Annotated in this window: 49 protein-coding genes, 2 tRNA genes and 1 pseudogene (2 of these 52 running past the window's edge); 40 read left to right on the top strand and 12 right to left on the bottom strand. The window is 33.6% G+C overall.

The window, feature by feature from the left end; translation table 11 throughout:
• From GXM16_RS10195 to GXM16_RS10180, 4 genes are all read left to right on the top strand, one after another.
• A protein-coding gene (locus GXM16_RS10195; RefSeq protein WP_163394272.1) for a sugar kinase crosses the window boundary here: on the top strand, positions 1 to 148 show its end. 875 nt of this gene lie to the left of the window's left edge; only the last 148 of its 1,023 coding nucleotides appear in the window; its start codon lies off the left edge, out of view; it ends in the stop codon at positions 146 to 148.
• Between the two features lie 7 nt (positions 149 to 155).
• Positions 156 to 827, top strand: a complete 672-nt coding sequence (locus GXM16_RS10190) for a bifunctional 4-hydroxy-2-oxoglutarate aldolase/2-dehydro-3-deoxy-phosphogluconate aldolase (RefSeq protein WP_163394271.1) — start codon at positions 156 to 158, stop codon at positions 825 to 827.
• Positions 828 to 1,037: 210 nt separating this feature from the next.
• Positions 1,038 to 2,480, top strand: coding sequence for a tagaturonate reductase (locus GXM16_RS10185; RefSeq protein ID WP_163394270.1), 1,443 nt, complete (start codon positions 1,038 to 1,040; stop codon positions 2,478 to 2,480).
• Positions 2,481 to 2,507: 27 nt separating this feature from the next.
• Positions 2,508 to 4,121, top strand: a complete 1,614-nt coding sequence (locus tag GXM16_RS10180; protein WP_163394269.1) for a UxaA family hydrolase — start codon at positions 2,508 to 2,510, stop codon at positions 4,119 to 4,121.
• A 24-nt stretch (positions 4,122 to 4,145) separates the two neighbouring features.
• On the opposite strand, the gene GXM16_RS10175 is transcribed toward GXM16_RS10180, so the two are convergent.
• Together GXM16_RS10175 and GXM16_RS10170 are read right to left on the bottom strand one after the other, a co-directional pair.
• Complete coding sequence (locus tag GXM16_RS10175) at positions 4,146 to 5,174, bottom strand: LacI family DNA-binding transcriptional regulator (RefSeq protein WP_163394268.1); 1,029 nt, start codon at positions 5,172 to 5,174, stop codon at positions 4,146 to 4,148.
• A gap of 252 nt (positions 5,175 to 5,426) precedes the next feature.
• Positions 5,427 to 6,455 carry a LacI family DNA-binding transcriptional regulator gene (locus GXM16_RS10170; RefSeq protein WP_163394267.1) on the bottom strand — a complete coding sequence of 343 codons (1,029 nt, stop codon included), beginning with the start codon at positions 6,453 to 6,455 and terminating at the stop codon, positions 5,427 to 5,429.
• A gap of 283 nt (positions 6,456 to 6,738) precedes the next feature.
• On the opposite strand from GXM16_RS10170, the gene GXM16_RS10165 reads away from it, so the two are divergent.
• The 7 genes from GXM16_RS10165 (at position 6,739) to GXM16_RS10135 (ending at position 15,471) form a co-directional block, all read left to right on the top strand.
• Positions 6,739 to 8,178, top strand: a complete 1,440-nt coding sequence (locus GXM16_RS10165) for a glycoside hydrolase family 28 protein (RefSeq protein WP_163394266.1) — start codon at positions 6,739 to 6,741, stop codon at positions 8,176 to 8,178.
• 104 nt (positions 8,179 to 8,282) lie between these two features.
• Positions 8,283 to 9,218 carry an alpha/beta hydrolase gene (locus tag GXM16_RS10160; RefSeq protein ID WP_163394265.1) on the top strand — a complete coding sequence of 312 codons (936 nt, stop codon included), beginning with the start codon at positions 8,283 to 8,285 and terminating at the stop codon, positions 9,216 to 9,218.
• A 48-nt stretch (positions 9,219 to 9,266) separates the two neighbouring features.
• On the top strand, positions 9,267 to 10,499 hold the full coding sequence (locus tag GXM16_RS10155; RefSeq protein WP_163394264.1) for a glycoside hydrolase family 88/105 protein: 1,233 nt from the start codon (positions 9,267 to 9,269) through the stop codon (positions 10,497 to 10,499).
• An 18-nt stretch (positions 10,500 to 10,517) separates the two neighbouring features.
• The gene (locus GXM16_RS10150) at positions 10,518 to 12,149 is read left to right on the top strand and encodes a glycoside hydrolase family 43 protein (RefSeq protein ID WP_163394263.1); all 1,632 of its coding nucleotides are present in this window, start codon (positions 10,518 to 10,520) and stop codon (positions 12,147 to 12,149) included.
• A 32-nt stretch (positions 12,150 to 12,181) separates the two neighbouring features.
• On the top strand, positions 12,182 to 13,282 hold the full coding sequence (gene pelA / locus GXM16_RS10145) for a pectate lyase (RefSeq protein WP_163394262.1): 1,101 nt from the start codon (positions 12,182 to 12,184) through the stop codon (positions 13,280 to 13,282).
• Positions 13,283 to 13,360: 78 nt separating this feature from the next.
• Complete coding sequence (locus tag GXM16_RS10140) at positions 13,361 to 14,710, top strand: glycoside hydrolase family 28 protein (RefSeq protein WP_163394261.1); 1,350 nt, start codon at positions 13,361 to 13,363, stop codon at positions 14,708 to 14,710.
• Between the two features lie 17 nt (positions 14,711 to 14,727).
• A complete protein-coding gene (locus GXM16_RS10135; protein ID WP_163394260.1) occupies positions 14,728 to 15,471 on the top strand; it encodes a rhamnogalacturonan acetylesterase in 744 nt (247 codons plus the stop codon).
• A 94-nt stretch (positions 15,472 to 15,565) separates the two neighbouring features.
• Here GXM16_RS10135 and GXM16_RS10130 read toward each other — a convergent pair whose 3' ends face one another.
• A complete protein-coding gene (locus GXM16_RS10130) occupies positions 15,566 to 16,507 on the bottom strand; it encodes a LysR substrate-binding domain-containing protein (protein WP_163394259.1) in 942 nt (313 codons plus the stop codon).
• 107 nt (positions 16,508 to 16,614) lie between these two features.
• On the opposite strand from GXM16_RS10130, the gene GXM16_RS10125 reads away from it, so the two are divergent.
• The 4 genes from GXM16_RS10125 to can all read left to right on the top strand — a co-directional run bounded on the left by GXM16_RS10125 (position 16,615) and on the right by can (position 19,965).
• Positions 16,615 to 17,094 (top strand): Dps family protein, encoded by a 480-nt coding sequence (locus GXM16_RS10125; RefSeq protein WP_163394258.1) that lies wholly within the window; start codon positions 16,615 to 16,617, stop codon positions 17,092 to 17,094.
• Between the two features lie 133 nt (positions 17,095 to 17,227).
• Positions 17,228 to 17,509 carry a hypothetical protein gene (locus tag GXM16_RS10120; RefSeq protein WP_229684309.1) on the top strand — a complete coding sequence of 94 codons (282 nt, stop codon included), beginning with the start codon at positions 17,228 to 17,230 and terminating at the stop codon, positions 17,507 to 17,509.
• Positions 17,510 to 17,588: 79 nt separating this feature from the next.
• Complete coding sequence (locus GXM16_RS10115; RefSeq protein WP_163394256.1) at positions 17,589 to 19,238, top strand: SulP family inorganic anion transporter; 1,650 nt, start codon at positions 17,589 to 17,591, stop codon at positions 19,236 to 19,238.
• 91 nt (positions 19,239 to 19,329) lie between these two features.
• Positions 19,330 to 19,965 carry a carbonate dehydratase gene (gene can / locus GXM16_RS10110; RefSeq protein ID WP_163394255.1) on the top strand — a complete coding sequence of 212 codons (636 nt, stop codon included), beginning with the start codon at positions 19,330 to 19,332 and terminating at the stop codon, positions 19,963 to 19,965.
• A 50-nt stretch (positions 19,966 to 20,015) separates the two neighbouring features.
• Here the strand turns inward: can and GXM16_RS10105 are convergent, their stop codons facing one another.
• Positions 20,016 to 21,218: an LETM1-related biofilm-associated protein gene (locus GXM16_RS10105; protein WP_163394254.1), complete on the bottom strand. Its 1,203-nt coding sequence runs from the start codon at positions 21,216 to 21,218 to the stop codon at positions 20,016 to 20,018.
• Between the two features lie 119 nt (positions 21,219 to 21,337).
• Entirely contained in the window at positions 21,338 to 21,865 is a 528-nt protein-coding gene (locus GXM16_RS10100) for a superoxide dismutase family protein (RefSeq protein WP_163394253.1), read from the bottom strand.
• Positions 21,866 to 22,076: 211 nt separating this feature from the next.
• On the opposite strand from GXM16_RS10100, the gene GXM16_RS10095 reads away from it, so the two are divergent.
• Both GXM16_RS10095 and GXM16_RS10090 read left to right on the top strand, forming a co-directional pair.
• Complete coding sequence (locus GXM16_RS10095; protein ID WP_163394252.1) at positions 22,077 to 22,508, top strand: META domain-containing protein; 432 nt, start codon at positions 22,077 to 22,079, stop codon at positions 22,506 to 22,508.
• 34 nt (positions 22,509 to 22,542) lie between these two features.
• Positions 22,543 to 23,064 (top strand): DUF4251 domain-containing protein, encoded by a 522-nt coding sequence (locus GXM16_RS10090; protein ID WP_163394251.1) that lies wholly within the window; start codon positions 22,543 to 22,545, stop codon positions 23,062 to 23,064.
• 110 nt (positions 23,065 to 23,174) lie between these two features.
• Here GXM16_RS10090 and GXM16_RS10085 read toward each other — a convergent pair whose 3' ends face one another.
• The 7 genes from GXM16_RS10085 to GXM16_RS10055 all read right to left on the bottom strand — a co-directional run bounded on the left by GXM16_RS10085 (position 23,175) and on the right by GXM16_RS10055 (position 31,768).
• On the bottom strand, positions 23,175 to 24,965 hold the full coding sequence (locus GXM16_RS10085; protein WP_163394250.1) for an acyl-CoA dehydrogenase family protein: 1,791 nt from the start codon (positions 24,963 to 24,965) through the stop codon (positions 23,175 to 23,177).
• 58 nt (positions 24,966 to 25,023) lie between these two features.
• Complete coding sequence (locus GXM16_RS10080; protein WP_163394249.1) at positions 25,024 to 25,374, bottom strand: four helix bundle protein; 351 nt, start codon at positions 25,372 to 25,374, stop codon at positions 25,024 to 25,026.
• Positions 25,375 to 25,502: 128 nt separating this feature from the next.
• The gene (locus tag GXM16_RS10075; RefSeq protein ID WP_163394248.1) at positions 25,503 to 26,684 is read right to left on the bottom strand and encodes a thiolase family protein; all 1,182 of its coding nucleotides are present in this window, start codon (positions 26,682 to 26,684) and stop codon (positions 25,503 to 25,505) included.
• A 105-nt stretch (positions 26,685 to 26,789) separates the two neighbouring features.
• Complete coding sequence (locus GXM16_RS10070) at positions 26,790 to 29,180, bottom strand: 3-hydroxyacyl-CoA dehydrogenase/enoyl-CoA hydratase family protein (protein ID WP_163394247.1); 2,391 nt, start codon at positions 29,178 to 29,180, stop codon at positions 26,790 to 26,792.
• Positions 29,181 to 29,308: 128 nt separating this feature from the next.
• A complete protein-coding gene (locus GXM16_RS10065; protein ID WP_163394246.1) occupies positions 29,309 to 29,794 on the bottom strand; it encodes a MarR family winged helix-turn-helix transcriptional regulator in 486 nt (161 codons plus the stop codon).
• A 226-nt stretch (positions 29,795 to 30,020) separates the two neighbouring features.
• Positions 30,021 to 31,049, bottom strand: coding sequence for a helix-turn-helix transcriptional regulator (locus GXM16_RS10060; RefSeq protein WP_163394245.1), 1,029 nt, complete (start codon positions 31,047 to 31,049; stop codon positions 30,021 to 30,023).
• 104 nt (positions 31,050 to 31,153) lie between these two features.
• Positions 31,154 to 31,768, bottom strand: a complete 615-nt coding sequence (locus GXM16_RS10055; protein ID WP_163394244.1) for an HD domain-containing protein — start codon at positions 31,766 to 31,768, stop codon at positions 31,154 to 31,156.
• A 149-nt stretch (positions 31,769 to 31,917) separates the two neighbouring features.
• Between GXM16_RS10055 and GXM16_RS10050 the strand changes: the two genes are divergently transcribed.
• From GXM16_RS10050 to GXM16_RS09945, 23 genes and pseudogenes are all read left to right on the top strand, one after another.
• Positions 31,918 to 32,970 carry a hypothetical protein gene (locus GXM16_RS10050; RefSeq protein ID WP_163394243.1) on the top strand — a complete coding sequence of 351 codons (1,053 nt, stop codon included), beginning with the start codon at positions 31,918 to 31,920 and terminating at the stop codon, positions 32,968 to 32,970.
• Positions 32,971 to 33,144: 174 nt separating this feature from the next.
• On the top strand, positions 33,145 to 33,528 hold the full coding sequence (locus GXM16_RS10045) for a hypothetical protein (protein ID WP_163394242.1): 384 nt from the start codon (positions 33,145 to 33,147) through the stop codon (positions 33,526 to 33,528).
• A 180-nt stretch (positions 33,529 to 33,708) separates the two neighbouring features.
• Positions 33,709 to 33,823: transfer RNA gene (locus GXM16_RS10040), tRNA-OTHER, on the top strand.
• 182 nt (positions 33,824 to 34,005) lie between these two features.
• A tRNA-OTHER gene (locus GXM16_RS10035) sits at positions 34,006 to 34,130 on the top strand.
• Positions 34,131 to 34,383: 253 nt separating this feature from the next.
• Positions 34,384 to 36,624: a TerD family protein gene (locus tag GXM16_RS10030; RefSeq protein ID WP_163394241.1), complete on the top strand. Its 2,241-nt coding sequence runs from the start codon at positions 34,384 to 34,386 to the stop codon at positions 36,622 to 36,624.
• A 94-nt stretch (positions 36,625 to 36,718) separates the two neighbouring features.
• On the top strand, positions 36,719 to 37,735 hold the full coding sequence (locus GXM16_RS10025) for a hypothetical protein (RefSeq protein WP_163394240.1): 1,017 nt from the start codon (positions 36,719 to 36,721) through the stop codon (positions 37,733 to 37,735).
• A gap of 17 nt (positions 37,736 to 37,752) precedes the next feature.
• Positions 37,753 to 38,523 (top strand): hypothetical protein, encoded by a 771-nt coding sequence (locus GXM16_RS10020; RefSeq protein WP_163394239.1) that lies wholly within the window; start codon positions 37,753 to 37,755, stop codon positions 38,521 to 38,523.
• 3 nt (positions 38,524 to 38,526) lie between these two features.
• A complete protein-coding gene (locus GXM16_RS10015; RefSeq protein ID WP_163394238.1) occupies positions 38,527 to 39,255 on the top strand; it encodes a hypothetical protein in 729 nt (242 codons plus the stop codon).
• A 56-nt stretch (positions 39,256 to 39,311) separates the two neighbouring features.
• Positions 39,312 to 40,322: an RNA ligase gene (locus GXM16_RS10010; RefSeq protein WP_163394237.1), complete on the top strand. Its 1,011-nt coding sequence runs from the start codon at positions 39,312 to 39,314 to the stop codon at positions 40,320 to 40,322.
• 76 nt (positions 40,323 to 40,398) lie between these two features.
• Positions 40,399 to 41,676, top strand: coding sequence for a class I SAM-dependent methyltransferase (locus tag GXM16_RS10005; protein WP_163394236.1), 1,278 nt, complete (start codon positions 40,399 to 40,401; stop codon positions 41,674 to 41,676).
• Between the two features lie 4 nt (positions 41,677 to 41,680).
• A complete protein-coding gene (locus GXM16_RS10000; RefSeq protein ID WP_163394235.1) occupies positions 41,681 to 42,865 on the top strand; it encodes a DNA ligase-like domain-containing protein in 1,185 nt (394 codons plus the stop codon).
• A gap of 10 nt (positions 42,866 to 42,875) precedes the next feature.
• Positions 42,876 to 43,775: a phosphatase domain-containing protein gene (locus GXM16_RS09995; RefSeq protein WP_163394234.1), complete on the top strand. Its 900-nt coding sequence runs from the start codon at positions 42,876 to 42,878 to the stop codon at positions 43,773 to 43,775.
• A gap of 268 nt (positions 43,776 to 44,043) precedes the next feature.
• Entirely contained in the window at positions 44,044 to 44,844 is an 801-nt protein-coding gene (locus GXM16_RS09990; RefSeq protein WP_163394233.1) for a TatD family hydrolase, read from the top strand.
• A 40-nt stretch (positions 44,845 to 44,884) separates the two neighbouring features.
• Positions 44,885 to 45,412 (top strand): hypothetical protein, encoded by a 528-nt coding sequence (locus GXM16_RS09985; protein WP_163394232.1) that lies wholly within the window; start codon positions 44,885 to 44,887, stop codon positions 45,410 to 45,412.
• Positions 45,413 to 45,500: 88 nt separating this feature from the next.
• Positions 45,501 to 46,187 carry a hypothetical protein gene (locus GXM16_RS09980; protein ID WP_163394231.1) on the top strand — a complete coding sequence of 229 codons (687 nt, stop codon included), beginning with the start codon at positions 45,501 to 45,503 and terminating at the stop codon, positions 46,185 to 46,187.
• A gap of 108 nt (positions 46,188 to 46,295) precedes the next feature.
• Complete coding sequence (locus GXM16_RS09975) at positions 46,296 to 47,108, top strand: hypothetical protein (RefSeq protein WP_163394230.1); 813 nt, start codon at positions 46,296 to 46,298, stop codon at positions 47,106 to 47,108.
• 288 nt (positions 47,109 to 47,396) lie between these two features.
• A complete protein-coding gene (locus GXM16_RS09970; protein WP_163394229.1) occupies positions 47,397 to 48,146 on the top strand; it encodes a nucleotidyltransferase domain-containing protein in 750 nt (249 codons plus the stop codon).
• 6 nt (positions 48,147 to 48,152) lie between these two features.
• Positions 48,153 to 50,138, top strand: a complete 1,986-nt coding sequence (locus GXM16_RS09965) for an AAA family ATPase (RefSeq protein ID WP_163394228.1) — start codon at positions 48,153 to 48,155, stop codon at positions 50,136 to 50,138.
• Positions 50,138 to 51,193 carry a DNA polymerase beta superfamily protein gene (locus GXM16_RS09960; RefSeq protein ID WP_163394555.1) on the top strand — a complete coding sequence of 352 codons (1,056 nt, stop codon included), beginning with the start codon at positions 50,138 to 50,140 and terminating at the stop codon, positions 51,191 to 51,193. The genes GXM16_RS09965 and GXM16_RS09960 overlap by 1 nt, the downstream gene beginning before the upstream one ends.
• A 30-nt stretch (positions 51,194 to 51,223) precedes the next feature.
• Positions 51,224 to 51,550, top strand: coding sequence for a putative polyvalent protein kinase domain-containing protein (locus GXM16_RS23000; RefSeq protein WP_262892352.1), 327 nt, complete (start codon positions 51,224 to 51,226; stop codon positions 51,548 to 51,550).
• A gap of 50 nt (positions 51,551 to 51,600) precedes the next feature.
• A pseudogene (locus GXM16_RS22995) lies at positions 51,601 to 51,849 on the top strand (putative polyvalent protein kinase domain-containing protein); the annotation flags it as partial.
• A gap of 186 nt (positions 51,850 to 52,035) precedes the next feature.
• On the top strand, positions 52,036 to 52,470 hold the full coding sequence (locus tag GXM16_RS09950; RefSeq protein WP_163394227.1) for a hypothetical protein: 435 nt from the start codon (positions 52,036 to 52,038) through the stop codon (positions 52,468 to 52,470).
• Between the two features lie 148 nt (positions 52,471 to 52,618).
• On the top strand, positions 52,619 to 57,671 hold the 5' portion of the coding sequence (locus GXM16_RS09945) for a DUF4132 domain-containing protein (protein ID WP_163394226.1). 14 nt of this gene lie beyond the right edge of the window; only the first 5,053 of its 5,067 coding nucleotides appear in the window; its start codon is at positions 52,619 to 52,621; the stop codon falls past the right edge of the window.

The raw sequence follows: 57,671 nt of genomic DNA, 5'->3' as shown, positions 1-57,671 counted from the left end.
ATACAAAGAAGATAAACAAAAGGCATTAGATTTTGCAGTAGCAGCTTGTTGCTTGAAACATACTATTGCCGGAGATTATAATTTAGTTACATTAAAAGAAGTTGAAAACATGGCTGGAGGAAACTCTGCCGGATTAGTATCAAGATAAATAAAGTATGGCAAAGTATTCAAGAATTGAAGTAGCTCAGACGATGAAAGACAACGGAATGGTTCCATTGTTTTTTCATTCGGATATTGAAATCAGTAAAAAAGTATTAAAAGCATGCTATGACGGAGGTTCCAGATTAATGGAATTTACAAGCAGAGGTGATTTTGCTTTTGAGGTTTTTGGAGCATTAAATAAATATGCATTGGCTGAATTGCCTGGAATGATGTTAGGTGTTGGTTCTGTTACTGATGCAGCAGCAGCTTCTTTATACATGCAGCTTGGTGCTAATTTTATCGTAACTCCGGTATTTAGAGAAGATATTGCAATAGCATGTAATCGTAGAAAAGTTTTATGGTCGCCTGGTTGTGGAACGCTTTCAGAAATTGCAAGAGCTGAAGAATTAGGCTGTGAAGTTGTGAAATTATTTCCTGCAGATACTTATGGACCAGAATTTATTAAAGCAATAAAAGGACCTTGCCCGTGGACTACAATTATGCCTACAGGAGGTGTTTATCCAACTGTTGAAAGTTTGTCTTCATGGTTAAATGCAGGTGCTACCTGTGTTGGTCTTGGTTCACAATTGATTTCGAAAGATTTACTTGACAAACAAGATTTTGAAGGATTGAAAAATAAGGTAAGTGATGTTTTAAACATCATAAAAGATATTAGAAAAAAATAAATAAGGAATAATTTAGTTGTTCCTTATTGTAAAGCAGTTTTTTTTAGAGTTTTAAAGGTTGTAATTGAACATTACGCTTGAAAAATAAAGCTTGTCACTCCTCACAGCAAACTTTATTTTAATATTTACAAGTGTAATGTTTCTTTTACAATAATTGAAACAAGTAAGGGATTAATGAGGTTGTTCATAACACTTTTAGAGAAGATTAAAATGAAAAAATTAAATAGAGTAAATACAGGTTTAGAGAAATTAAAACCTATTAAAGTAGTTCAGTTTGGTGAAGGTAATTTCCTTAGAGCATTTGTTGATTATGCTTTTCATAAGCTAAATAAAGAGGTTGATTTTAATGCCGGTATTGCAATTGTTCAGCCATTAAAAGATGGTATGGTAAACATGATTAATGACCAGGATGGTCTTTACACTTTGTTTATGAACGGGATTAAAAAAGGAGAAAAAATACAAGATATTCAATTAATTGACAATATTGTAAAAGCTATAAATCCTTATACTGAATTTGCAGATTATTTAGCATTAGCCAAAGAAGAAGAACTTCAGTTTATTGTTTCAAATACGACTGAAGCCGGAATTGAATTTCTTGATACTGATACTCCGGATATGCAGCCGCCAGCAGCATTCCCTGCAAAGCTAACTGTCTTGTTATACGAAAGATTCAAACATTTTAATGGAGATGCCTCTAAAGGAGTGACTATTATTCCTTGTGAATTGATTGATTATAACTCTGAGACTCTAAAAAAATATATTTTGCAATATGCCGATTTATGGAAGTTAGAGGATTCATTTAAATCATGGTTAACTGAAGCGTGTACGTACCACAGTACTTTGGTTGACAGAATTGTTCCTGGATATCCAAGAGCTGAAATTGAAGATTATAACAGTAAATTAGATTATCAGGATAATTTAATTGTTGCTGCTGAACCATTCTTCCTTTGGGCTATTGAAGGTGGAGAAGATTTAAAACAAAAACTGCCTTTCCATAAGACAGACCTGAATGTGAAGATTGTTGATGATATTCGTCCATTCAAAATGATTAAAGTTCGTATTTTGAACGGTGCACATACAGCAATGGTTCCTACATCTCTTTTGTATGGTAACAAATTAGTAATGGAAACTGTTAATGGAGATTTTACCGGGAAATTTGTAGACAATGTTATCAGTGAAATCAGCGAAACCCTTGCGATGGATAAAAATGAAATCGCTGCCTATTCTGAAGAGGTAATGGATCGTTTTAAAAATCCATTTATCAAGCATGCACTTGCTGATATTGCTTTAAATTCTATCTCAAAATTCAAAGTAAGAGTTTTACCAAGTTTATTAGGATATTACAATACAAACAAAAAACTGCCTGTAAGTTTGACTTTTTCATTAGCTTCTTTAATTCAATTTTACAAAGGAACATGGAATAACGAAGTGTTACCGGTAAAAGATACTCCTGAATTAGTTGAAGCATTTAAAAATATTTGGCAATTAGGATCTTTAGACTTAGTTGTTGCTAAAGCATTGTCTAACACAGATTTCTGGGGAGAAGATTTAACAAAAATTAACGGTTTATCAGAAGCTTTAGTGGTAGCTTTGAATGAAATTGAAACTAATGGGATAGAGAAAGGTTTCGAAAATTTCAGTAAACAGTTCTAATTTAGAATTTTCAAAAAAAACAATATCATGCAAAAAAAATTAATAAAAGTAAACCCAGCAGATAACGTAATTGTTGCTTTAACCGATTTGGTACAAAACGAACAAATTGCATTTGAAGGAACTACAGTCTCACCAACAACTGATGTTAAAGCAAAACATAAAATCACAGAGAAGGATTTTGCAATTGGTGATGAGATCATAATGTATGGAGTTTTGGTAGGGAAAGCTGTAAAACCTATAAAAAAAGGAGAAGTAATTACCACCGAAAATGTAAAACATGAAAGCGAAAAAGTTTTTGGTAAAAATGGAAGTTTAGGCTGGACTCCACCAAATGTAGATCGTTGGAAAGATAAAACTTTCAACGGATATCACCGTACAGATGGACAAGTTGGAACCAAAAATGTTTGGTTATTTATTCCATTGGTTTTTTGTGAAAATAAAAATATCGAAAAACTGAAAGATATTTTCGAAAACGAATTACTACCGAAAAAAGAAGTTTCTTATAAAAACTTGTTACGTTCTTTAATTGAAGAAAAAAGTGTAGAGGAAGTTGCTGAGAGAAATTCAAATGAAAATCTTTTAGATAATATTGAAGTAAAATTCATCAATCATCAGGGTGGTTGTGGTGGAATTAGACAAGATTCGGAATTGTTGGCAAAACTGCTTGCAGGATATGTGAACAATCCAAATGTTGCCGGTGCAACTATTTTAAGTTTAGGCTGCCAAAATTTGCAGGTAGATATTTTCAAAAATGCATTAAAAGCAATGAGCCCAAATTGTGATAAAGAAATTTTGATCTATGAGCAGCAGCAAATTGGAACTACCGATCAAATGTTCCAAATGGTGATTAAAGATTCTTATGAAGCCATTAAAAGAGCCAATAAAATTGAACGTAAACCTGCTCCTATTTCAAAACTAAGTATTGGTTTGGAATGTGGTGGATCTGACGGATTTTCAGGAATATCGGCAAATCCGGTATTGGGAGTTGTTTCAGATATTTTCGCAGCTTTGGGAGCGAAATCTATTTTGGCAGAGTTTCCGGAATTGTGTGGCGTTGAGCAGGAATTGATGAACCGATGTGTGAACGAAGAAAAAGCAGACAAGTTTTTATCTTTGATGAAAGCTTTTGAAAAATCAGTTGTAGATGCAGGTTCAGGGTTTGATATGAACCCATCTCCAGGAAATATTAAAGACGGATTAATTACCGACGCAATGAAATCTGCTGGTGCATCTAAAAAAGGTGGAACTGCACCTATTGTAGATGTTTTGGATTACGGTGAATATATTTCTCAACCGGGTTTAAATCTTCTAAATACGCCAGGAAATGACGCCGAATGTACCACAGGGTTGGTTGGATCCGGCGCAACTGTTGTTTTGTTTACAACAGGTTTAGGAAATCCGATGGGAAATCCGGTTGCACCTGTTGTTAAAATTGCTTCAAACACAGCATTAACCAATAGAATGTCTGATATTATCGATTTCAATGCCGGAACTGTAATCACTGGTGAAAAAAACATCACCGAAGTTGGAGAAGAACTCGTAGATTATATTATAGAATTGGCGAGCGGAAACGTTGAAACAAAAGCAGATCAGCTCAAACAAGATGTGTTTATTCCTTGGAAAAGAGGAGTTTCGCTTTAATTTAAGCTCTTAAATAAAAACCTATTAAAAGGTAGTTCTTGAGGAAGATTTACGAATATGTAATTCCGGAGCGAGAACTACCTTTTTTTCAATTCTAGTGGTGTCAGTTTTATCTATTTGTTCTAAGAAAACACGTGCTGCCATTCTTCCCATTTCAAGTGGGGATTGGTCTACTGAAGTTATGGAGAGTTCCATGAATTTAGTAAAAGGTTCATTACTAAATCCGGCTACACAAAATTCGTTAGGAATATCGATGTTTCTTTCTTTTAATTCCTCAATAGCCCCTAAAGCAGCAAAATCACTAGAAGAAAATATAGCGTCTGGAGGTGTTTCAAGCCGTAACAGGATGTCTACAGCTTCTTTTCCAGATTCTACGGTACTCTTAATAGGAATAACATATTCTTCCTTAAAAGGTATTCCGCTGTCCAGTAATGCTTGTTTATAGCCTAAAAACCTATTTTTAAAAATATCAAGAGATTGGTCTCTGGATAAATGAGCGATATGTCTACAGCCTTCATTAATTAAGTGTTTTGTAGTAAGATATCCACCCTTGAAGTCATTAATAGTTACAGAACTCACTCCGTCAATATGTCTGGTTCTGTCAAAGAAAATCAACGGTACATTTTTTTGCAGCACGTTTTGAAAGGCATCATGATTTTCATCAGTAACATCTGTGACTGACATTAGAATACCGTCTACCTGAGCGTCAATTAAGGCATACAGATTTTCATTTTCTCTTTTGGGATTATCATGAGTCTGCGAAATAATAACATGATAGCCGTGAGGATACAGCTCTTCTTCAATACCTCTAATTACGGTTCCAAAAAAATTATTGTCAACACGAGGAACTATGATACCTAAATTATTACTTTTTCCGCTTTTTAATGCCAAAGCTAATTTGTTTGGTTTGTAACCCATTAAATCCGCTGTTTCCTGAACTAATTCACGGGTGCTTTTTTTTATTTTTGGGCTGTTATTTAAAGCTCTTGAGACAGTAGCAGCAGTAATGTTTAGTCTCTTGGCAATATCATAAATAGTGGTTTTTTCGCTCATTCAAAAAAATATTCTTTTATTTATTCAGCACAAAAGTACCCTTTTTTTGAATAATCCAATATAAAATGTTATCGATTGTTAAAACCTTATTATATTGGCTATAAAAGCATTTAAAAACAAGTGCGTGGTGTTTTATTTTGAAATTAATGTAATTGTTTTATTGAAAATATATGATAAAACTTCAATTAGAAAATAAATAAGTACTTGAATTAAAAAAGCACGATTTATATAGAGGATAGATTCTTAAACTAATTACGAATTTATTCTGGACGTAGATTTACGAATATGTAATTCGGGTGCTAATACTACCTTTTTTTCGATTTTAATAGTATCTGTTTTGCCAACTTGTTCTAAGAAGACACGAGCTGACATTCTTCCCATTTCAAGAGGGGACTGATCAACAGAAGTTATAGATAGCTCCATGAACTTAGTAAAAGGCTCGTTACTAAAACCGGCAACACAGAACTCTTGAGGAATATTAATTTTTCTGTCTCTTAATTCCTGAATGGCTCCTAAAGCGGCAAAATCACTTGAAGAGAATATAGCATCCGGTGGTGTTTCAAGTTCTAACAGGATATTAATTGCATTTTTTCCTGCCTCGACACTACTTTTGGACTGAATGACATATTTTTCGCTAAATTCAATCCCATTATCCAGTAAAGCCTGTTTGTATCCTAAGAATCTGTTTTTGAAAATTTCTAATGACTGATCTCCTGATAAATGTGCGATATACTTGCACCCCTGATTAATTAATTGTTTTGTGGTTATATAGCCTCCTTTAAAGTCGTTGATAGTTACTGAGCTCACACCATCTATATGTTTGCTTCTGTCAAAGAAAATCAATGGTACATTCTTTTCTAATACATTTCGAAAGGCACTATCATTTTCATTAGTAACGTCCGTAACTGACATTAAAATACCATCAACCTGGGCATCTATTAGTGTGTAAAGATTTTCGTTTTCCCTTTTCGGATTTTCATGAGTCTGGCAAATTATAACCTGATAGCCGTGTGGATAAAGTTCTTCTTCAATCCCTCTGATTACAGATGCGAAAAAATTGCTGTCAATGCGGGGGACAATAACTCCAATATTGTTACTTCTCCCGCTTTTTAAAGCCAGAGCTAACTTATTTTGTTTATAGTTCATTGATGCAGCTGTCTCAAGAACCAATTGCTTCGTGCTATCTTTTATTTTTGGATTGTTATTCAATGCTCTCGACACCGTAGCAGCAGTGATATTTAGTTTTTTTGCAATATCATAAATGGTTATTTTTTCGCTCATTCAAAAGTTACATTTTGATTATTTTAACACAAAAATACATTTTTTTTACATACAGCAATATAAATTGTTATCGATTACCAACAATTCTTTTTTATGTAAAATAAAATATAGCAATAATAAAAAATTGTGTCTTTTTTTATAGTAAGTGTAATTAATGTTGTAATTAAAAATAAATATATTATTTTTTTAAAAATTAATTTGTTGTTTTGATTCTATTTTTTTACTTTCGTGTAATCGATTACATAGTTAACAAATCTTAATTTTTAAATTGAAATACTATAAAATGATTGCATATAAGACTTGGAAGAGGAATATAGCATTTTTAATTGTGGCTTATCCTATGATTTTTATGTCTTGTGGCAGTAAAATCTCTGAAAAGGCAGTAGATAATCCATGGAAGAAAATGGATTTGGTTATTAAAAGCATCCCTCAGGTAATTTTTTTAAAAAAAGATTATAATATAAAAGATTTTGGTGCAGTTGGAGATGGTGCGACATTTAATACAATTGCTTTTGAAAAGGCAGTAAAAGCTTGTACTGCTAACGGAGGAGGACGGGTGGTTGTTCCGCATGGAAAATACTTGACCGGGCCGATACATTTAGAGAATAATGTGAATTTGCACTTAGAAGATAATGCAGAAATTTTGTTTAGTGTCAATCCGAAAGACTACCCAATAGTTCATACTTCTTTTGAAGGAACAGAACTAATGAATTACTCACCTCTTATTTACGCTAAAAATAAGACAAATGTGGCCATAACTGGTAAAGGCATTTTAAACGGTCAGGCAAATAATACTAACTGGTGGGTCTGGTCTGGTGGTAAAAGTTATGGCTGGGAAAAAGGTATTCCTTCACAAAATGACCCGGCTAATCGTGAGGTTTTGGTTGACATGGCTGAAAAAGGTGTGCCGGTTTCAAAAAGAATCTTCGGTGAAGGACGTTATCTGAGACCTAATTTTATTGAATTCTTCGAATGCAATACTGTTTTGATAAAAGATATTACGATAATCAACGCTCCTTTCTGGATCTTGCATCCAATAAAATCTAATAACATTATTGTAGACGGGGTTACAGTAGATAGTCATGGTCCAAATAACGATGGGTGTGATCCTGAATATTCACAAAACATAATAATTAAAAATTGTGTATTTAATACAGGAGATGATTGCATTGCCATAAAAGCGGGAAGAGATGCAGATGGAAGAAGGGTAGCAATACCAAGTAAAAATATAATTGTACAAAACTGTAAAATGATAGATGGTCATGGAGGTGTTGTAATTGGAAGTGAGATATCCGCAGGTGTAAATAATGTTTTTGTTGAGAATTGTGTTATGGATAGCCCCAATTTAGACAGGGCAATTCGTATCAAAACAAATTCTAAACGGGGTGGAGTTATTGAAAATGTTTATGTGAGAAATCTGGAAGTAGGAACTGTTAAAGAATGTGTCTTGAAATTAAATATGTTTTATAATGTATATGGTTCCCAAACAGGAAACTTTATTCCTGTTATTAAAAATGTAAGTTTAGAGAATGTAAAAGTGAAAAAAGCAGGTAAATATGGTGTCTGGGCTGAAGGATATAAAGAATCTCCGGTGGAAAATATTACGCTTAAAAATGTAGTTATCGAAAAAGCAGACTCACTTTACTTATTGAAAAATATTAGGAATTTTAATTTTATTAATACCTATATAAATGACAAAAAAGTAAAATCAATTAAAAAATAAGCAAGTTAATTTCTGTTAAAAATATTTATTCTTTGAGTTAGTTTAAAAAGGAGTTTGGTATTTTGCCGAACTCCTTTCTTAACTAAATTTAGGTTTTGTTATCTATGAAAAATATCTTTTTAGTTGTACTGATTTTTTTATCAAATGCTATTTGTGCACAAAGTACTTACAGCATTGATTCTTCATATACTATAAAAAAAACTTACACCAAGCTGATAAAAAAATATCCTTTTATAAAGTTTGCTGAAGAAATAAAAAACAAAAATGTCGCAGAAATTAATGATGTTGTTTACCAGAATAAAAATAGAGCGTTACATTTGGATGCCTGTTTTAGTACCGTAAAAAAAAGAAACCCTGCTGTAATCATGATTCATGGCGGAGGCTGGAGATCAGGCAATAAGAGTCAGATGAAAGCAATGGCACAGCAAATTGCCTCAAAAGGGTATTCATGTTTTGCAATAGAATACAGATTGTCTCTCGAAGCAAAATATCCTGATGGGATTTATGATGTTAAAAATGCGATTAGGTTTATAAAAGATAATGCCTTAAAATTCAATGTAGATCCAGATAAAATTGCTGTTTTAGGATGCTCTTCAGGTGGTCAGATGGCTGCTTTAATTGGTACTACAAACGGGAATTCAACTTTTGATGATGCTCAGAATAAGAGCAAATCTTCATCAAAAGTAGATGCAATTATTGATATAGACGGAGTTTTGGCTTTTAAACATCCTGAATCTTCTGAAGGCGAAATGGCAGCTTTTTGGCTAAAAGGAACTGTTGCTGAGAATCCTGAAAATTGGAAAAATGCTTCTCCTTTAACACATACTAGCAAAAACACACCACCAATATTATTTATAAATAGCAGTATTCCCCGATTTCATGCAGGAAGAGATGATATGATTAACATTTTAAATCAAAATCATATTTATAATGTCGTGTACACCATTAACGATTCTCCTCATTCATTTTGGTTTTTTAATCCCTGGTTTGATGAAGTGATCAGCCATACAACCAGATTTTTGGATAAGATTTTCAAATAGACTATAATAATCCTAAATAAAATTTCAATAAAGTCAAAATAAATTACTATGTTAAACAACACGCTAAACACTTTAAAAGTTGCAACACTATTTGTTTTATTTACATTTTTTAGTTGCAAAACTGCGTCTCCGGAAGCTTTGAAAACTAGTGATTCACAGAATCAAAATATAATTTCAAAAGACTTAAAGTGGTCTGATAAAATGGCTTTAACCCTGATGAAACGCCATCCGGAATCCTGGCAGATTGATGACTCTAAAGCTCCAAAATGGGATTATGTTCATGGTCTTGTTTTGTATTCATTCGAACAATTGAATAAAAAAAATCCTGATACAAGATATGCAGCTTATGTGCAGGGTTATTTGGATGCTTTAATTCAAAATGACGGTACAATCAAAACATATGAAATACAAAAACATAATATCGATATGATTGTGGCTGGCCGTTTGCTTTTTAATGCTTATGACAAAACAAAAGATGATAAATATTTAAAAGCAATGCAATTGTTGCGTCAGCAATTAACTGAGCAGCCAAGAACACAATCTGGCGGTTTTTGGCATAAGAAAATTTATCCAAACCAAATGTGGCTAGACGGTTTGTATATGGGAGAACCATACTATGCCCAATATACAGTAACTTTCGAAAATGGAAAAAATCTGGATGATGTTGCTCATCAATTTGAACAAATTCAATTACATGCTACAGATCCTGTAACAGGCTTGTTATATCATGGTTGGGATGAAAGCAAGCAAATGCCATGGGCAAATAAAGAAACCGGAAATTCACCAAACTTCTGGTCAAGAGCTTTAGGCTGGTATGTAATGGCTTTGGTTGACGCTTTGGATTATTTCCCGAAAGATCATCCAAAACAAAAAGAACTGGTTGGTTATCTGAACAATGTTTCGGAAAGTTTAGCAAAGTATCAGGATAAATCCGGTTTATGGTATCAGGTAACAGATAAAATGGGTAAAGAAGGGAATTATCTAGAAGCTTCCGGTTCTTCAATGTTTGCTTATGCATTTGCAAAAGGCGTAAACAAAGGTTATTTGCCTTCAAAATTCAAAAAAATAGCAAACAAAGCCTTTGACGGATTGACAACTCAATTGATGAAAGTTGATGCTGATGGAAGTATTACCTTAACTCAGGCTTGTCAGGTAGCCGGACTTGGAGGAAATCCATACAGAGATGGTTCGTATGAATATTATGTGAATGAAAAAAAGAAAGACAATGATCCTAAGGCGACAGGGCCATTTATATTAGCTGCATTGGAATTAAACAGATAAAAGCAGGATACCTTTCAAATGAAATTTATAAAAATAACAATATTTTTGCTGGCTTTTACAGCAATACAAATCTTAACAGGGCAGGAAAAGAATGAAAAGAATTATTCGAATGTCTGGGTTGCAGATCAGGGAGACGGAACGTATAAAAACCCTATTTTGTATGCAGATTATTCAGATCCGGATGCTATCAGGGTTGGAAATGACTACTATATGACAGCTTCATCATTCAATTGTATTCCGGGACTGCCGATTCTTCATTCAAAAGATTTGGTAAACTGGAAATTAATAGGGTATGCACTTTCGAAACAAAAACCTTTAGAAGTGTACAATAAAGTTCAGCACGGAAATGGTGTCTGGGCTCCCTGTATTCGTTTTCATAACAATGAATTTTACATTTATTACCCAGACCCCGATTTTGGGATTTATGTTGTAAAGGCAAAAAAGGCTGAAGGGCCATGGTCAGAGCCGGTTATGGTAAAAGAAGGAAAAGGATTGATTGATCCTACGCCATTATGGGATGATGATGGGAAGGCATATCTTGGTTATGCTTTTGCTGGCAGCCGTGCAGGAGTTAAGAGTGTTTTGATAGTTTGTTCAATGAATCCGGATGGCTTGTCTGCAAATAACGATGATGTTATGGTTATTGACGGTCATACAGATGAAGCTACTATTGAGGGGCCTAAATTCTACAAACGTAACGGTTATTATTATATTTTTGCTCCGGCCGGGGGTGTAGCGACCGGCTGGCAAACGGTTATGAGGTCTAAGAATGTTTTTGGGCCTTATGAAAAAAGAAAAGTAATGGATCAGGGAAAAACAGCTGTAAATGGCCCTCATCAGGGAGCATGGGTTCAGACACAAACAGGTGAAGACTGGTTTATTCACTTTCAGGATCAATTTGCTTATGGAAGGGTAGTACATTTACAGCCTATGAAGTGGCAGAACGACTGGCCGGTAATTGGAATTGATGAAGATAAAAACGGTATAGGTGAACCAGTTATGGTTTATAAAAAGCCAAATGTAGGTAAAAAAACATTTCCTGTTGAAACTCCGACTGATAGTGATGAATTTAACCATTCTAAGTTAGGACTTCAATGGCAGTGGCACGCAAATCCTCAGATAACATGGGGTCTGCCTACAACAATGGGATATTATAATTTAAATTGTATTCCTGTTCCTAAAGATTATAATAATCTGTTTGATGTGCCAAATTTACTCTTGCAAAAGTTACCTGCAAATCAGTTTACAGCTACGACAAAAATTACATTCAATTCAAGATTCGATGGAGAATATACGGGCTTGGTCATTATGGGACTGGATTATAGTTTTTTATGTTTGAAACAAGAAGATGGTAAATTGTTTCTTTCGCAAAAAACGGCTTTAAAAGCAGACAAAAAAGGAATTGAAGCTGAGAGTAAAAGAATTTTAATAAAAGACAGAACATTATACCTGCAGGTAAAAGTAAAAGCTGGAGGAATCTGTAATTTTTTCTATAGTGAAGACGGAGAAAAATTCAGTCCTGTTGGTGATAGTTTTACTGCCAGAGAAGGAAAATGGATTGGGGCTAAAATAGGATTTCTTGCCCTTAGGGAAGGAATTATAAATGATGCGGGAAGCGTTGCTATAGACTGGTTTAGAATAACTAAATAACTAAATAAACTAAAATTAACAAAACTGAATTAATGAATCAACTTAAAAAAACCGCTTTACTATTTTTAATTAGCAGTAGTCTTTGCGTTAATGCTCAGGAAAAAGCCAAAAAATGGCCGGATTTGATTGTCAAAAGTTACTCAGCCTGGTTTGGCTCTGAGGAAGGTAAAAAAGTAGGCGAAAATGTCTTGCTTTACCAAAGGGATATTGGTGGCTGGCCTAAAAATATTCCGATGCTGAATGAAGTGACTGAAGAAGAGAAAGCAAAACTATTAGCACTAAAGCCTTCTGGAAAAGATTGTACAATTGACAACAGGGCCACGACGCAGGAAATACTTTTTGTGTCAAAAATGTATGCACAGACAAAAGACGAAAAATATAAAGATTCATTTTTAAGGGCAATTGATTATTTACTTTCAGCACAATATCCTAATGGTGGCTGGCCTCAATATTTTCCATTAAAAAAAGGGTATTACACACATATCACTTATAATGATAATTCAATGGTGGATGTTTTGAATGTATTGAGAGAAGTAGCAAACGAAACACTGTATTATAGCATTAAGCCTTCAAAGGAGACTATAGATAAAGCCAAAATCGCTTTTGAAAAGGGAATTGATTGTATCTTAAAAACACAATATAAACAAAATGGTGTTTTAACGGTCTGGTGTGCTCAACATGATGAAGTTACTTTTGCACCTGCTAATGCCAGGGCTTATGAACTAGCTTCATTGAGCGGTAAGGAGTCTGCAAAAATAGTCTTGTTATTAATGTCGGTTGATAATCCTTCAGCGGAAATTAAAACGGCAGTAAAAAGTGCTTATGAATGGTTTGAAAAAACAAAAATCACAAATCTTAAAGAGGAACGTATTTATGATGAAAACGGAAAAGTTATTGGTAAAAAAATGTATCCGATGGAGGATGTAGCACCAATCTGGCCAAGATTCTCAGAGCTTGATACGAATGAACCTTTCTTTTGTGACCGTGACGGAATTAAAAAGAAATTTATAACGGACATTAGTGAAGAAAGAAGAAACGGTTATTCATGGTATTCTAATGAGCCTAAAGAAGTTCTCAAAAAATATAAAAAATGGGCAAAAAAGAATAATTTAGAAAAAACCGAGTCGGAGTAATCACTTTACTATCGTTTAAGTCGGATTCCATATTCACTCAACGATGAATATGGATTTTGACTATAAAAAATAAAAATCATGAATATTAGACTTCTTTTCTTAGTATTTCTTTCAACAGTTGCTTTCGCTCAGGAAAATAAATTTCCGACTGCAAAAGTAGATTCGATTGTAAATAACATTCAATTGCCTAAAATTCCATCGTATCAGGTAAATGTTGCAAAATTGGGAGCTAAAGGTGATTCAGTTTCAAATAGCAAACCTTTTTTTGACAAAGCGATGTCGTTGTGCAAAAAGAATAGTGGAGGAACTATTGTGGTTCCAAAAGGAGTTTACCTTTTAAAAGGGCCAATTCATTTTGTAAGCAATGTCAATTTAAAGATTGAAAAAGGGGCTAGAATTAAATTCAGTGATAAGCCGGAAGATTATTTGCCAATGGTCCTAACCAGTTGGGAAGGAACAATGCTTTACAACTATAGTCCGTTAATATATGCCTATGATTGTAAAAATATTGCCATAACCGGAGAAGGGACAATTGATGGAGAGGGAGGAAAAATCTGGAAAACTTTTAAAGCAAAAGAAGGAAAAGGAAAAGAGTTGAGTCGTGAAATGAATCATACGAATGTTCCGTTAAAAGACAGAAAGTTTGGAACAGATTACTTCTTGCGTCCACAAATGATCCAGTTTTTTAATTGTAAAAATATTTTGGTTGAAAATATCCGCATTGAAAATTCTCCTTTTTGGTGTTTACATTTACTAAAATCAGAAAGTATAACTGTTAGAGGGATAAGTTATAAATCGCTAAACTATAATAATGACGGTATAGATCCTGAATATGCAAAAAATGTTTTGATTGAAAATGTAACTTTCAATAACGGTGATGACAACGTTGCCATAAAAGCGGGAAGGGATCATGAAGGAAGGGCTAATGCTGCAACTCCAAGTGAAAATATCATTATTAGAAACTGCAATTTCAAAGGTCTTCATGGAGTAGTTATTGGTAGCGAAATGTCTGCTGGCGTGCAAAATGTATTTGTTGAAAACTGTCAAACGGTTGGTTATCTAAAAAGAGGCATTTATCTAAAAACTAACGCCGACAGAGGTGGTTTTATAAAAAATGTTTTTGTCCGAAATATTCAATTAGACGAAGTAGAGGATTGCCTTTACATTACAGCCAATTATCACGGAGAAGGTAAAGGATATCAGTCTGAAATATCAAATGTGTCTTTTTCTGATATTACATGTAACAAAGTATCAGCGTCAGGAATTGTTATCCAGGGATTTGCCGATAAAAAAATCAAAAATATCTCTTTAAATAATATCGAAATCAAATCGGCTAAAAATGCTATTTCAAGTACAAATGCCGAAAATGTAATCATGAATGAAGTTTTCATTGGTGAAAAAGCTACTGTTCCTTCAACAGCAAAATAGTTTAATAAATAATAAAAATGAAACATTATATTTTAATGCTGTGGCTCATTTCAGCTACTTGCTTTGCACAAAAAACGACCGTTTATACCATTGGAGATTCAACAATGGCAAACAAAAAAGACCCTGAAAAAAATCCGGAACATGGGTGGGGTCAGGTATTACAAACTTTTTTTAAAGATAATGTCATTATCGACAACAGAGCCTTAAACGGAAGAAGTACCAGAAGTTTTATCGCTGAAAAGCAATGGGATGCCGTATATCAAAAGCTTAAAAAGGGCGATTATGTTTTTATTGAATTCGGACATAATGACCAAAAAAACATGGATTCTTTGCGTTATACAAACCCGCATACAGCCTATAGACATAATTTAATTCGTTTTGTTAAAGAAAGCCGTGAAAAAGGGGCAATTCCAATTTTATTGACGTCAATTGCAAGAAGAAATTTTAATGAAAAAGGAGTGCTAATTGGAACGCATGGAGATTATCCTTTGGAGACAAGACTGGTTGCTCAGGAATACAAAGTTCCGTTTATCGATTTAGAATATTATACGGAACTATTAGAACAGTCTTATGGTCCTGAGAAATCAAAAGAACTGCATTTGCATTTTAAAGCCGGAGAAAATCCGTATTACAAAGAAGCAAAAGATGATGATACACATCTTTCACAAAAAGGCGCAACAGAAATCGCACAAATAGTAGTCAATCAAATAAAGCTTTTGGAAGATCCTTCTGTTGAAAAACTTAAGAAAGGAATTAAATAACTCCTACTTACTCTATTAAGAAAATTTAAAAACGTATCCGGAAGCTCTTTAAGCTTACAGGATACGTTTTTTAGTTTAGGAGATATTCCTGTTATTATTTTTTGTGTAAGGGACTAATAATTTGAACATTTTGAAAAACAATTGCTCCTTTTACTACACCTGCAATTGTGCTTCTTAAAGCATCAATGATTTGCATTTTTAATTCACTTTTCGGATAAATTAAACTAACCTCCCGTGCGGGTTTTGGCTCTTTGAAATTGCGCAGTTTTAACTTGTCTGAATCTTTTAAATCCATAGTGTGAAGATACGGAAGCAGCGTCGTACCTAAGCCTTCATCTGCTAATTTTATCAGTGTTTCGAAACTTCCGCTTTGAATCTGAAAATTATTTTGCTCAATATCAGATCCATTTTTACATAAGTTCAAAATTCCATCCCTAAAACAGTGTCCATCCTGCAAAAGCAAAATCTCATTGATATTTAAATCAGATACTTCTATTTCATCCTTTTGAAAACTGGAATGATGCTCGGGAATGTAAGCTACAAAAGGTTCAAAATATAATACGATTTCCTTAATTTTCTCATCTTCAAGAGGCGTAGCGGCAATCGCAGCATCCAAATGACCGTTTTTTAATTTTACAATAATCTCATCCGTATTTAGCTCTTCAATTAAAAGCTTCACCTTTGGGTATTTTTTTATAAAATTATTTAAAAACATTGGCAAAAGCGTAGGCATAATAGTTGGAATTATTCCGAGACGAAACTCGCCTCCTATGAAGCCTTTTTGTTGTTCAACAATATCCTGAATACGATTTGCTTCGTTTACAATATTTTTAGCCTGATTTACAATCTTCTGACCAATATCAGTAAGCTGAATAGGTTTTTTGCTTCTGTCGAAAATTAAGATATTAAGTTCTTCTTCAATTTTCTGAATCTGCATACTTAAGGTTGGCTGAGTCACGAAACATTTTTCTGCTGCTAATGTAAAATTTTTATGTTCCGCTACTGCTAAAACATATTGCAATTGTGTAATAGTCATTTGATAGTATTTTGTGATGCAAAAATAAGAAAATATAATTTTTAGCTATAATTTTTTCAAAGAAGTTATTTTAAATTTGTAAAAAATATACTGTAAAATTGAATAAAATGAAAACAAATATTTTAGGATTACCTGTTAAAGAATCAGAATTATTGGTGGAAGAATTAAACGTATTACTTTCTAATTTTCAGGTTTACTACCAAAATCTGAGAGGAATACATTGGAACATTCCTGGAAAACGTTTCTTTGATTTGCATGTGAAATTTGAAGAGTTATATACAGATTCTCAATTAAAAATTGATATGATAGCTGAGAGAGTTTTGACAATTGGAGGAACTCCTTTACATACTTTTGAAGATTATATTGAGAACAACAAATTGACAGTAGGAAAGAATATCTCAAACGATGAAAAAGCAGTTCAGTTAATTGTGAATTCTCTTTCTGATTTGTTAAAAATTGAACGTAAAATTTTGAATAAATCAGATGAAATTAACGATGAAGGTACGAATTCAATGATGAGTAACTTTATTTCAGAGCAGGAGAAAATAATTTGGATGATGAATGCATGGCTTGATGAATCACTATAATGATTTGTATATTAGTAAAGTAAGAGGTAGAATATTCTTTTATGGATATTCTACTTTTTTTAAAATGTTAAAATTCTATGAAAATTTTGTAATGGTACTTTGATTTTACGTGTTTAACGTTATTTTTGTTTACATGAAACTATTAGCGCGCATATTATTATTTATATTTTTTGCTTTTTTATCGACCCCCACTATTGTTCAGGCGTTAAAGAAAAGCAATACTGCGACTATTTCCTGTAGTTTTTCTGAAGAAGAGGTACATAAAGAACTTAAATCTTTAGTACATCCGGTTGTATTAGAGCATGAAGTTTTAATGCCGGTATATATAGAGAAAAAAACAATTATATCTGAAAATATTGTAAAGCTGGACAACATTTCTCCGAGTATATTTGCTCCCCCTCCCGAATTGGTATAATACTTCCGATTATTTTAAACTAACTGTATTTGAAGTAAATGCAGTAGATCTATAATGTATCAATTTTTAGTATTGTATTATGTCAAAAAAAATTAATCTTTTTGCCAACCTTAAATCTGATTTTGCTTCAGGTTTAGTGGTTTTTTTGGTAGCTCTTCCATTGTGTTTAGGTATTGCAATGGCTTCCGGAGCGCCGTTATTTTCTGGAATTATTGCAGGTGTTATTGGAGGTATTATAGTAGGATCTTTAAGCCAGTCCCATATTAGCGTATCTGGTCCGGCAGCCGGTTTAACAGCAATTGTTTTAACAGCTATCACAGATTTTGGTGCTTTCGACGTGTTTTTAATGTCTGTTTTTATTGCCGGATTAATTCAATTAGCATTAGGATTTTTGAAAGCCGGAAGTATTTCAAATTATTTTCCAACAAATGTTATTGAAGGAATGTTAGCGGGTATTGGTATTATCATTATCTTAAAACAAATACCACATGCATTTGGTTACGATGCAGATTATGAAGGAGATCAGTCTTTTATTCAAAATGACGGAAGCAATTCTTTTTCCTTTTTATTTGATGTGGTTAACCATATTCAATTAGGAGCTGTTGTAATCTCATTAGTGTCCTTGGTTATATTAATTTCATGGGATAAAGTTCCTTTTTTAAAGAGATTAAAATTAGTTCCCGGAGCTCTTGTAGCTGTTATACTCGGAATAATTTTAAATGAAGTCTTCATTTCTACAGGTAGTTCATTAGCTATTGGGAAAGACCATTTAGTTTCATTGCCGGTTCCAAAATCTTTTGAAGAATTTAAGTCTATTTTAATTACACCTAATTTTGGAGCTGTTACAAATCCGCAGGTTTGGGTAGTAGGTATTACAATTGCAATTGTAGCTTCAATCGAAACATTGTTATGTATCGAAGCTACCGACCGAATGGATGTTCAAAAACGTTATACAGATACTAACGTAGAGTTAAGAGCTCAGGGGGTTGGTAATTTAGTAAGTTCTCTTTTAGGAGGTTTGCCAATGACATCAGTAGTAGTTAGATCTTCTGCTAATAATAATGCCGGAGCAAAATCTAAAATGTCTGCTATTATCCATGGTGTACTTTTGTTAATCAGTGTTTTGTCTATTCCAACAATATTAAATAAAATTCCATTAGCTACCTTAGCTACAGTTTTGATTTTAGTGGGGTACAAATTGGCTAAACCTGCTGCATTTATACACTTTTGGGAAAAAGGAAAATACCAGTTCATCCCATTTATTGCAACTTTAGTATTTGTTGTTGCAACTGATTTACTTAAAGGTGTTGCATTAGGTATTATAATCAGTATTATTTTTGTATTGAGAGGAAACTTAAAAAGAGCGTACAGCTTTAAAAAAGAGGAATATGAAGATGGTGATATTATTCATATCGATTTGGCACAAGAAGTTTCATTTTTGAATAAGGCGGCTATTAAACAAACCTTGAATGATATTCCTGAAAACTCTAAAGTAGTGATTAATGCACATGATACAGAGTATATAGCTCATGATGTTCTGGATTTGATTCGTGAGTTTAAGGAGACCCGTGCTATAGACGAAAATATCAAAGTAAAATTGAAAGGTTTCAAAAAAGCATATGACTTAGAGAATACCCCGGACTCAAATAATCATGTTTCAATCGAGCACTATTACGATGTTGCCAAAAGAGTTTTAGTTAAAAAAGAAGAAGTTAAAGGTGATTTTTAAAAAAAAACAAATTAAATCAATTAAGGTATTTTCTATGAACTATCAAAATTTAGGGAACTTTACATAGAAATACCATTCAAAAAATAAAAAAATGAGAGAATTTTATAAGCAGTTATTAGAAAACAATAAAGAGTGGGTAGAGAAATCATTGGCTTTAGATCCAAATTATTTTGCTGATTTGGCAAAAGGACAATCTCCTCCCGTATTATGGATTGGGTGTTCTGACAGCCGTGTTCCGGCAAACGAAATTATTGGAGCAAAACCGGGTGAGGTTTTTGTGCACAGAAATATTGCCAACATGGTAGTACATTCGGATATGAATATGCTTAGTGTTTTAGATTATGCTGTAAACGTGTTAAAAATAAAACATGTTATTGTTTGCGGGCACTACGGATGCGGTGGTGTAAAAGCAGCAATGGGTAACCAGTCTGTAGGGATTATAGACAATTGGCTTCGTCATATAAAGGATGAGTACCGTTTACATGATAAATATCTGAATTCTATTGAGGATGAAGATGCCCGTTTTAATGCATTTGTTGAAATCAATGCTAAAGAGCAGGTTTATAACTTAGCTAAAACCTCTATAGTACAGGGGGCATGGAAAAGCGGTCAGGATTTGATGCTCCACGGCTGGGTTTACGGATTAAATTCAGGTTTTGTAACTGATTTAAATGTAACAATCAGTTCAAATGAAGAACTTGATCAGGTTTATCAGTTAGATCTTTAATATTTAACGGCCTGCAATGAATAAAAAAATCGTCAATTAGGCGATTTTTTTTATTCATTTTCATCAAGATTTTCATTAAAAGCTGACGGTAACATTGTCGGAATAAACTTTATTAAAATAGGTAATAATAAACTTCCGCCGGGAAGTAAAAAAATGGTAAGAGATGGTATTGTTTTGCAAATATCCAAAAGCTGTTTTTTTACTTTTTTCTTTTCCTTAGCATCTAAATCCCGTGTTGTAGAATAAGCTAAAAGAATCATTAATTCTTTGCTCTGCACAATTTCCTTAACTAATCTGTTTTTGTTTCTAGTAATCAATTTTACAACCGTATGAGTCATCTGATCATAGAAATGCTTTACAGGATTCGAATAATTAAAATATGGAATTTTCTTTTTATGAGTTGTAATAAACGAATTTGTCGTATTGATACTTTGGGTTACAAAACCATCAGAAACTCCCATCATGGATCCTAATGAATATAAAAAGTAGGCCTCTTCGTTTTCTACCACACCGTCACTCCATAAAGCCATTCCAGCCATATCGATTAAGTAATAATGTTCTAATTTATTACTAAAATGACTGAGCGGTAAAGTTTCCAAAGTATCAACTGTAACTTTTGAAAATTTGGAGTATCGTATAGAAGCTTCAAAAAGTTTAATCAATAAGTCGTCATGATGTGATTTGACAGTCTTCGTTTTTAATGCAAGCCCAACAATTCCTAAAACAGTTTCTTCAATTCGTTTCAGATATTTTTCCGGAATAGTACCATGCTCTAAAAATTGTCTAAAAGCCAGTACATCTATAAATAATAAAGCATTAGTTACGAGATGAGAAAAGTTTTTACTAATGATGCTGTCATTGGTTTGAACTCTTTGGTCAATTATATTTTCTAATGATAATGATGGAGTATCTTTTGGAAGCAAAATTTTAAACAAATTAAATCCCTCCGGATTCATTTCTTTATAAAATTTCAAAACTTCAGAAATAAAATTTTTCGGTTCTGAATTTCTTTTTTCCAGACAAAAAACATGAAATAATGTGTTTAAAAGAGCAATTTTAGAAATCTCGGTCTTGAACCAGCCCTCAATTGGAATAGGAATTTGAGAATCAATAGAAATGATATGACCGTAGATAAAGCCGGTTTCCCTGACTTTATAATAAAAAGAATCTGTATTTTCAAAAGGAATAGCTTCTGAAAATTTTTGTTCACTAAAAAACTTATCTATCCAGCCTGGTGCCGATGGGTTAATCATTAACTTTAATTTGAAGATACAAAGCTATATCTTTTTCTTGTGCTAAGATTAATTTTTAAATGAAATAACCACTAGATTTTGTGAAAAATAGTGGTTATTAAGTTTTGTATGTAGTTTTATTATTTGATTATTCCTGCGCAGGCAACACGTCCTCCTGCATTTCCTGTAGGCTGAGTAGTGAAATCATCAGCTCCCTGATGAACAATTAGTCCTTTTCCTAAGATATTTTTGGTTTCATCGTCACCACCAATAGCCCATTCATCAGTAGTCATGCTTATAGTACCGTTTCCTTTTTCATCGGCTGTAAAGTTACCAATATCGCCTTTATGATATTCGCCAACTCCCCATTTACCATGTTTTTTAAACGTCGGATTCCAGTGTCCGCCTGCAGAACTTCCGTCAGCAGAAGTACAATCTGATTTTTCATGAATGTGGATGGCGTGAACTCCAGGCTGTAAACCTGCAATTTTTGCTGTAAAAGTTACTTTACCGTTTTTTTCTGTAAAAGTAGCAGTTCCAGTAACTGTGCTGTTACTTTTTGGCTCTAAAGTTACGGTTAAGGTCTTAGCGTCGTTTGATTTTGTACTGCTCTTACATCCAATTATTAAGGCTGAGATTATTGCGAAGGAAACAATTATTTTTTTCATATGTGAAGCTTTTAAATTAAAGAATAAGTAAATTTAACATAAAAAAGAGGAAGTTCTTTAAGGATTTACGTTAAAAAAAACTAAAACTATTGATTGTAATTAAAATTTACTTTAACTGTAAAACTCAAAAATATTATGTAAATTAGTGTAGTTTTTTAATAAAAAAAGTCTTTTATGGTCTTTAATTTATAATGTTTAAAGCTTTAAAATTATGATAAAGAATATTTGTACTATTATCCTTTTGAGTTTTCTGTTTGTTTCCTGCAATGTTTTTAAATGCAAAAAAGATGCTGTTTCTAAATTAGAAGGAAATTGGGAACTCAACTACATAACCGGACCACGAATCGCATTTGAGGGGTTATATCCGAATAAAAAACCTAATATCAATTTCAATACAAAAGAAAATGTGGTTTCCGGAAACAATAGTTGCAATTCTTATACTGGAAAACTTATTGTAACAGAAAACAAGATTGATTTTACTCAGCCTATGATAGCAACAAAAATGATGTGCCTTGATGGTCAGGGCGAACAGGTTTTTATGAATACATTATCAAAAGTAACTTCTTATAGTATTACTGATGATGGAAAAACTTTAAATTTTATCTCCGGTGATGTTGCAACAATGCGATTCACAAAAAAATAGAATTTCTTTTCTTAAACTATTAAATATATAATTTATGAAAACTAAACTATTAATTTTATTAGTATTATTGTTTTCTTTAACCTTTCCGGTATTTGCACAGGAAAAATCGAAGAGGCAACTTAAAACAGAAAGAGAAAAACAGAAACAGAGAGAAACAGAAACACTTATAACCTCTAAAAATTTTGTTTTTGAAGCACAAAAAGTTATCCCGCAAGGAGGCGGGCTTTTGAATCTGGATTACAATAGCTATTTTCTGAAATTTAATGAAACAAAGACAATCTGTGATTTGCCTTTTTTTGGACGTGGATTTAATGTGCCATATGGAGGAGGAGATGGAGGTATTAAATTTGAGGGTGTTCCTGAAAACATACAGATTGAAAAAAAGAAAAAATCTTATAGTATAAAAGCAATTGTAAAAGGAAATGATGATGTTTACAATCTTTTTTTTACTGTTTTCTTAGATGGAGGTGCTTCTCTTTCAGTCAATAGTAATAATAGGGCATCCATTTCTTATGATGGGCAAATTGAGGCACCAAAGCAGGAGGAAGTTAAATAAGATTGTAGATAATTTATATTCTAAATTCTATGGTATACGAAAAAAAAGCCGCATTTGTTTCGGGACAAATGCAGCTTTAACAAATTAAAAGCTAAAAAACTATTTTTATATTAGAAGCAGTATGTGTTTTCTGCAACTAATTTTTCTGCGATTTTTTCTCTCAATGCCACAACATTTGGCAGGTTAGTGTATTTTGTGAAACGTTTCAATCCCATTAACATCATGCGTTGTTCGTCACCTTCAGAGAATGAAGCGATTCCTTCTTTTCCTCTTGAGTTTACAATATCTACCGCTTTGTACAAGTATAATTTTGCCATTGCGATTTGCTCCTGAACTTTGTCTTCTCCTTGAGATTTAGCTAATTTCTCCGTTCTTAAGATTGTACTTTCAGCCATATAGATTTCAATTAATATATCAGAAGCGGCCATTAATAACTGTTGGTGAGAATCTAAATCCGGGCCGTATTTTTGAACAGCACTTCCGGCAACCATTAAGAAAACTTTTTTCAGGTTAGCTACGATTACTTTTTCTTCAGAGAATAATTCAGAGAAATCCGGCGTATCAAAAGATGGAATTCCCATTAATTCTTCTTGAACTTTCATTGCTGGCCCAAGTAAATCAACGTGACCTTTCATTGCTTTTTTGATCAACATACCTACAGAAAGCATTCTGTTGATTTCGTTTGTACCTTCGTAAATACGAGCGATACGAGCATCTCTCCAGGCACTTTCCATCGGAGTGTCTTCAGAGAATCCCATTCCGCCAAAGATTTGAATCCCTTCATCAGAGCAGTTTTGAACATCCTCGGAAACAGCTACTTTCAAGATAGAACACTCGATAGCGTATTCTTCAACACCTTTTAATTCTGCTTCCTGGTGAGAAGTTCCTTCCGCTTCACGGGCAGCTATTCTGTTTTCGATATCTTTTGCAGCACGGTAAGAAGCACTTTCTCCAGCGTAAGCACTAGTAGCCATTTCAGCTAATTTAGAACGGATAGCTCCAAAAGATGAAATAGAAGTATTGAACTGAATTCTTTCGTTAGCATATTTTACAGCGCCTGAAGTAACTCTACGTTGTGCATCTAAACAAGCAGCAGCCAATTTAATACGACCAACGTTCAAAGCATTCATTGCTATTTTGAAACCGTTTCCTCTTTCAGATAACATGTTTTCAACCGGAACTTTTGTTTCATTGAAGAAAACCTGACGAGTAGAAGAAGCACGGATTCCTAATTTATGCTCTTCTTCATTCATAGAAATTCCGTTTGAAGGATCGTTTTCTACGATGAAACCTGTAATATTTTTATCATCTCCAATTCTGGCAAAAACGATGAAAACGCTGCAGAAGCCTGCATTCGAAATCCACATTTTTTGACCTGTGATTGAGTAGTATTTTCCGTCATCAGATAAAACTGCTTTTGTTTTTCCTGAGTTTGCATCAGATCCTGCGCCTGGTTCTGTTAAACAGTAAGCACCAAACCATTCTCCAGAAGCTAATTTCGGTACGTATTTTTTCTTTTGCTCTTCTGTACCATAAAGTGTAATTGGCATTGTACCAATTCCTGTATGAGCTCCAAAAGCAGTTGAGAAAGATCCGGTTGCTCCGGAAATGTAATCGCAAACCAACATTGTCGATACGAATCCCATTCCTAATCCGCCGTATTCTTCAGGAACTGCAACCCCAAGGAGTCCAAGTTCGCCTGCTTTACGCATACTTTCTTCTGTAAAAGCGTAGTCTTTGTTCTCGAAACGGTTTTTATTAGGCCAGATTTCTTTGTCAACAAATTCTTTTACAGAGTCACGCATCATTATTTGCTCTTCAGAGAAATCTTCTGGTGTGAAGATGTCTTCGCATTTTGTTTCTTTTACGAGGAATTGACCTCCCCTTGTTTTGTCGCTCATGACTTTTTTGTTTTTTAGATTTGATAAGATGAAAGAAGCAAGAAGCAAGAGGAAAAGATTAATCTAACTTGCTTATGAAACCTGATGTCATCCTTTGAAATTCAATTATTTTGTTTTCTAATTTTTCTGTTTTTTCTTTTGTTACATAGTCGTTTTGACAAGCTATTAACAATTGTGTCTGTAATTCGAATGATGAACCTAAACTAATATTCAGATAATGCTGAAAATGCTTATTTCCTCTGTTTGAGCCTTCAGCAATATTAGAAGGCATTGAAACAGAGCATCGATTCATTTGGCTTACCAAACTATAAGTTTCAGATTTTGGAAAACTGGAAGTTAGTTTATAGATATCATTTGTAATTTCCATTGCTAAAATCCAAATCTTCAAATTCTTAAAATTGTGTTTCATGTTTTTTAAGGCAAGATAAGAAGAAAAATTAAAAGTAAGTTTTTTACTACTTTTAAAATAATCCATTTCAGATTAATTTTTCATCCCACAAGAAGTCTTTCCTCTTGCTTCTTTCCTCTAAAAATTCTCTACAACACTTCGTAAATCCCTGCGCTTCCTTGTCCAGTTCCCACACACATAGAAACAATTCCGTATTTATTTCCACGACGTTTCATTTCATCAAATAACTGAACAGAAAGCTTTGCTCCGGTACATCCAAGTGGGTGGCCTAATGAAATGGCGCCTCCGTTGACGTTTACGATATCAGGATTTAAACCTAATTCACGAGTTACTGCTAAAGCCTGAGAAGCAAAGGCCTCGTTTAATTCAATTAATTCGATATCGTTTAATGTCAAACCTGCTTGTTTCAACGCTTTCGGAATTGCTTTTACAGGTCCGATACCCATAATTCTTGGCTCAACGCCAGATGAAGCAAAGTTTACTAATCTTGCAATTGGTTCAAGGTTTAATTCTTTTACCATGTCTTCGCTCATGATTAAAACAAAAGCAGCACCGTCGCTCATTTGTGAAGAGTTACCGGCAGTTACACTTCCGTCAGCTGCAAAAACCGGTTTTAAACCCGCCAATGCTTCGATGGAAGTTCCGGCTCTTGGCCCTTCGTCTTTGTTTACAACGTATGATTTTGTTTCTCTTTTACCGTTTTCATTAATGAAAGTCTGCTCAACTGTAATAGGAACGATTTGTTTGTCAAATTTTCCTTCTGCCTGCGCTTTCAAAGCTTTCATGTGAGAGTTGTAAGCAAACTCATCCTGATCTGCTCTCGAAACATTGTATTGTTTAGCAACTGCTTCGGCAGTTAAACCCATTCCCCAGTAATAATCTTCGTTACCAGCAGCAGCAACTTTATAATCCGGAGTTGGTTTGTAACCTCCCATCGGAATATAACTCATGCTTTCTGCACCACCGGCAATGATACAATCTGCCATTCCTGACTGGATTTTAGCTGTTGCCATCCCGATAGTTTCTAATCCAGATGCGCAATAACGGTTTACCGTAACCCCAGGAACGTCTTCCACTTTTAATCCCATTAAAGAGATTAAACGACCAACGTTAAGTCCTTGTTCTGCTTCTGGCATTGCATTTCCAACCATAACGTCGTCGATGCGTTTTTTGTCAAAATCAGGCAGTTCATTCATCATAAACTGAATGGTTTCTGCAGCTAATTCATCAGGACGTTTAAATCTAAAAACTCCTTTTGGTGCTTTTCCTACCGCTGTACGGTAAGCTTTAACTATATATGCTGTTTTCATTTGTTTTTGTTTTTTTAAGATTGGTAGAAGAAAGATGCAAGAAGCAAGATTTCAAAACAGAGTTTTCTCTTGCTTCTTTCTTCTTTCTTCTTTTTATCTATTTTTCTAATTACGAAGCGGTTTTCCTTTAGTCAACATATACTGGATTCTTTCTAGCGTCTTGCGTTCTGTACATAAACTCAGGAAAGCCTCTCTTTCGATATCTAATAAATATTGTTCAGAAACTAAAGTCGCTTCAGATAAATCACCACCAGCCATTACGTAAGCCAGTTTGTTTGCGATTTTCTTATCGTGTTCAGAGATGTATTTTCCAGCTTCCATTTGATCCGTTCCAACCAAGAACATACCTAAAGCCTGTTTTCCAAGAACCTTAATATCTGTTCTTCTGATTGGTTGTGTATATCCGGCTTCAGCCATTATCAAAGCATGTTTTTTAGCTTCAGCAATCTGACGATCTTTGTTTACTACGATAATATCTTTTCCGTGCTGTAATAATCCTGTGTCAAAAGCCTCGTAACCAGAAGTTGAAACTTTAGCCATAGCGATCGTTAAGAAATACTCCTGAAGAACATTTAGCTCCACATCGTTTTTGCGGAATAAGTCTGAAGCTCTTAAAGCCATTTCTTTAGATCCGCCACCACCAGGAATTACACCAACTCCAAATTCAACTAACCCCATGTAGGTTTCTGCAGCTGCTACTACTTTGTCAGCATGTAAACTCATTTCGCATCCACCACCGAATGTCATTCCGTGGGGGGCAACAATTACTGGAATTGAAGAATAACGGACACGCATCATCGTGTCCTGGAACAATTTGATTGACATATTCAATTCGTCATATTCCTGTTCAACTGCCATCATGAAAATCATTCCGATATTAGCACCAACAGAGAAATTCGCAGCCTGGTTTCCAATGACTAAACCTTGATATTCTTTTTCAGATAAGTCGATTGCTTTATTGATAGCCTGAAGAACATCGCCACCAATTGTATTCATTTTAGACTGAAATTCTAAATTTAAGATTCCGTCTCCTAAGTCCTGAATAATTGCGCCACTGTTGCTCCAGACTTTTTTGCTTTCGCGGATGTTGTTCAGAATAATAAATGAATCTTGTCCAGGAACTTTAGTCTGAGATTTTGTCGGTATGTTATAGAAATACGTAGCACCTTCTTTTACAGTATAGAAACTATCGCTTCCCGAAGCCAGCATTTCGCTTACCCATGCAGCAGGTTCTAGACCTTCTGCTTTCATAATTTCAATTCCTTTGGCAACACCAATAGCATCCCAGATTTCGAACGGACCATTTTCCCATCCAAAACCGGCTTTCATAGCATCGTCAATTTTGTATAATTCGTCTGAGATTTCAGGAATTCTGTTGGAAACATAAGCAAACATTCCGGCGAAACTTTTTCTGTAGAATTCGCCCGCTTTGTCTGTACCTTTTACTAAAATTTTAAAACGATCAATTGGTTTGTCGATAGTTTTAGTTAATTCCAGGGTTGCAAAATTGGCTTTTTTTGCAGCGCGGTATTCTAATGTATCTAAGTCTAAAGAAAGAATGTCTTTATCTACTTTTTTATAAAAACCCTGACCCGTTTTAGAACCAAGCCATTTGTTTTCCATCATTTTGTTGATGAAATCCGGAAGTTTAAATAATTCGTGCTGTTCGTCATTCGGGCAGTTTTCGTAAATACCATTGGCAACATGCACTAAAGTATCTAACCCAACAACATCAACCGTACGGAAAGTAGCCGATTTTGGACGACCAATTACCGGACCTGTCAATTTATCAACTTCTTCAATAGTTAATCCCATTTCTTTAACCAAATGGAATAAACTCTGAATTCCGTAAATACCAATTCTGTTTCCGATAAACGCCGGAGTATCTTTAGCAACAACCGAAGTTTTTCCTAAGAATTTAGAACCGTAATCGGTTAAGAAATCAAGAACTTCTTTTGAAGTTTTTGGTCCCGGAATAATTTCAAATAATTTTAAGTAACGCGCAGGGTTAAAAAAGTGTGTTCCGCAGAAGTGCTGTTGAAAATCTTCGCTTCTTCCTTCGCTCATAAAATGAATTGGAATACCAGAAGTATTTGAAGTAACCAAAGTTCCTGGTTTGCGGAATTTGTCGATTTGTTCGAATACTAATTTTTTAACATCCAAACGCTCTACTACAACCTCGATAATCCAGTCTACATTGGCAATTTTTGCCATATCGTCTGTCGTATTTCCAGTTGTGATTCGGCTAGCGAATTTCTGACTGTAAATAGGAGAGGGTTTCGATTTTAATGAGTTCGCCAAATGGTCATTTACCAAACGGTTGCGAACGGCCTTGCTTTCAAGCGTTAATCCTTTTTTAGCTTCAGCTTCTGTCAACTCGCGAGGCACGATGTCAAGCAGTAAAACTTCAACACCAATGTTGGCAAAATGACTGGCTATACCTGAACCCATGATTCCGGATCCAATTACAGCAACTTTTTTAATTGTGCGTTTCATATTTGTTAATTTTTTTCTATTGGTCAAATATGTTATTGCCTTTATTAGTTTGAAAAGAATTTAATGTGGGCAATTTCATACTTTGTTATTTTGTTTTTATGTTTATAAAATCATATTCTCATCAGAGATTATTCATTTTCAGTATTTTCTGTTTGCTTCGCCAGTTCGCTGGCACTCGTGTGATTAAATATATTTTTATCCAGGATTAATTCGTTGATTATTTCAGAAACTTCAATAAAATGTTGTAGTTTTTCGTCTGAAACATGTTTTCTTACGGTTTCATTAAATTTTAAAACCGTGTTTTTAGATAATTCTCTTTTTTCCTTTCCAAATTCGGTCAGATAAATCAAAACGCCACGACCGTCAGTTGGATTTTTTTTGCGAACAATCAAACCTTTGTCTTCCATAGATTTTAATGTTCTGGTCAGGCTGGTAGCTTCCATACCCATCCTTGGGCCTAAAGCTGTCGATGGAGTGCCTTCTTCCTTGTCGATACTTAAAAGTGCAAAACCTGTTGCCATTGTGCCGTCGTATTTTGCAGCTTCTTCATTGTACATTCTGGATACAGCCTGCCATGTTGCTCTTAAAATATAATCTATCGTTTTATCTTTCATAAAAATACTATATCGATTTCAAATATAATGAAAAAATACTATGCATGCATATTATTTTTTCATAAATTTTAGGTTAGTTAGAAAATGTCTTTGAATTTGTGTTTTAAAGATTCTTTTTAATTGAAATATACCATTCTTTTTTTATGTAATAAAGAATTTATTATTGCAAAAAATGGTATTATGATAAAATGAAGAAATCATTTTTTTATGTAAATAAAATCCTGCTTCATACAGTTAAATCTGATTCGTCATATTTAGCCAGCGCTTTTTGAAGTATTTCCTTCATCCGTTTTCGAAAGCCTTCCGGACGCAAAATTTTTATGCCGCAGCCAAAACCCAATAATAAACGTTCCATTTCGTAATTTGGAATAATAAACAAATGAATAATAATACTTTTATCTTCATTTTCCTGAATCAGTCTTTGAGTAGGATGTAAAGGCTTTGTAAGGACATATGGAGCATTATCAGCATCAATCCAAAGCTCAATGCGTCTGGGCTGCAAACCTGAATTAACAGTCACACCAATCACGTTTTTGTAATACGATTCAGCATCAAAATCTTCTTCTAAGTACGTAAGACTAAAATCATAGTCAATCGAAATGATTCTGTCCAGAGCCAGATTGGTAACAGGCTGAGAGGCTTTTTTCTTTCCAATTAAAAACCATCGGTTATTAAATTCCTTCAGAATAAAAGGATGAAAATGAAATTTGGTTTCTTCTCTCGATTTAAAAGATTTATACGTAATAATCAGAACCATCTTTTTGATAATTGCCTGATAAATTTCGTCTAAATAATGAAGTCCTTTTAAGTTTTCATTTTTATCCAGATAAATTACAGGTTTGGTGTGTGATTTTTCAGCATAGATTTTATCCTCCAGACGCTGCAGAATATCCGATACATCATTGAAGAGAGAGAAATCCTTAAACTGTTTCAGCATCGAAACTGTTTCGGTCAACACATTCATGTCCGTTTCTGTGAGCGGAATATCGGTGATCGAAAAATCCTCATCTTCATATTTATAATACTTTTTGTCATAAACAACTATAGGTGCGTTGTAACCCAGCTTTTCGCTTCGCATCATCTGAATATCCATCTGAATGGTTCGTTTACTGATCGGAATTTGTCTGCCCTCATATTCTTCCAGTGCCTGCGAGCAGCATTCAATTAAATCTTCTAAGGTCCATTGCCTGTATTTATTCTGCAGGCATTTATCAATGGTTTTGTACCGTATTAAGGCATTTTTGTTTTGTGACATATGATGATGATTTGGGCGTGTCCCTCCGGGCCGGGCTTTTCGTTACAATCTTTTGTTTTTTAAAGAAAAAAACAAAAGGATTTCCACTGCAATCCCTCACGCATTTACGTTAATAATATAATCTCCTTTTCAATATTGGCTCTGGCTTTTTCGTCATAGAGACTTCTGAATTCTTCGGTTTGAAAAATGAATTTATTTTCCAGAAAATGTTTCAGGGCCTTGGAACGCCCGGGTTTATAAATAAAATCAGGGTAAATGCGATATTCTTTTCTGATCTGTTCAAAGTATGTTTTGTAATCCTCCCAGTCTTTAGCAAGGATTTTCAAATCAAAATCTATTAACCAGTTGATGTCTTCATTTATATTATGTGCGTGAAGCTTTGTATCACAGATGGCATCAAAGACCAATTGTTTATTAAGCGTCGTATTTTCAGGCAAAATCTTTAAAGCATATTGAGCACTTTTAAGTTCATTATCTTTCTTTGATGCCGAATACACAAAATCATGATAAAAAATCGAAAACAGTATTTCTTTTGGGTTTTGAAGTCGGTCTCTATACCTTTCAAAACTCTCAATCATTTCTTTTAAATGTATCAGATTATGGTAATGTCTGGATTTTTTAGAATATGCTTTTTCCAAATCAAACCAGTTTTGTTGAATCGCATTTTCATAAAAACCAATATCCAAAAGCAATTCAGAATATTTTTGTTTAAGATTCATAGTGTTTTTTCTCAAAAATAAGATTCTTTTTTTACTGCGTAAAGCAATTGCGCAGAAGATAATCACATGGAACTTTAAATCATTAAATATGATGATTTTAAGAGTAGGAAAAATTTGTATTATTGTTGGTTAATTAACCTACAGAAGCCATGAAAAAAATAATACTGTTTTTAATACTTACACAATCTGCCATCTCCTGTACTAATTCAGAGGTCACTGCTGATGACAATCAGATGAGTGAAGGGAAATACTATGCGGTGGGCAGTACATACGGAAAAAACAAAGACAATCAATTTACACAGCTTGCTTCAGTCTGGATAGATGGTATCCCAACTATTTTATCAAACACAGCAATTGTATCTGCTGCTAATGCTGTTGCTTTCTACAACAATGATAGGTATGTTGCAGGGACCGAATCTTTGAGTAATGGCAATACGATATTAAAACTATGGAAAAATAACACCAGTGAAAGTGTAACTGATGGAAACCATCATGTAGAAGTAACAGATTTGATTGTCAGCGAGGGAAATGTTTATATAGCCGGAAATGAATCTGTCGGACCTTTAAATTCTTCAATTGCAACTATCTGGAAAAATGGTCAAGTCCTTCGCCTAAGTGATCAAACTTCAGAAGCCAATGCTGTTTATGTGTATAATAATGATGTATACGCAACGGGCTACAAGGTAATCGATGATAAAAAAATAGCAATTGTATGGAAAAATGGCGTTGAAACTGTTTTAAATTCAGAACAAAATGATTTGGAGAGCACAGCCACAGATATTTATGTGGATGCTGATAATATTTATGTAGTTGGATACTTAAGAAATTCATTTAAATCCCGAGCCATTCTTTGGAAGAATAATAGTCCTGCTACATTATCTGATGAAAATGATTTTTCGCAAGCTAAAGCTTTATTTGTCCACAACACGGATGTATATGTTGTAGGTTGTGATATCGATACAGACCGATATGACTTTGTGGGTAAAGTATGGAAAAACGGAACTCTTGTCACGGAAATTAATGGAGCTAATCCTAAAAGTATCGATATTAAAAACAATAAAATTTATATGGCCGGAACCGGATTAGATGACAGAGGAATGCATGATGAAGGCAAAATTTGGGAATCAGACGTAACCAATTTAAATTTTGTTGCTAAATACAAATTTCCCAATAACAAAATAAACGCGGTTCTGGTAAAATAATATCAAAATATAAAAGACTTGATTTAATTGCTATTAGTTAATTTGTTGTGCAAAGCGTCCTGATTTCAGGACGCTTTTTTGTTTTAGAAATTATTTTAAAAACAAATAATTCTTACTACGCAAAATAATTGCGTAATGGTTTTAAAATCTTTGTCCTGTCAAAATGGAACAACTATGAGAACGATTAAGATTTATTGTAAAGAATGTGAAAAGGAGTTGACTCACGAGCTAACTGAAACAAATATATTTTGGACAAATGGTTTAGAATTTATGTTAGACAATCAGTTTTCTATTCTTTTAAAGGAAAATGAAAATACAAAATCCGTTATTGTCCCAATTGCCAACTATTATTTAAAAGATCACTCTGATAAATCCAGGTTTCAAGGATGTTGTGGAAGTTCGGGATTGGATGGATTAAATAAGTTGTGTTTGAATGGACATGAAGTGGCAACAGAATTTTCGGATTGTTGGACAGATGAATATATTGAATTTGACAACAATAAGGTAATTATTAAAGAAAAAGATACTGATAATAATTTTAAAAAATGGGATTTATAAAGACAAATTCTCATTACGCAAAATAACTGCGTATTAGTTTTGAAATCTTTGTTCAGGAAATAAAACAATACGTTCATAAAAATAAAAATTGAGTTTTAAACAGGTCAAGTCTGAGTTACTTCGAAAACACTTTCCAATGTACACACTTACACCATTACCTTTTAAACTCATATATAAATTGGGGCAGTAGCTCAGTGGCAGAGCAGGTAATTTTGAAATTGCCTTCAAGGTCAATCAGAATTTACTTCTCACGCTTTTAACGTCCAGGTCGCGGGTTCGAATCCCGTCTGCTCCACAATTTGAATAAAAATTTTTACTACGCAAAATAACTGCGCAGTATTTTTGAAATCTTTGTTCAGGAAATAAAAACAATACGTTCATAGAAATAAAAAAATAAAATAAAGAAGGTCAAGTTTAGGTTACTTCGAAAACACTTTCCACGTACACACTTATGCGATTATCTCTTTATTAAAATCTGAAGCAGTAGCTCAAATGGATAGAGCACAGGTCATATTAGTTTCGAAATTATCTTATTGAAGGTCAATCAAAACTTACTTCAATCGGGGATCCTGGGGTTATGGGTTCGAATCCCATCTGCTTTACTATTAATGTTCAATTAAAACTTACTTCTGGAAATTGGTTTTTCCGGTTCGAGTCCGGCAAGTTTTAAAATCATCGTTAATAAAAATAATGAGGGTCAAAATTAGCTTACTTCTTGGGGAAAACCAACCAAAATGGTAATTTGAAACAGCTAATTCATTACACTCAAATTTCAGGTCAAGTGTTTCTTACTTCAAAACTCTTTTAGGTAGAAATCAGAAACACCATTATCTAAATTTTTAAAAACTAAAAAAAATGAAAACAAAAGAATTATTAAAAATCAGTTTACGTCAAAATGCTTTATTTATTCCAGGTGAATATATCGCAAATGATATCAAAACATTATCAGGAACAACATCAGTTTTACTGGCCAATGTTTCTAAACTCGGATTTACATTTTCTGAATCATTATTGCAGGCGCTAAACAATGTAAATCCAAAATATAAAATGGAAGTTTTAGAGGTTCTAAGAGAAGTTTTAGGTACCGATAAAAACTGGACTCCATTGGTAAAAGAATGGAATGTGCCAACAGGTGAATCTATTTTAGATCATATCTTGACATTTTTCGGAAATACTTTTCGAATGACTGGAGGAACAACTTTGCAATGTGGTCATAGTATCCCATATAATACTTTCCCATTAGAAAGATATAACGGCTGTCCGTTTTGCGGAACTCCGTTTGAATTCGGTAAATTGGAAAATATCGGACAAGGAAGTAAATTAAAAGTTTTAGAATTGTGGACTGAAAAAGAGCTGCAAGACTTCTATATTTCATTATTACAATCAAAAACAGCTTTAGACGCAACTCAGGTTGATAGTTTAAAAATAGCTTTAAAATACTTGCCGTTACCAAAAACAGATGTTGCAATGAAGGAGACTTTAATGCTTGTAATTGATGTTTTGATTGAAAATGACCAGGCCGAAAATGCGTCTCAATATTTTAAATCGCCTACAGATATCTTAAGATATTTGTGGTTTAAAAACACAGGTTTATTGCAGATTATCGAACCAAAAACGATTATCAAAAGAGCGTCTAAAAACAATCAGCATTTTCATTATTCATTAGACACAAGTGCTCAGGCAAGAATTGCATCTCAAAAAGATTTAAAACTTAAATATTCCCGAAAAGAATGTTTAATGGTCGCATCCTGGTTGAATAATATGGAAATGGATGTGGAAACAATGTGTGAAATCATGCATCCGAAAAGAGGAATGTGGGTTCGTTTTATTCGTGCCTTGCGTTTGGCAGAGTACAGCAAAAGAAAAGGATTTGAGAAATTGAATTTTTTAATGGATGTATTCTACAACCAGGTGTATGATGTTTGGCAAAGCAAAGTGAATTCGTCAAGATTGAAATTTGATGCCGATAAAACATTCGTGTTGTTAAAACAGCGTCCGGGTTTGTTTGCACGTTCCTTATTCTCGAATATGCTTTGGTTTGGTGCAGAAGAAACTGTAGCACATTTTTCTGAAATTATCGATAAAGTTCCAGCGAGATTGATTTTTACTTTGAATATGTATGCACAGAATTATTTTGATAAAAACATACAACGAACTGTAAAACCTTTGGGAGGAAGTAACAAACGTGTTGCGCCAAATGCATTATTGCATTTGTACGAAGATTTTATGTTGAATGATATGAAATCTAAAGTAGAAGATTTGTGTATTTTGGCAATGAAAAAACGATTTGCGTCGGTTTCAAACCCAAACAAAACGATCTATATCGATCCACAATTGTACAATATGCCAGTTTCGATTGGTGATAGAAGCGATACGGTTCAGGATCTTCCGGTTGCTTTAATGGGAACGCGTTTTCCAATTGAAGGTAACGAAGTACGATTGTTTATGCAATGGGGTAAAGATTTGCCAGCACAGCATCTGGATATGGATTTAAGCTGTCATATCGCATACGAAACACGTTCAGATATTTGTTCTTTCAGCCGATTGACTACAACGGGATGTCAGCATAGTGGTGATATCAGAAGTATTCCGAATAAAATTGGAACTGCTGAATACATCAACATCAACATCGACGAATTGGCGAAAGCTGATGCAAAATTTGTGACTTTTACCTGTAATGCGTACAGCAACGGAAGTATAACTCCAAATTTGGTTGTTGGCTGGATGAACAGTAAATATCCGATGAAAATTTCGGAAAGAACGGGTGTTGCGTACGATCCGTCGTGTGTAGATCATCAGGTTCGTGTGACGCAGAATGTTGCCAAAGGTTTGGTTTTTGGAGTGTTGGATGTAGCAAAACGAGAAGTTGTTTGGTTAGAGATGACTTTCGGAGGTCAGGTTGTACAAGGTTTGGATTTCAAAGGAGTTCAGGCTTTATTGGCAAAACTAAACAGTAAATTGAATATCGGTAAATTGTTACAGCTTAAAGCGGAAGCTCAAAACCTGACAATTACTGATGACGAAAATGCTGATGAGGTATACAACGCGCAATGGGCAATGAACGCTGCTGCGGTGACACAATTATTAATAGATTAATTTTAAACCACGGATATTTATATGTCCGTGGTTCTTTTGCAAATGATTCAAACAGCAAGATTAGATATACAGTAATATTTCAAAAAAATATACTATGAATGAAATAATTAATATCACTAACGGTCAAAACATAATTGATGTTATCTGTGATGATTTTGTGGGCTGTCTTAAAATTGAAAAGCCAGTAGCATATGATAAATATGAACTTGATAGCGAACAAGATTCGTATAAATTTTTTTGGCTAGATGCAGATCATAAAAAAATTGATGAATTATACAATTTCAAAGAGGTTTTGATTTTTGGGACTGATAAAGAAGTTGAAACTGAAATTTATTCCTTTTTAAATATTTTTTCTTCAGCTCGATATGAAGTATTAACTCAAAGTCTAAATTTGATGAATTTTGATATACATAAGAATTATTTTAATGTCAAAGATTCAAAGATTTATAGATATGGATATAATAGCAGATTTAGTCTCGGGCCATTTAATCGTGATCCTTGCAATATTATGTTTACCATGCCTCTTCAGAATATATCTCATGAGAGAGTGATTTTTTATAAAGATTTAATAAATAAAGGTATAAGACCTAAAATTATTACGACGGGTTATGAGGATGTAGTTTTTATTTTAGATGGACATCATAAACTTTTAGCATATCAGTTATCAAACATTCCAGCAGAAATCATTTTCATAACACGATTAGATGATAATAGTGATGAGGAATGGCTTGACTTATTTTTAGATTATCAGTTTATACTTTCTAATGAAGAAAGAGATTGGATTTTTGAAAATCAAAAGATAGGATTATTGACTGATAAAACTGAAAAATCATTGAAATATTATACAGTATTAAATACTTATTTAAAAGAATTTGAAGGACATATTTCAACTGAGGTTTTTAATTTAATACTTGAGGCACTTCAATCAGATAAAGAGGAAGAGAAGTTGTGGGGAAATAAAAAAATACATATTCTAAGAGAAAGAAATTTTAAAGATAAAAGGATATTTTTATTCATAAATGAAGTGGTAGGAAGTGTTAAAATAAATTCTAAAGAAGAATTTGATAGTCTTGTTGAAGAACGGCTAAATAATTTAGATAGCAATTTTTAAAGAATGAATAACCAAAAATGAAAACTAATTTTCCATATCCCTATTACTTCTATGGTTCTGATGATTCTACAGACAAAGACGTAATCATTGTTATTTCAAAAGAAGAAATGCCTGAGAAGCAGGAAGACAGAAAAAATAAAATATTGGCACTTTTGAAAGAATATGATTTGAATTGGAACGCAACTTTTGCTGTAATTGAAAACGGAAAGATCATCGATACTATTTATACCAAATCATGGATTGATTCGCTCAATAATGCATTGCTGGAAACTTATTTTCGTCATGAACAAAAACATGAATTATTGGTAACAGAAAAGCATGCTAGAAACAAAACTCTGGCAATTTATAAAGCAGTTCGCACCGTTTTGACAATGTTGACAAGAACAGAAAACAGAACTCAGATTCGTCCAATTTTAAAAGGAATTCACGATTTTAATTTGAAATTAGAAGTTCTCAGTAAAATAGATTTTGTTTCGATTTCAGTATTCAATCAAAAAAATACGACAGATTCTGATATCTGGAAAATCATTGCTTTTTATGTCGGGCAAAACATTGCTTTGGTTGAAAATGATATTGAGATTTATACCAAGAAAAGTTTGGTAAATAATTTTCCTGATTTAGAACCATTTATTTATAGAAAAGAAATTACGGAAAGTAACAAAATCGTTTTACAGCAATATATAAACCGATGGTTAAACCTTCTTAATAATTTCGGTGCGTACCAATCTGAAAACGGATTTTTGATTTGTAAAGACGAAAAAATCGATATGCTGAACGAAAAATTTTAGTTTATGAAAACACCAATCTATCAAATCTTCGGTTCTGAAAATTCGCTTGATCTCGATTTGGTTTTCTTCATCGAAAAAATGCCTGAAACGATTTTAGAGAAACTTTCATTATCAAAAGAATTAACAGCTTCTATACAATCAAATTTTCCTGAAAGAGTGATCAATGCTAATCTCGCAGTCTGCAAAAATGGTCATTTAATTGAAGTTTATAAAGGAACAACTGATGAATTGAATAATGCTTTGTTTTATACGTACCAAAACCATAATCAGCAATATGAAAACCAAATCAGAAAACTTTTGACTCGTGATATTGATTTGAAATTTTTAAGAAGTGCCCGAATGATTCTGTCTTTTTTGAGTAAAACAGAATATCGTCCCATTATCAAAAATGCTTTGAAAAACGATTTAAAAGAAAAGATTAAGGCATTAGAAATGATTAGTTTAAACGAAATACATTCTTTCGGAAAAGATGTAGAAAATCACGATATTTTGAAGTCAATTGCTTTTCAGTTAGGACAATCGATTTTACTTTATGCAGGAAATGAAGTTTATACAAAGAACCAAATTGCAGAGCGCTTTCCTGATTTAGAGAAATATCTTTTTAGACAAGAAAATCCTGATTTGGATAATCTGCAGAAAAGGCTTTCAGAATTTTCAGAGTTGCTCAAAATGAGAATTCCTTCAATGAAAATTTTAAATGAATATCGCTATGAAGATGAAAATATTTCATAACTGCGCAAAATAACTGCGCACTTACTTTTGAATCTTTGCTTTAAAGATTAGAACTCATGAATACAACACTTTTAAACGAAATGATTTCAAAAAACTATGTCAGAGTAAACAAACACCCTGAACATGATTTGTATATTTATAACTATACCCAAAATGCTCAATTTGAGAGAATTTGGAATGAAGTTACGTTGAACTGTCGCGGTCTTATTTTGGATCAAAACGGAAATGTTGTCGCAAGACCATTCACTAAGTTTTTTAATTTGGGAGAAATAGAAAATCAAGTTCTGCCAAAAACAACTTTTGAAGTGTACGACAAAATGGACGGTTCGCTTGGAATTTTGTATTTCATAAACGATGTGCCTTTTATGGCAAGCCGGGGTTCATTTTCAAGCGAACAATCGGATAAAGCGAATGAAATGCTTCACGGAAAATACAAAGATTCGTGGTCGTTTTTGGATCAGTCAAAAACATATTTATTCGAAATTATTTATCCGGAAAACCGAATCGTTTTGGATTACGGCGCTAATGAAGAATTGGTTTTACTGGCCATTATTGATACCCAGACCGGAGAAGAATTTCCGCTAGAAAACATTGGTTTTCCTTTGGTTGAAAAATACGACGGAATAAATGATATTTCGCTTTTAAAAGAGTTGAATATTGCCAACAAAGAAGGTTTCATTATTAAATATGCCGATAACTTTCGGGTAAAAATTAAGTTTGACGAATACTTTCGTTTGCATCGGATTATTACACAAGTTTCCAATCTTAACATTTGGGAATATCTGAAAGACAATCAGTCATTTGATGAAATTCTGGAGCGTGTTCCTGATGAATTTTTCGCTTGGGTAAAACAAACCAAAAGCAATTTAGAAAATAATTATAGAACAATTGAAAATCAATGTAAATTAGATTTCAAGGTTTTAGAATCCAGAAAAGAAACAGCTTTGTATTTTTTAACCTGTAAACATCCAGGTATTTTATTTGCAATGCTTGACGAACGGGATTATTCAGAGATAATCTGGAAAATCATTCGGCCGGCGTTTGAAAAACCGTTTAACAGGGAATAAGAATAAATTTTAATTTAAACTGCGCAAAATAATTGCGCAGTTGCAAAACTATATTTGTGAAAGCAAAACAAAAGCCATGATTATAAAACTTAAATCAGACAATAAATACTTTTTAGATATTCTTTACAAAAATCCAAATACGGATAAAGGTCTTTATTTGAAAGAATTAAAAGACGGAATAGTAATTGGAAACGTAATCAAAGAAAATGAATACCACTGCGTTTTTCTGGACGGTAAAAAAAGTTACCTGCCAGAAGAAGGAAACCAAATCGATTTTCAAAGTTACTGCAGTCCGTTATTGGCTTTAAACATCATGACGGAGTTTTTTAACCATTTGTACAAAGAAAATGAAGTATTAAACGAAACGGTAATTTCCTGGCTGGAAAAAAGTTATAATGAAGTTGATACTGAGAAATGTACGATAGAAGTTCCCACTTTTTTTATTGATACGAATTGGTATAAAAACGGCAGATATCTTTTGTCAAAATACATTGATGGAATTTCGTTAGAACAGAAAATCGGAAATAATTTTGAATTAAAAATAGAAGGAGCAACGGTAAGAGAAGCGGTTCAGAAATTTTCGCTTGTGTCGTTGTTTACCCATTTTACCAACAAATATGCGGTTTACACGTTTATAGACGATTATTTTATCCAGAAGCATATTACGATGTTTACCAATCTTACCGGGATTCCGTATTTTGTGTTTTACCTTTTTATCAAGAGAATTATGCGTTCGCCGGTTCAGTTTGAGAAATTTAGACCACAATTAGAAGCGTATTTTGATAATCAGGTTCAGTTTGTTTTTACCGATACCCATCAATCCAGAAAGGAATTTATCTGCAGTAAAATCAATTTTGATGAACCTGTTTTAGACTTTGGATGTGGCGAATTGCAATACTTTAAGTTATTGAATAAAAAAGGATTCGAGAAAGAATATTATGCATATGATGAAGTTGATTTCAAACCTATTGCAGACAAAATTCAGGAAGCCCAAAGAGCAGAGAATTTATTTTGGGTTGAAAATGTAGAAGAACTTAAGGATTTTGTAGGACAGATCATTTTAAGTGAAGTTATAGAACACAATTCGTTAGAAGAGGCGAAAGCGCTACTAATCTGGATTCGTGACAATACAAATTTTACAACATTATTTGTAACAACGCCAGACAAAGATTTTAATGTAAATTATGAATTGACAGAAGAGTTCAGACATGATGATCACGATTTTGAATTATCAAATAGTGAATTCAGAAATTTGATCGATGAAATTTTTCCAAATCAAAAAACATTTCACGGAGTAGGCGATTGTGTAAAAGGCATTTATCCGACAAGTGCAGTAATCATTCAAAAAAAGTAAAAAAATGTTAGATCATAAAGTTAGAAACAGAATAGAATGGTTTTGTAAAAGTAAGATCAATGATTTTTCGCCAACCATTTCTCCGGCTCCAAAAAGCAAAGCCAAAAACGAAATAGAAAGTATCGAAGAAGCTGTAAATTATTATAGAGCAAAAGGAGTTACCGAATTCGTGGTTCAGAAAAAATATATGGGTTCGTATTGCACAATTTACCTTAAAAGAAATCTTGAAGAAACCTATTTTGTTTCCAGAAATGGTTTCAAAATGGATCATATTGATGTAGAAAAAGCAATAAACAGCTTAAAGGAATTGCATGCAAAAATGCTTTTAACGTTTCCGAATTTCGATACGATTTTAATTGCGTCAGAGTTACTGCCCTGGAAAGTTTTGGGAGCAGGATTAATTGAGAAAGAGTTTACAGGTTATTATGATGCTTTGCAGACACATAACGATTATTTGAAAACTTCTGGATTGCTTGAAAAATTAGAGAGCGTAAAAAATGATACTTTGTTTAGCGAATACATTTCAGACAAAAATAAGTTGAGCAGAAAAGAATTTACCAGCAAACATAAAACGCATATTGTGCGTCAGTATGAAGCTTTGAATTCGGTTAAAATTCCGGATTTGGACAAACAGCAGAAATCATTAGAAGTATTTAAAAATCAGATTGATAATTTTGGCAACGAAGGCGAAATACATTTTAAACCTTTTACGATTTTAAAAGTAGTTGGAGTTTCTGGAGAAGAATCGATTCCGAATAGTAATTTAACTTGCGGATTGGTAAATGACGATGCATTTTTGCATTTAGTGATTACGGATGCAGATAAAGAAGAAAAGGTAAAAGAAATTTATTCTTTTTTCGAAAAGCTGACAGAAGCCAACGAAGAAGGCATTATGATTAAACCGGCTCAGAATTACATTAAAAATGTACCGCCTTGTTTTAAAGTCAGAAACAATAATTATCTGACGATGATTTATGGCGTTAATTTTCATCAGGATTTTGACCATTATTTAGACAAGAGAAACATAAAAAAGAAGCTGGAGCAATCTATAAACGGCTGGGAAATCAACCAAAAAATGCTTCAGATTCCGTACAAAGATTTAGAAGAAGAAAACTATTTGATGCGTTTATTGCTTTTAAAAAGAATCAATAACGAAGAGATTGAAAAAACATTAGATCCACGATTATAAAAATTGCGAAATGAAAAAGATACCAACATTAACGATATTAGTCGGCTGCCCGGCATCAGGAAAAAGTACGTTTGCCGAATGGAAAGTGAGAACTGAAGCCAAAACCATGCGAATTAGTCGTGATGAAATCAGATTTTCGCAATTTCAGGAAGTGATGGATAATTCAGTAGAAAGTATGATTTCTAAGATCATCAATGTTCAGATCAAAACCTTGCTTTCAAATGGCTGGAATGTACTTTTGGATACTTGTAATGTAAAACCGGATTATATCAAACAGCCAATCGCGGATTTTTCTGAAATGGCCAATATCGAGTTCAAAGTATTTGATTTACCGCTTGAAAAACTTTTTATCAGAAATGAAAAAAGAGACCGAAAAGTACCTAAAAAAGTAATCGAAAACATGTACCATCAATTACAGAAAACCAAAGAAAAATTTGATTTTAAACCGATTAAAAAAGTCGAAAAAAACCTGGAATACTGCGATCAAAATCCAGATTTACCAAAAGCAATTATCTGCGATCTTGATGGAACTTTGGCTTTAATGAATGGAAGAAATCCGTTTGATGCCAGCAAATGTGATGAAGACGGAATTAATAATCCGGTAGCAAACGTATTGAAAAACTACAAGAAATTGGGGTACAAAATACTGTTGGTGTCAGGAAGAGAAGACCGATACAAAGAACCGACATTGAAATTCCTTCAAACGCACGAAATTGAATACGATGATTTAATCATGCGTAAAACAAAAGACAGCCGAAAAGATTCGATCATTAAAACCGAAATCTACAACGAGTCCATAAAAGATAAATACTTTGTAGAATTTGTTTTAGATGATAGAAACCAGGTGGTCGATACGTGGAGAAATGATCTGAAATTACCGTGTTTTCAGGTTTATTACGGGGATTTTTAGAAGTTTGATTCAGGTTTTTATTGAAGAGACGCACAGCAGTGCGTTTATGTAAAGATTTTTCATGCAGATTTTACAGATTAAGGCAGATTTTGATTAATTAATAATCTGCGTTCATCTGCTTAAATCTTTTTAAATCTGCGTGAAATTAATAGCATTGAATAAAAAAAAACTCTGCTTCCGATAGCAATCGGGATTACTAGATTAATAATAACAGACCAAAGAATAAAAACTTTGTGTCTTAGCCCTTAGTGGCAAAAAAACAAAACAAATGAAAACATACATAGATATAGGTATCAACCTAACCAACAAACAATTCCAAAACGACATAGACGATGTTGTACAAGACGCGGTAGATGCCGACGTTACCCAAATGATTCTAACCGGAACAAGTGTTAGAAACAGCGAAGAATCGGCTAAAATTGCGAAACAATATCCAGGCGTTTTATACGCAACAGCCGGAATTCATCCGCATGATGCGAAGAGTTTTGACAATCAGAGTATTTCTAAACTTCGCAAATTGTTAGAGCAGAAACAGGTAGTTTCAGTAGGCGAGTGCGGACTCGATTTTGACCGCGATTTTTCGCCTCGAAACAAACAAGAAGAATGTTACAAAGCCCAGTTAGAACTGGCGATTGAAATTCAGAAACCGTTATTTTTGCACGAAAGAGCCGCTTTTAGTTCATTTATGAATATTACAAAAGAGTATTTGCCACAATTGCCAAAAGCCGTTGTGCATTGTTTTACAGGAACTTTGCAGGAAGCTAAAACCTATCTCGATAACGGATTTTATTTAGGTTTTACAGGAGCGATTTCAGACAGCAAACGTTTCGCACATTTAAAAGAAGTCATTCAGTACGTACCGCTCGACAAAATGATGATCGAAACCGATGCGCCGTTTATGCTTCCGAAAAATGTTCCGAACAGCCTTTTAAAGAAATATCACGAGCGAAGATGCGAACCCGCTTTTCTGCCTTACGTTGCGGGAACTATTGCACAGTTTAAAGGAATTGCTTTGGATAAGGTTGCAGAAGAAACGACTAAGAAATCTAAGGATTTTTTCGGAATTTAAAATTCTAAAAGTTTTGTATAGATTTAAAGAAAAAACAGCTATGGAACAAGAAAATGAAGATTTCAAGATACTTACAGATTATATATTGTCAATTAATCTATTCAACGATTTTGATCTTGATTTAATTGATTTTGATTCAATTGAAGATTGGGCAATACAATTTATCAATTTAGGATGTGAGAATGAAGCTCTTTATACCTTAGCTACTTTTTATAAGCCCATTAATCCTGATGAAATTATGCCTTATTTAAAGCGTACTTTTTTAGAACTAAATTTAAAAGAAAAGTATAATGATGAAGCTGAAATATGTTATGCTCGATATCATCTTACCAAAGTTGCAAAAGGAGAAGATGTGAAAAATAATTTCTTCCGTGCTTCAATATTTTGTGATGGAGATGGTCGAAAAACACATCCAGACGAAGAACTTAATTTTGGCGTTCTTAACGAAATTTGGCTTGATATGAAATATGATGCAGATTATTGGTATAGAGGAGTTAATATTAGCAATATTGAACAAAAAGTTATAGAAAAGGCTAAATGGTGGTTAAAAAATAATCCTTTAAAGTAAAAATATTTATAGTTGTTGTGTCTTTCGTTACAAAACAAAAAAATGATTGACGTGGCTTGTCCCATCTGACATTTGATTGATACAAAACATGAATCCAAATCTTCTTTTTAACGAAATAAAAACCATAATTCCCAATCTCAATGCAGATTGGAAACAAAAATATGCTTTGTTTCTAACAGATGAAAATCTGCAGCTTTTTTCAGAAAACCTGATTTTGTTTCACCATCAAAAAGAAGATGTAGCGAGAAAACCCTATTTTAAAGACGAGATAATTGTTTCTATTCAGGATAAAATGTTTTATTTTGAAAATGTTTTGCAAGCTTTTGAGAAAGGTTCAGGTGATTTGAAACCAAACCTGATTAAAATGTTCGAAGAAACACCTTTTGAAATCCTGCTGTTGGTTTTAGGACAACGATTAACATCTGCCAGCCGAAGAAACGAAACGGGAATTCCGCCATTACGAAAAGATCTGATAGAAAGCTGTTTTCTGCCTTATAACAAAGATATTTCGGTTGCGGCAAGAGCGTGGGAAAAACATGTTGGACGAAAAAAAGACAGTATGTTTGGCGAAGCAAAAGGCAATACAAAACAAAAACAGGAAACGGTTGAAAAGCTTGTAAAGTATATCATGGATCATAAAACATGGTGGAACATATTTAGCCATTACAAACACGGTTTGGTGTACGAAGTGCGAATAGAAAATGGTCAGGGATTAAGATGGTCAGCCGATGGAAAGCAATTCATAGGATTTTTAGAAGACTTTTTAGAAGAATAATTATGGAAGAAAGTACAAACTATCCGTTTACCAAATAAAACTCTTCATATTTTGGTCAGAATAGAGACCGGGATAATATATTTGTTTAATTTGCTCAAAAAAAGAGAAATGAAATTCGTAACAAACAGAACCATAATCCTAAAATCATTTATTGCCGCAATAGCCATATTAGGAATTAAAAACTTTGTCTTTAAACACCTTTCTCTTTACGGGCAGGACTTTCACGATTTGATTGAACTGGCTGATATTTCGATTATTTTTACCGGAGCTTTTTTCGTTTTCGGATTACTATTGGCTGCAACCATGACCGATTTTAAAGAAAGTGAAAAAATTCCGGGTGAAATAGCTTCAAATCTCGAAGCAATCAAGGACTGGATTTATCTGGCTTTCAGGGCGCCAAGAACAGGAACTTCTGATTTGTGCAAGGAGGAATTAAACAGCATTTTTTTGCGTGAGCAAATGATTGCGATTACGAATGGCATTGTAGGATGGATCAATTCCAACGAAAAAGATTCGAACGTTATTTTTCCCTTAATCCGGAAATCAAATGAGATTGCGTATTATTTTGCCGAAAGAGGTGTCGATAAAGAAGCCATAAAAGGCATACAGGAAAACACCAATGCGATGCGAAAACAGCTCACGCGTGCCTATTCGATTTCGAGAAACAACTTCATTAAGCCGGCTTATACCTTGCTCCACAGTATTTTGTTTATTGTAATGTCACTGTTGCTGATTACCAAATTCAAAAGCCCCTCAGCCGATTATCTGGTAACATCCGCCATTACGTTTCTGTTTTGCTATTTGTACTTATTGATCAGCGGCCTGGACGATCCTTTTGATATTTTCAACGGAGACACGAATGTCGACTTGAAACCCATTGACCGATTCAGACAACGACTGCTTTCGGATTTTTTGGTTTAAGTTTTTTTATCTAATCTCATTTTTGTCATTTCGACCAGAGGGAGAAATCACACTAGAAACTCCACAAAGGATGTCTACAATCTTTGTCGAATCCCGCGTGCGATTTGCTTTGCCTATTCGCTATCGCTCGGGTCTCCTTGCGTCGAAATGACAAAAGTGAGAATAAAAACTTTGCGGCTCTGCGCCTTTGCGAGACTAATTCAAACACAGAAAAGAAAAAAACTAAAAAAAAATCGCGTGTAACTACTTGCTTTTAAACAGTTCCGTTTATTTACATTTGAACCAGCCATGAAACAAAAAATACTCCAAAAATTAAAAGAAATAGAAAAACAGAAAGACGTAGAAATACTCTTTGCTGTAGAATCCGGAAGCCGTGCCTGGGGATTTGCCTCTCCCGACAGCGACTATGATATCCGTTTTATATACAAACACAAACCCGACTATTATTTATCGCTTTGGGAAAAGCCCGATGTAATCGAATTCATGACTGAAGAAGATCTTGACGGTTCCGGCTGGGATTTACGGAAAGCCGTAAAATTACTAGCAAAATCTAATGCACCTTTGTTAGAATGGATGTATTCGCCGATAGTGTATTTTGAGAACGAAGATTTTGCCAAGCAAATGCGTGAGATAGCCACAGCATGTTTTTCGCCCATAGCGGTTTTGCACCATTATTTGGGAACAACAAAAAACTTTATGGAAGTCTGCAAATTGGAAGAAGTAAAACTAAAAAGTTATTTCTACGCCTTACGCACCGCACTGGCCGGGAAATGGATTATAGAAAACAATACGTTTCCTCCGGTAGCTTTTGCTGAGGTTTTACCAATCGCACCAAAAAACATACAAGAAAAAATAGTGGAATTACAACAAATAAAAGCCAGCCAAAAAGAAACCTACTTACACCCAAAAGAAACTTTGATAACTGATTTTTTATTGGAAACGGTTCAATTTAATCAGGAAAATGCAAGTAATTTGGGAAGCGGGAAGAAGTTGAATGAGGAGTTGGATTTGTTTTTTAGGGGAGAAATTATAAAATAAGTAGTTATGCGAGATTCTTTTGATTTAATTTTAGAAGATACAGAAAAATTTAAAGATTATTTTTTAGGCGAAGAAGAAAAATTTATAACATTTCTTCCAAAATTTAGCTCAATTAATATAATTGTCGGCGCAAATAATAGTGGAAAGAGTAGATTTATTAGGAATTTAATGAATTTTGCAAATTTTATTGCTGTATATGATTTACTAAAAATTAGAAAACTTATTCCTATTTATAACAATGAAGTTGACCAAATTAATCAAAAGGTAGATGAAAGTATAACTTTTAACCAGCTTAAAGCAAATAGTACATATAGCTACGTGAAAAAATTTACAGATAATGTGAAAATTCTTAAGGATAATAAATTAAAAAAAATAGAAATTACTTCATTAAACAATTGTTTGAAGATTATAAACGAAAATATTTTAAAGCTGAATAATATAGACTATTTAGGTATTGAAAATGATTACTTACTTAGTTTTGACGAAATAGATGAATATTTTTTAAAAGAATATATTGATATTAAAAGATATTATATTCCTACCCTAAGATCAGCTCATTCCTTATTCCATTTTGACTTAGAAGCAAATAAATATTCTAAGATTGAGAATGATGTTTTTTTACAGACTCTTAATAATTATTACATATTAGATAAGATAGATGTAGAAGTTTTCACAGGAATTCATTTGTATAAGGAGATTCTTAATACAAGAAACTCAAAAAGAGAAATTAGACAATCTTTTGAGAGATTTGAAGATTTTATAGGTAAATATTTTTTTGATAATAAAAAAATTGATATCGTTGCTGAGTTTAATAAAGATGAAAGCTTAAAAGGGAATAATAATTTAGAAAATATTAGTGTTCATATCGAAGGCGAAAAAGACACAAGAGATTTATTTAGATTAGGAGATGGCATACAAGCTATAATTATTTTAATGTATAAGATCTTTATGGCTGAAGACAATTCATTTATTTTTATTGATGAACCTGAATTAAATCTTCATCCAGGGATGCAAAGATTATTTTTAGAACAGATAACCAATAATGAAGATTTAAAAAAGAAAAATCTAACATATATAATTACTACTCATTCAAATCACTTTTTAGATTTGACTATTGAAAAAGATAATGTTTCGATTTATTCATTTTCTCCAAAAAATAATGAATTAAATGACAAACAGTTTACTATAAAAAATGTAAATAGAGGAGATAATTCATTGCTTAAAGAATTAGGTGTAAATAACTCTTCAGTTTTTATGGCAAATTGTAGCCTTTGGGTTGAAGGAATTTCAGATAGAAACTATATAAAAGCATTTTTAAAATCTTATTGTGATTCAAATAGAAAATCTTATCCAAAAGAAGACATAGATTTTGCATTTTTTGAGTATGCAGGTTCTAATATTGATCATTATATTTTTGAAGATAAAGTAGAGGAGGAAGATATTGAGATGATTTTAAGGGACATAAAAGCCTTAGCAATCAGTAACAGAATTTTTCTTTTAGCAGATTCTGATGCATCTAAGCAAAGCAGTAAAAAAGGGATTAGATTAAAAAAATTAGAAGAAGCTAAAACAGATAATTTTATTCCTAAAGTTGTTTGGGATATTAGAGAAGTAGAAAATCTTTTAACTAATGAAATGTGGAAAGAAATTCTAATTGATTTTTGCAATAAAACGTTAGTTAAATCTCATAAAGATGAAATTTTAGTAAAAATTGACGAAGCATTATCAGAAGTTAATTATTCAAATTTTAAGAAAAAATATGTTGGAGAATTTCTAGAAGAAATAAGAAATAGAATGGGAAAGATTTCTTCAACGTTTATACTTAATCAATCTGGTTATGAAGTAAAATCAGAATCTTTTGGTACAATTATAAATAAACGAGAATTAAGTGAGCTAGTTTTTAATAAAAATTTTTCATGGGAAATCTTATCTATGAATAAAGAGATTGAAGAATTAACAATCGAAATTTACGATTTCATTACACAAAAATGATGACCATCCAAACCCTAAAATCCCAAAACCTAATCCTTTTCGAAGTCATTTCAGGAAGTAAATCTTTTGGGTTAAGTACGCCAACATCAGATACCGATATCAAAGGCGTTTATTATCTTCCTAAAGAGAAATTCTTTGGGTTAGATTATATTCCGCAGATTGCGAATGAAACCAATGATGAGGTGTATTATGAGATTGGTCGTTTTGTAGAATTATCGATCAAGAATAATCCGAATATATTGGAGATTCTGGCTTCGCCGGAAGATTGTATTTTGTACAAACATCCGTTAATGGAAAACCTGAAAATAGAAGATTTTCTATCAAAACTCTGCAAAGATTCTTTTGCTGGTTATGCCGTCACGCAGATCAAAAAGGCGAGAGGATTAAACAAGAAAATTGTAAATCCGCTTCCAAAAGAAAAGAAAAGTCTTTTGGATTTTTGTTATGTTTTAGAAGGTTATAAAACGGTTTCGGTTTTAGAATTTTTGGCAAATAATATAAAGCAGGAACAGATTGGTTTGGTCGATTTGCCCAATTCAAAAGGAATGTTTGCTATGTTTTACGATTATGAAAATACTTTGGGTTATAAAGGCATCATTCAGAAAGAAAATTCCAATGAAGTTTCGCTTTCATCGATTCCTAAAAACGAAAAAATCATTGGTTATTTATCCTGTAATCAGGATGGTTATTCCAAATACTGCAAAGAATACACAGAATACTGGAACTGGATTGAAAAACGCAACGAAGACCGTTACAATACCAATCAACAGCACGGAAAAAATTACGACAGTAAGAACATGATGCACACGATTCGGTTGTTGCAAACGGCAGAACAGATTCTTTCAACCGGAAAATTAAATATCAGGGTTTCCAATCGGGAAGAATTATTAGACATCAAATCCGGAAACAGAGAATACGATGATTTACTGGAAATGGCAGATAATCTAATCGCTTCAATCGAAAATCAGTATCAAACATCGACCCTGTCGGAAAAACCGGATGAGGCAAAAGCCATTCAGACTTTGATCAAAATTAGGGAAGAATTATATCAGTAAATAATCCTTATCTTTGAACTTTAAATTTTCATGAAACATGAACTACAAAATATCATTTCAGGAAAGAGCCAGGTTAGGCATGGAGATTCTATCCAAACAATCTCCCGTTACCTTAGAAAAAGCAAGAGCCCAGGCGGAACGTTTGAGTCAGTCAAGCAAATCAAAAGTGAAGAAACAGCGTTAATAAAACAGTTTTGTGACCGAAATAGCTTTTGGATTACAGAAATCAATATCAACGCTTTTATTTCTTCAGGTGCCGAACAAAAAGTTTATCTTCAAAACAGACATAAAGTAATCAAACTCAATGATAGTGTTTACTATGAATCCTGGGATGATTACTTTAATATTTATTACTAAACAATTTTTTCTTCGCAGATACCGCTTATCAATTAGTTGGATTTTATCAACAAGAAGATATTCTATATGCTGTAGTCGAACAGAAGTTTGTAGAATCAAATAATGATACACAACTAGAAAATGTAAAGCAATTTTTAAAGTCGAATGGTTTTAGTAATACAAGGAATAACGATTATTTTAATTCGGATTTAGGTATTATCTTAGAAGATCTTCATGATGAAAATGTTCTGACTTTTGATGGAAATCTATTCTTTATCGATACAGTTTTCTATATAACTGAACAATTCTATAAACCATAAAAATCCTTTAGATAATAAAACGCTACCAATAAAAACCCAAACCCTGCCAATACCAATTGACGGGGTTCTTTTTTTCCATCAAATCGTACTTTTAATTCGTGAGATTTTTTAATGTATATGAGACATTATTTTAATAAAAAATTCCTGTAAAATTCTTATTTTACACCTTCAAAATAAAAGCCAATAATGAATATCAGCATTTCAGTTAAACAATTAGGGAAAAAACATCCGCTTCTTCAGGAAAAGAGTATCGCTTTACCCATAGATAATCCTCTAATTACCATACAAAAACTCATAGAATCGGTTGTTGAGTATCAGGTACAATTATTCCATGCTTCTTCATTTGAGTTTGAAGACGAAGACAAAATCCATCTTCCCAAAGAAAATTACCTTCCTATCTTAACGGATACCGGAAAAGTGGGTTTCGGCGCACTTTACAACCACAACAAAGTCGATCTGGCAAAAGCACAGGAAACCGCCCTTCAGGCTTTCGAAGACGGAATGTATGCCATTTTCTACGGCGATGATCAGCTGGAAACGCTAACAGAGCAAATCGATTTATCTCAAAATAAAACGCTCACTTTTATCAGGCTGACCTTTTTGGCAGGAAGCTACTGGTAATTAAGTTTGTAAAATGTAAAATGTTAATTGTAAAATGTAAAATGTAAAATGTGAAATGTGAAATGTGAAATGTGAAATGAAATTGAGGGCTTTTTACAAATCATCTCACAAATCACATCTCACGTTTTACAAAAAATCTAAAATAAATATGACGATAGAAGATCTTTTAAAAAGTAAAACAATTGAAAATCCGGTTAAGAGATTTAAAAAAGAATTAGAAGAAATTGTAAACAGCAGTCTGCTTTCTAAATTGCTTTCAAAAGCAAAACTGAAAAAAGAAGTGGCCGAGTTCGGTCTGGAACTTTTAAAGCTTAAGGACAATTATTACAGCAATTATATTTCTTTAGGATCAAAAGAAGCCGAAAAGTTTGCTGCTTTGATAAAAGAAAATTTGTGGGAAGACAAAAATTACTACGATTTGCTGCTTTATTTTTTTGGAGAACAAAACGCAGTCTATGTAAAAGAAGCATGGAACAGACTCCCGCAGAAAATGTATCAGGATGGTTACGCAAGGCGTTCTTTCAGGGCACCAAACCATAAACATTATTTAGTGGTCAATCAGGTGAATTTTCTGCGTTCTTTACTAAGCGGGCCCAGTAAATACAATTATCAGGACAGCACTACTTTTTATTATGATTTGAGTATCGAAGATGAAATTCGGTATGATACCGAGATTTCAAATTCGGATAATAAATTCATGGTTTGGTCGGCTGCTTTAGATGCCGGAAAAGCAGGACTTTTTCAATTGTTTGAAGACATTATTTTCAATAAAGATCCGCACGGAAAAGTGTCCAGAAATAGCATCAAAGCACTTTTAAACAGCGAGATACAGGAAAACTGGGAACTGGTTGAAAAACTGCTTCTTGCGGCTCAGCGTCAGGAAGGTTTGCGCCAGACGGTTTTAGAAGCTTTAGATGAAACCAGCATCGAAGCTTTACCCTATATGATCAAAGTAATTATTGATAATAAACTCACGCGTTTTTCATCGGTTGTAAGAGCAATCGATACATGGACAGGTCTGGGCTGGGAATCTGAAAAAGAAACTACGGTCCGAAATATTATTGAACTGGCTTACGGATATTTTACCAATCCGGAAACAATTCCGAATGGCATAAAAAGCAAAAATAATAACGAAGTATACATGGCGCTTTGGGTTCAGGGTGTTTTTGATGTGGAGAAAACAGTCCCGTATCTCCACGAATTGCTAGCAAACGGTACCGCTGAAAAGAAATCGCTGGCACTGAAATTTGCCGGGGAAACCAACGATCCGTATATCGAAATGCCGTTGTATTTTAAAGCTTTAGAAGACGATAATTTACAGGTTTTGGCATTTGCACTTCCGAGAATGAATGCCTTGCTGGAAGCCAATACAAAATCGAAGTTTTATATCGAAAACACAGATTATCCGAACTTTTTTGATAAAGTGTATCATCTGGCACAAACCATTACCGAAAAAGAAAAAACGTTTGAAGGAAAAGTGTTTTCGTGGCTGAATGTCAGGTTCGAAAAAGATACGCTATTCTCATCAGCGATTAATTTGGTGGGTGATAATGACGAAAGGTTAGAAACAGTTTTAAATCATTTTGAAAGCTTTTCAATCCACCTAAGAGAAAAACTAACCCGAAATTTATTGGGCAATTTTTACAGTTATTCTTTCAATAGTCATCAAAACAATAAGGATAAAAAGGAGCCAACCGATTTTCAGAGAAGTTTTGCGCTGCGAATTCTAAAAGACAGAGGGGAATCTCTTGTGGCTTCGGCGGTTAATGTCTTAAATCATCTGAGTTTGACGGAAGAAGAATTAGCCGGTTTTCAGGAATTATTTAAACGTAAAAATTCGAATTTAAAAAAGAATCTAACGGCAATCTTATTAAAACAGGAAGATAAGAAAATTGTCAATTTTGTCAATCAGACTTTAGAAAAAGGCGATTTAGAACAGCGTATGTCGGTTTTGGATTTGATGCTCCAGCTTCAGAAAAATAATAAACTGACTGACAAAGTAAACGATTGGGTAAAAGATTATCAGCAAAGACCAAAAATTACTGAGAAAGAAAGTAAGTTTATTGAGCAGTTAGAACCTTCTAAAAAGAAAGATCTTTTAAGTGCAGAAAACGGTTATGGATTTTATACCCCAAATGAATTTTCGCCTTATGAACTGCCAAAACCAAAAGCAGATTCTTTGTATGCGAAAGCAGTAAAAGCAGAACAATACGGTTTCTCCAAACCGATGTCGCACATCAAAACCGAGATTGCAAAGCTTTATAAATTGTATGAAGCGAACAGAAACTACGAATACGAAATTGAAAACTACGATAATAGCAAATCGACTGTTTTGCTTGGGAATATGTTTAGGTATGTAAAAAAACTGAATGAAGAAAAAGATCCTGAAATTGCAGCTACGAATTATCCGTTATATGAGGTTTGGGCGGGCTGGTTTGAAAATTCAGGTTTGGCCGAAAGAGATTTGTTTCTAATGACACTTGTAAGCAATTGCGACCGAAAAATCTGGAGGGATTTTCTGGAAAAACATGTTTTTTATTATAAAGAATTATTGCCGCATCAAAACAAAAGAGGTTATGATTGGGACAATGCCATTTTGAATATTCTGAATGCCTTACAATTGAAATATTCTTTTGAAGAAAAAGCCGATTTCCTAATCGATGCCTGCAGTAGCTTGTATGCAGATCTTCCAAAATCGGTAATCGAGTTTGAATACAAACCTGCTAAAGACGAGTATTATTACAATAACAACAATGGGAACGGCTGGCAGAGTCAGGGCTTTTTTGATATTTATCTGAATAAAATCGGACTGCTTGATCTGACAGAAGAACAAAACACTAAAGTCTGGAACCTGCACAGATGGAGACAATTAAACGGATTAGAGAAAAACAGGACTTTTGCCAAACCGCCAATTCATTTGTATTGCGTTGGATTTGAACAAAAATTAATTACCGAGGGAGAATTATATGAAGGTATTTTAGAAAGCGAAAGAATTTCTGTTTTAACCGGTGAAAAGAAACATTACAGACATTTTGGCAGCGAAGATTTAACTAATAAGTTTCCATTTTTAGTTCCGATGATTGACAAAATCAGAGAGACATTTTTAGATGTTGAGGTAAAAAGAGGAGATTCTAATACTTCAGTAACGCACTTGGTTCAGAGTTTCCAGAAGATTTTTGGTGCAAACCGCTTAGTCGAATTAATTACAGCGCTTGGAAAAGCAAGTTTGTACAAAGGCTATATCTATTCGTGGGGTTATACTGATTTAACGAAGCAGAAATTATTCAGCTTCTTATTAAAAAGATGTTATCCGTTGGAAACAGATACACAGGAAAGTTTTAATGTGTTAATTAAAAAAGCCAAAATCTCTGAAGAAAGACTGATCCAGACTGCGATTTATGCACCGCAATGGCAAAAGTTTGTCAGCAGTTATTTAGACTGGAATGGTCTGGATGAAGGAATCTGGTGGTTTCATGCGCATACCAAAACAGCAACTTACAGTGCAACAAATTCAGAACTGGAAAGTGAAGCGGCAAGATTTTCGACTTTAGATTTACAGGATTTTAAAGATGGTGCTGTAGATAAAGACTGGTTCACATCAGCTTATAAAAAATTAGGAAAAACGAAATGGGAGCTTTTATACGAATCTGCCAAATACGTAACAGACGGAAACGGTCACAGACGCGCGAGATTGTATGCAGACACGATTACAGGAGATTTAAAAATTAGAGAGGTTACCGCCAAAGTAAAAGACAAACGCGATCAGGATTATTTAAGAGTTTATGGATTGGTTCCGTTAAGTAAAGCAAGTCCGGAAAAAGATATTCTGGCGCGTTACGAATATTTGCAGCAGTTTAAAAAGGAAAGTAAGGAGTTCGGTTCGATGAAACAGGCGAGCGAAGCTTTGGCAATTCGTGTTGCTTTAGAGAATTTAGCCAGAAATGCAGGATATCCTGATCCGGTTCGTTTGACCTGGGCAATGGAAACGAAGCAGGTTCAAAATATTTTATCAAAAGAAACCGAAGTAGTTTTAGATGATGTCACAATAAGTTTAGTGATTAATAAAGAAGGAAAAGCCGATTTGGTTACCTATAAAGCAGGAAAAGAATTAAAATCGATTCCGCCGAAATACAAAAAAGACAAAGGTATTCTGGAATTAACGAATTACAGAAAAACCATGCGCGAGCAATGGACGCGCTCCAGAAAGGGACTGGAAGAAAGTATGATTCGCGGTGACGAGTTTTTATTCGCAGAAATGCAAAACCTTTTTGAGCATCCCATTATTTCAAAACACCTGGAGAAATTAGTTTTTATTTCGAATGACGATCAGATTGGTTTTTATGTAGATGGAAGTTTAGTGACTGGTTTAGGCGAAATGATTTCGTTAAACGAAAAACAGACTTTTAGAATTGCACACTGTTTTGATTTGCATAAAAATAACGTTTGGACAGATTATCAGAAATATTGTTTTGATAACAAATTGCAACAGCCCTTTAAGCAGGTTTTCAGAGAGTTGTATGTTCCAACGCCAAACGAATTGAAAGAGAAATCTATTTCAAGACGTTATGCAGGACATCAGGTACAGCCGAATCAGACTTTGGCTTTATTGAAAACAAGAGGCTGGAAAGTAGATTATGAAGAAGGATTACAGAAAGTTTTCCATAAAGAAAGCTATCAGGTAAAAATGTATGCGATGGCAGACTGGTTTTCGCCGGCAGATGTAGAAAGTCCGACTTTAGAAACGATCGAATTCCATTCTTTAAAAGATTATAAAAATATTGCGTTTGAAGACATCAATCCGAGGATTTTCTCAGAAGTAATGCGGGATATTGATTTAGTGGTAAGCGTTGCCCATGTTGGAGGAGTAGATCCTGAAGCAAGTCATTCTTCTATCGAAATGAGAGCCGTTTTACTGCGAGAAACACTGCGATTGTTTAAAGTCAAAAATGTTGAAATCAAAGAAAATCATGCGATCATAAAAGGAGAACTGGCGAATTACAGCGTTCATTTAGGAAGTGCAGTTGTACATCAGATGCCAGGTAAATATCTGTCGATTCTTCCGGTTCATTCTCAGCACAGAGGACGTTTGTTCCTTCCTTTTGCAGATGAAGATCCAAAATCGGCTGAGGTGATGTCTAAAGTTTTATTGCTGGCAAAAGATAATGAAATTCAGGACCCGACAATTTTGAAGCAGATTGATA

The organism is Flavobacterium limi (assembly GCF_010645075.1).
Taxonomy (GTDB): domain Bacteria; phylum Bacteroidota; class Bacteroidia; order Flavobacteriales; family Flavobacteriaceae; genus Flavobacterium; species Flavobacterium limi.
This window is presented reverse-complemented; position numbering and strand designations above follow the sequence as displayed.

Excerpts from the sequence above, each read along its gene's own strand:
- GXM16_RS10190 (WP_163394271.1), top strand. The coding sequence starts at position 156 with ATGGCAAAGTATTCAAGAATTGAAGTAGCTCAGACGATGAAAGACAAC.
- GXM16_RS10185 (WP_163394270.1), top strand. The coding sequence starts at position 1,038 with ATGAAAAAATTAAATAGAGTAAATACAGGTTTAGAGAAATTAAAACCT.
- GXM16_RS10180 (WP_163394269.1), top strand. The coding sequence starts at position 2,508 with ATGCAAAAAAAATTAATAAAAGTAAACCCAGCAGATAACGTAATTGTT.
- GXM16_RS10175 (WP_163394268.1), bottom strand. The coding sequence starts at position 5,174 with ATGAGCGAAAAAACCACTATTTATGATATTGCCAAGAGACTAAACATT.
- GXM16_RS10170 (WP_163394267.1), bottom strand. The coding sequence starts at position 6,455 with ATGAGCGAAAAAATAACCATTTATGATATTGCAAAAAAACTAAATATC.
- GXM16_RS10165 (WP_163394266.1), top strand. The coding sequence starts at position 6,739 with ATGATTGCATATAAGACTTGGAAGAGGAATATAGCATTTTTAATTGTG.
- GXM16_RS10160 (WP_163394265.1), top strand. The coding sequence starts at position 8,283 with ATGAAAAATATCTTTTTAGTTGTACTGATTTTTTTATCAAATGCTATT.
- GXM16_RS10155 (WP_163394264.1), top strand. The coding sequence starts at position 9,267 with ATGTTAAACAACACGCTAAACACTTTAAAAGTTGCAACACTATTTGTT.
- GXM16_RS10150 (WP_163394263.1), top strand. The coding sequence starts at position 10,518 with ATGAAATTTATAAAAATAACAATATTTTTGCTGGCTTTTACAGCAATA.
- pelA (WP_163394262.1), top strand. The coding sequence starts at position 12,182 with ATGAATCAACTTAAAAAAACCGCTTTACTATTTTTAATTAGCAGTAGT.
- GXM16_RS10140 (WP_163394261.1), top strand. The coding sequence starts at position 13,361 with ATGAATATTAGACTTCTTTTCTTAGTATTTCTTTCAACAGTTGCTTTC.
- GXM16_RS10135 (WP_163394260.1), top strand. The coding sequence starts at position 14,728 with ATGAAACATTATATTTTAATGCTGTGGCTCATTTCAGCTACTTGCTTT.
- GXM16_RS10130 (WP_163394259.1), bottom strand. The coding sequence starts at position 16,507 with ATGACTATTACACAATTGCAATATGTTTTAGCAGTAGCGGAACATAAA.
- GXM16_RS10125 (WP_163394258.1), top strand. The coding sequence starts at position 16,615 with ATGAAAACAAATATTTTAGGATTACCTGTTAAAGAATCAGAATTATTG.
- GXM16_RS10120 (WP_229684309.1), top strand. The coding sequence starts at position 17,228 with ATGAAACTATTAGCGCGCATATTATTATTTATATTTTTTGCTTTTTTA.
- GXM16_RS10115 (WP_163394256.1), top strand. The coding sequence starts at position 17,589 with ATGTCAAAAAAAATTAATCTTTTTGCCAACCTTAAATCTGATTTTGCT.
- can (WP_163394255.1), top strand. The coding sequence starts at position 19,330 with ATGAGAGAATTTTATAAGCAGTTATTAGAAAACAATAAAGAGTGGGTA.
- GXM16_RS10105 (WP_163394254.1), bottom strand. The coding sequence starts at position 21,218 with ATGATTAACCCATCGGCACCAGGCTGGATAGATAAGTTTTTTAGTGAA.
- GXM16_RS10100 (WP_163394253.1), bottom strand. The coding sequence starts at position 21,865 with ATGAAAAAAATAATTGTTTCCTTCGCAATAATCTCAGCCTTAATAATT.
- GXM16_RS10095 (WP_163394252.1), top strand. The coding sequence starts at position 22,077 with ATGATAAAGAATATTTGTACTATTATCCTTTTGAGTTTTCTGTTTGTT.
- GXM16_RS10090 (WP_163394251.1), top strand. The coding sequence starts at position 22,543 with ATGAAAACTAAACTATTAATTTTATTAGTATTATTGTTTTCTTTAACC.
- GXM16_RS10085 (WP_163394250.1), bottom strand. The coding sequence starts at position 24,965 with ATGAGCGACAAAACAAGGGGAGGTCAATTCCTCGTAAAAGAAACAAAA.
- GXM16_RS10080 (WP_163394249.1), bottom strand. The coding sequence starts at position 25,374 with ATGAAACACAATTTTAAGAATTTGAAGATTTGGATTTTAGCAATGGAA.
- GXM16_RS10075 (WP_163394248.1), bottom strand. The coding sequence starts at position 26,684 with ATGAAAACAGCATATATAGTTAAAGCTTACCGTACAGCGGTAGGAAAA.
- GXM16_RS10070 (WP_163394247.1), bottom strand. The coding sequence starts at position 29,180 with ATGAAACGCACAATTAAAAAAGTTGCTGTAATTGGATCCGGAATCATG.
- GXM16_RS10065 (WP_163394246.1), bottom strand. The coding sequence starts at position 29,794 with ATGAAAGATAAAACGATAGATTATATTTTAAGAGCAACATGGCAGGCT.
- GXM16_RS10060 (WP_163394245.1), bottom strand. The coding sequence starts at position 31,049 with ATGTCACAAAACAAAAATGCCTTAATACGGTACAAAACCATTGATAAA.
- GXM16_RS10055 (WP_163394244.1), bottom strand. The coding sequence starts at position 31,768 with ATGAATCTTAAACAAAAATATTCTGAATTGCTTTTGGATATTGGTTTT.
- GXM16_RS10050 (WP_163394243.1), top strand. The coding sequence starts at position 31,918 with ATGAAAAAAATAATACTGTTTTTAATACTTACACAATCTGCCATCTCC.
- GXM16_RS10045 (WP_163394242.1), top strand. The coding sequence starts at position 33,145 with ATGAGAACGATTAAGATTTATTGTAAAGAATGTGAAAAGGAGTTGACT.
- GXM16_RS10030 (WP_163394241.1), top strand. The coding sequence starts at position 34,384 with ATGAAAACAAAAGAATTATTAAAAATCAGTTTACGTCAAAATGCTTTA.
- GXM16_RS10025 (WP_163394240.1), top strand. The coding sequence starts at position 36,719 with ATGAATGAAATAATTAATATCACTAACGGTCAAAACATAATTGATGTT.
- GXM16_RS10020 (WP_163394239.1), top strand. The coding sequence starts at position 37,753 with ATGAAAACTAATTTTCCATATCCCTATTACTTCTATGGTTCTGATGAT.
- GXM16_RS10015 (WP_163394238.1), top strand. The coding sequence starts at position 38,527 with ATGAAAACACCAATCTATCAAATCTTCGGTTCTGAAAATTCGCTTGAT.
- GXM16_RS10010 (WP_163394237.1), top strand. The coding sequence starts at position 39,312 with ATGAATACAACACTTTTAAACGAAATGATTTCAAAAAACTATGTCAGA.
- GXM16_RS10005 (WP_163394236.1), top strand. The coding sequence starts at position 40,399 with ATGATTATAAAACTTAAATCAGACAATAAATACTTTTTAGATATTCTT.
- GXM16_RS10000 (WP_163394235.1), top strand. The coding sequence starts at position 41,681 with ATGTTAGATCATAAAGTTAGAAACAGAATAGAATGGTTTTGTAAAAGT.
- GXM16_RS09995 (WP_163394234.1), top strand. The coding sequence starts at position 42,876 with ATGAAAAAGATACCAACATTAACGATATTAGTCGGCTGCCCGGCATCA.
- GXM16_RS09990 (WP_163394233.1), top strand. The coding sequence starts at position 44,044 with ATGAAAACATACATAGATATAGGTATCAACCTAACCAACAAACAATTC.
- GXM16_RS09985 (WP_163394232.1), top strand. The coding sequence starts at position 44,885 with ATGGAACAAGAAAATGAAGATTTCAAGATACTTACAGATTATATATTG.
- GXM16_RS09980 (WP_163394231.1), top strand. The coding sequence starts at position 45,501 with ATGAATCCAAATCTTCTTTTTAACGAAATAAAAACCATAATTCCCAAT.
- GXM16_RS09975 (WP_163394230.1), top strand. The coding sequence starts at position 46,296 with ATGAAATTCGTAACAAACAGAACCATAATCCTAAAATCATTTATTGCC.
- GXM16_RS09970 (WP_163394229.1), top strand. The coding sequence starts at position 47,397 with ATGAAACAAAAAATACTCCAAAAATTAAAAGAAATAGAAAAACAGAAA.
- GXM16_RS09965 (WP_163394228.1), top strand. The coding sequence starts at position 48,153 with ATGCGAGATTCTTTTGATTTAATTTTAGAAGATACAGAAAAATTTAAA.
- GXM16_RS09960 (WP_163394555.1), top strand. The coding sequence starts at position 50,138 with ATGACCATCCAAACCCTAAAATCCCAAAACCTAATCCTTTTCGAAGTC.
- GXM16_RS23000 (WP_262892352.1), top strand. The coding sequence starts at position 51,224 with ATGAAACATGAACTACAAAATATCATTTCAGGAAAGAGCCAGGTTAGG.
- GXM16_RS09950 (WP_163394227.1), top strand. The coding sequence starts at position 52,036 with ATGAATATCAGCATTTCAGTTAAACAATTAGGGAAAAAACATCCGCTT.